Genomic DNA, 50,243 nt, shown 5'->3' with positions numbered 1-50,243 from the left:
CACTTTGTTCCTAATTCCGTAAGGGAGCCGGACATGAACGCAGACAAAAGATTGGAACGAATTCAATGCATATAGAAAATCAAGTCGCATTGGTAACTGGCGGCGGCAGCGGCCTAGGAGCCGCAACCGCCCGGCACCTTGCTGCAAACGGAGCACATGTCGCGATTTTGGATTTCGACATAGATCGGGCCACCGCAGTTGCCAATGAAATCGGTGGTGTCGCGGTTCAGGCCGATGTCGGGGATGAGGCGGCTGTCAATGCCGCTTTTGATCAGGTGGAGCAACATTTCAAAACCGCCCCGCGGATCGCCATAAGCTGTGCTGGTGTCGGGATGGCGGCGCGCATTGTTGGCCGTGAAGGCAAACTCTCGTTTGATGTTTTTGAAAAAACCCTGCGTGTGAATCTTTTTGGAACCTATAACGTCATGAGCCACGCGGCGCGGCGCATGGCAGAGCTAGAGCCAATGGCCGACAATGAACGCGGTGTGGTTATCAATACAGCTTCGGTGGCCTGGGAAGATGGTCAGCTGGGACAAGCGGCCTATTCGGCATCAAAAGGCGCAATTGCAGCGATGTGTTTGCCCGCTGCCCGTGAATTTGCCCAATTGGGCATTCGCGTCATGTCGATTGCGCCGGGGCTCTTTAACACGCCCATGATGGAAGGTTTGCCCGATGAGGTGACCGCCAAAATAACTGCCAATATCCCGTTCCCGGCGCGTTTGGGCGACCCCCATGAATATGCGCAATTGGCAGCACATATCGTTTCGAATCCGTTTTTGAACGGCACCACAATCCGGCTTGATGGCGCAACACGCCTTCCGCCGCGCTAAGGATAAAACCTATGTCTGACGCTATTCTCAAGGTCGAAGTTGACGGGCCTATTGCGACGTTAACAATGAACCGCCCCGGCAAACGCAATGCAATGTGCGAAGAGCTTTTGGTGGCTATACAAGAGTTCTATTTCAATCCACCCGAAGGCGTTCGGGTGGTCATTCTGACGGGGATTGAGGGGCACTTCTGTTCCGGGCTTGACCTGTCTGAACATGTGCATCGCTCTGCCGAAGATAATTTGCATCATTCGCGTCATTGGCACGGGGTGATGGAGAAAATTCAGTTCGGCGGTTTGATCACCGTATCGGCGATGTTCGGCGCTGTTATTGGCGGCGGGCTGGAACTGGCCTCGGCAACACATGTGCGCATTGCCGAGGCCTCGACCATCTTTCAATTGCCCGAAGGACGGCGTGGCATCTTTGTTGGTGGCGGCGCGACGGCGCGGGTCGGGCGTTTGCTTGGCCCGGATCGCATGACTGAAATGATGCTGACTGGCCGCAAATATGGTGCCGAAGACGGCGTGGCGCTTGGGCTTGCGCATTATTCCGTTGAAGACGGCCAAGCCTTGGAGATGGCGCAGACCTTGGCCGGCAAGATTGCCCACAATGCGCCGATGTCCAATTACCTCATGGTTCAGTCGATCGCACGGATCAACGATATGTCGCACAGCGACGGGTTGTTTACAGAATCTCTGGCTGCGGCCTTGTCGCAAACCACGCCAGACGCCGAAGAGGGCCTGCTTGCCTTTTTGGAGAAACGCGCCCCGAAATTCAGGTGACACCATGAAGAAACCGTTGGATGCCCCCCTCGCCAACCAAGGCGTGATCCGCGTGGATGACACCACGCTGCGTCAGCTCGTTGGCTATCATATGAAACGCGCTTTTAACGTTATTCAGACCGACCTGCTTCGGACCTTAAAACCGTTTGAATTGCGTATGTTGACCTATACGGCCTTGGTCTTGATTTCGGACAATCCGGGAATTCGCCAATCACAATTGGCCACCGCGATGGACATCGAGCGCCCCAATCTGGTTGTCATTATTGATGAGTTGGAGAGGCGAGATCTGATTATGCGTGAACGGGTACCCACGGATCGACGCGCCTACGCGCTCAAGCCCACATTGGCAGGGACCCAGCTTTGCAAGCAGGCTGTTGCCGCTGTCACAGCACATGAAAACCGTTTGCTGGCCAATTTGGATACGGACGCTCGCGATGTCGTCGTTGCAGCGATGAAAACCATCGAAAAAGGCCCAGCCGGAGGATAAGTTATGAAACGAACCACACAGTTTCGACCACATTCAGTGAGCCGCGAAGACCGAGCCGATGGCACGATGCTTTTGCGATCAAATTACGACTTAGGACCTGCAGTCACCAAAACCGGCGAATGGTTGCACAAATGGGCAGACCAGACCCCGGATCAGGTATTTTTGGCGGAACGATCCGGCGCAGGGTGGCGCGAAGAAAGCTATGCGGCAACATTGCAAAAGGTTCGGGCCATCGCCCAATCTCTTTTGGCGCGTGGCATGGGCCCGGACACACCGATCCTTATTATGTCCGGCAACGGTGTCGATCATGGATTACTGTCATTGGCGGCCCAATATGTGGGTGTGCCAACGGCACCTGTCGCGGAACAATATTCGTTGATTCATGGTGCCCATGGGCGATTGCAGCACGCGATTGAGCTGATACACCCGAAAATGGCTTATGTTATCGACGCGGATCAATATGGCGAAGCCTTAAAGCTAGACGCTATGAACGGCATTGAAATCGTGGCATCCCGTCCGGGAGCCAACACCAGTGTCACTGTTTTTGATGACCTGCTCAAAGGCGATGGCGCTACGGATGTTGAAAGCGCCTATGCCAAAGTGACACCTGACGCCGTGGCAAAAATCCTAATGACAAGTGGATCGACCTCTGCCCCCAAAGGGGTGATGACGACCCAGCGTATGATGTGTGTAAACCAGACACAACTTGCCGACTCTCTTCCCTTTTTGCGCGAACGTCCTCCTCGGGTCGTTGATTGGCTGCCTTGGAACCATGTTTTTGGCGGCTCTCACAATTTCAACATGATGCTGGCCAATGGTGGCAGTTTTTACATAGATGATGGCAAACCGGTCAAAGGTTTGTTTGATCGCACGTTAGAAAACCTGTCGATGAAAACCGGGACTTTGGTGTTCAATGTGCCGCTTGGATTTTCCATGCTGTTGGAGGCTTTGAAGAAAGACCAGGGGCTCAAACGGCGTTTCTTCGAAGAGCTGGATCTCATCTTTTATGCGGGCGCGTCTTTGCCTCAGGATGTCTGGCAGGGCTTTGAACAAATGGCGATGGACGTCAAAGGTGAAATACCGCTTATGACATCCAGTTGGGGTCTGACGGAAACGGCTCCTGCAACAATGATGCAACAAGAGCCAACCGAGCGCTCCGGCGTGGTCGGGGTGCCGCTGACTGGCGTCACGATCAAGCTCATCCCAGATGACGATATGCGTTGCGAGGTGCGGGTTAAGGGCCCCAACGTTATGCCCGGTTATTTTGAAGCCGAGGACAAGACCGCCGATACCTTTGATGACGAAGGGTTTTTCATAACTGGCGATGCGATGGTTTTTGTCGATAAAGAAGACATGAACAAGGGGATGCGCTTTGATGGTCGCATTTCCGAGGATTTCAAACTTCTGACTGGGACATGGGTTCGGGCCGCCGGTTTACGCATTGACATGCTGGCTGCTTTGGCACCTTTGGCGTCGGATTTGGTGGTCACTGGGCAAGATCGGAATGAGATCGGCGTGATGATTTTTCCAAACCGCGATGCATTGGCTCAGGCCGGGTATTCCGACGAAGAAGACGACGGCGCGCTTGTTTGCCAACAGCTTTTGGCCGAGTTGCACCATCGATTGAACGAACGAGCCGGGCGTGTTTCCGGATCATCAACGCGCGTGGCCCGTGCCATTGTTTTGGCCGAGCCGCCCTCACTGACAGACGCGGAGATTACGGCCAAAGGAAACCTAAATTTCCGCAAAGTCTTGCTTCGTCGCGAAGCACTGTTGAAACGCCTGTATGACGATGCCGCAAGCGGCGTAGCGACCCTCTGAAAGGAACTGTAATGGTTGATATTTCAAAAATCCGAGCAATTGATATCCACACCCACGCCGAAGAGCCCTGCGGCTGTCATTCCGATGACGGTTATGACGATCTCCAGGCGACCATGGCCAAGTATTTTCGCGCACCTTGGGAACATCCGCCCACCATTCCTGAAACCGCGGCCCACTATCGCGAACAAAACATCGCGGCGGTCATTTTCCCCGTCGATGCAGAGCGAGAAACGGGGTATCGGCGCTACAAAAACGAAGAAGTGGCCGAGCTTGCCGCCGAAAATGACGATGTTCTGATCCCTTTTGCATCAATTGACCCGCACAAGGGCAAGTTGGGCGCGCGCGAAGCCCGCCGTTTGATGAAGGACTTTGGCATCAAAGGCTTTAAGTTTCACCCAACAATGCAAGGGTTTTACCCCAACGATCGCATGGCTTACGAGCTATACGAAGCCATCGCCGAAGAAGGCGGGATTGCGCTTTTCCATACCGGTCAAACCGGTGTTGGATCAGGCATGCGCTCAGGCAATGGAATGCGCCTTAAATACTCCAACCCGATGTATATGGACGATGTTGCCGTCGATTTTCCGGACATGAAAATCATTCTGGCTCATCCCAGTTTCCCATGGCAGGAAGAGGCGCTGGCGGTCGCACAGCACAAACCCAACGTTTACATTGACCTCAGCGGGTGGAGCCCAAAGTATTTCCCTGAAATCCTTGTGAAATATTGCAACTCGATCTTGAAAAAGAAGGTCCTGTTCGGGTCGGATTGGCCAATGATCACACCGGAACGCTGGCTATCGGATTTTGAAAAGATCAACATCAAGGATGAGATCCGACCTGACATTATCAAAGGCAATGCTGCACGCCTGTTGGGCTTCGAATAATGCAAATTCCGGTCCCGTCTCTGTCCCATTCGTTTTCCTTGAGAGTCGAGCTTTCGGCTCCTATCGAATTGGGGCAAGGGCGGGCTGGAAAACGCAGAATTATTCCAATCATCGGCGGCGAAGCTCTGGGGCCGGACATCACTGGACAGGTGCTGAACCTCGGGGCGGATTGGCAGACGACACATGCGGATGGTGCGGCGCATTTGGACACCCGATATGCCGTGCGCACGCATGACAATGCGGTGATTGAGGTGGTTAATATCGGAACCCGTCACGGTCCGCCGGACGTTATGACACGTCTTGCCCAAGGGCAAAGCGTTGACCCCAAGAGTTATTACATGCGCACCGCTGCCCGTCTTGAAACCGGGGATGACCGCTATGCTTGGGTTAATCACACCTTGTTTGTCTGCTCCGGTCTTCGACGCGCGTCATGCGTTGACATCGCATTTTACAAGGTCGGCTAAAGCCAGACCAGAACCACTAAGCCATGCCGCATTAGTTATGCTGCATAATCAATGGGAAGTTCAATGAAACGCCTTTTGTCACTGACATGGACCTTGCCAAGGGCGGCCCGGGATTTGATGCAGGCCAATCACGAGGGAGCGCGCGTTGATGTGCGTTTTGTTGAATGGGCCGGTCATGGCCGTGTCACCTCAGACGTTGAGGCCACCTCGGTCCTTGCATTCCTGAATGAGGTTTTTGACGAAAATCTCATAGCCACGGGGAGCCACAAGGCTCTGCACACCCACAAACCTAAATAGGAGCCCGCCATGAAACCGTTTCAGGCGCCACTAAATGACATTCTCTTTTCACTTGAACATGTTGTCGGTGCCTCTGAGTTGCCCGATTGGGATGCGGAATTCGCAGCCGAGGTCGGGGGGCATTTCTCGGCTTTTGCCGAAGGGGAAATTGCGCCTTTGGACGAAGCGGGTGACATGCAGGGCTGCCGTTTGGAAGACGGTCGTGTTTCCATGCCCGATGGTTTTCCTAATGTTTACAAGGCCTATGCGGAGCAGGGCTGGCCGTCATTAACGGCCCCCGAAAAGTTTGGCGGACAAGGCATGGGGGCCTTGATGTTGGCGATCACCTCGGAAATTTTTTCGGGAGCCAATCACAGCCTACAAATGGTCACCGGCCTCGTGCCCGGAGCCATTCGGACGCTGATGAAATTTGGCAGCGACGATCAACAAGCCCGCCACATCCCACCGCTTGCCTCTGGCGAGACTTTGGCGACGATGTGTCTAACAGAGCCGGGTGCCGGTTCCGACCTTGGCCGCGTGCGTTGTAAAGCCGTTGCAGAGGGCGATGGATGGGCGATCACAGGCGAAAAGATTTTTATCTCTGGTGGCGATCAGGACATGAGCGACCAAATCCTACATTTGGTCTTGGCGCGCACCTCTGACAACGGTGTCAAAGGTTTGTCGCTGTTCTTGTGCCCCTGCACCTTGCAAGATGGAAGGCGCAACGCCGTTACCGTCACGCGGATCGAAGAAAAGATGGGGCTGCATGCCTCGCCCACATGCCAGTTGGCCTTTGATGGCGCCCAGGCCGAGTTGATCGGCCAAGAAGGCAAAGGTCTGGCGGCTATGTTCACCATGATGAACCACGCCCGTGCCGATGTGGCTCTGCAAGGTGTCGCTCACGCGGCCCGCGCGCATGATGTTGCCAGCGCCTATGCGGCCGAGCGTGTGCAGGGGCGAGGACCAGATGGGGGAGAGGTGACATTGGTTCACCATGCCGATGTCCGTCGCATGGTCGACGAAATCGACGGTTTGGCCTTGATAGGGCGCGCTATTGCGCATTTGGCCTTTGTCACGATGGAACGCGGGGACGCGCCTGATCTGGTTGAGTTTTTGACACCCTTGGCCAAGTTTTATTGCACAGAGGCCGGTATGAGGGGGGCTGATCTTGGTATTCAAACCCTTGGTGGGTATGGATATTTACGAGAATACCGTTTGGAGCAAACCTATCGAGATGCGCGTATTACCGCGATCTATGAGGGGGCGAATGGTATCCATGCGCGGGTGCTTGCCACCCGATTGGCGCAAGGGCCGGCTGGCGATGCCTTTGAAGAATTCGCAATCCAGGAGAGCACGAAAACTGGAGGTGATCGGATTCAATCCGTGCTGACAACATGGAAGGCGATGCGCAGCGATCTCGGAACTGCATCAGATCCATCCGCTCTTGCACATCGCTTTATGAAGCAGAGCATTGCGGTGCTCGAAACTTGTATGGGGGTGCGGCTGATCACTGCCGCAGGTTCTCATCAAGACCCAGATCGGATTAGGCGCGCGGTTCTAGCGCTTGTTCACGCGCCGTACGACTAAATTAAATCTGTCGATACCGCATTGTTAAGAGCAACTGACACGGCCTTTTCAAAGCGTGATCGAGGCGCGGGGGAAATGTGCCATGGCATGCGACAATGGATCGTTTGCCGTGGCATAATCCTCAATCGGGATGCCTTGTTGGGCGGCTTCAGCAGCCAATCGGAGACTGATGACACCATCCGCAGGACCGCCAGGATGGCTCATGATGCCGCCGCCTGCGCAATAGATGAAATCATCATTCCCCAACAATTCGCGCGAGTCAGCGATCTGCCAGATGGTTTGACCCGAAGAAAAAACCGGCATGATGGCATGCACAGGGCCACCATGCTTGGAAATCGGGTGTTGAACAGACCGGGCAGCTTGGGCAACGACACTATCTTTGTCGGTGAATTTGTTGGCCAATCCGTTGACATGCAAGTGATCGACCCCGGCCAACCGCCAGAATTTTTGCATCACTTCAAAACTAATCCCAATATCTGGTGAGCGGGAATACAGCCCCCAACCCGCACGGTGCCCATGGATTAGGGCCGCGCTATGATCACGCACGGACCGCAACCCGGATTGCCCAATTGCAGAAACGCACACCATGGCACAATTGGCCCCAAGGCTTTGCATTTTGTCCAAATTGCGCTTCATTTGATCGGTTTCGTCGGTGATATTTGCCGCATAGAGAACGGTTTTCCCAGTTTTTTCGGCATGGTCATTGATGGCACGCATCACTGCCTCTAGCCGGTCGTCAAAAGGGCAATCAGGTCCATTTGCTTGCAATTCATCGTCTTTGATAAAATCAATTCCAGCACCAAGGAGGTCGCGAACCAGCGTGGCGGTTTCATCGACGCTGAGGCCGATACTAGGCTTGATAATGGTGCCAATAAGAGGCCCTCTATGCCCGCCCATAAAGGCGCGTGTCCCTGCAGCCCCAAATTGCGGCCCCGGATGACCAAGCGCAAAATCAGCCGGCAGGTCCACGCCAATCAAGCGAACCGCAGAAAGTTCAGCCAGTTCAAAAAGGTTCCCGGCAACGGTCGCCAAAAGCACCGTCAAAGACGTGCCAAAGTTGCCAAGAGGCCAGCTTATCGTAACCAAACCACGTTCGTATCGTTTGCCGGTCTTACGAGACGGAAGCGAGGGGGACATGGACGACCCTGTCGGAATGATTTCTTCAACCACAGCCGCCGACCGCGCGCGCAACTCGTCTGTTTCGGCGGCAAGCCGCACAAAAGTTCCTGTGGACTGTTCGCCTGCCAAAACAGCGGCCGCGCGTTCCAAACCGACCGGAGTTTCAATATCATAGGTCGCACTTATTCGGGTCATCGTTGACCTCCTCCGTCACGTATCCAGCCAAAATAATCCGGGCTTCCCATTTGACCGCCTTTGAGAGCGATCTCCAATCCATCACGGGACCCTTCTGCGTGAGCCCGAAACAAAGCTGCGCCGGGAATGGTGGGGGCCAATGCTGAAAGCGCAAAAATCTCGAGGCATGCGATAGCGTGACCGGATGTATCCCCGCCTGACACAATGGCACGGGTCACCCCGGTTTGCGTCAAAATACCGTCTAAGACCTGTCCCAAGGCATGGCCCAACCGTTCGTTGACCTCACTCATGTTGATCCTCGCGTTTTTTGCGGCGCAAAGCAGTTGCCCAACGGCTTTGTCATCGGGTCCTTGCGCGGTATAGATCAGCGGGTCTTGGCCGTCCTTCAAAGCCTCTACTCCGGCCTGAATGAGGCGATTGACCTCTGCGACTAGGCTCTCCTGGCCCTGGCAGGATTTGATCACATCGAACCGGAGGGTTCTAAACCCATTTTCACGCGACCATGCTATTTGTTCGGCTGTAACCGGCGAAACAGATCCCGAAACTGTGACCATACCCTTGGCCCGCCCAATACTGGCTGGCTGGGGGACTGGTGCCAGTAAGCCTGCCTCGATCCAATGGTGGACCAAAGCGTATTCAACGCCCTGAGAGCCCACGACAAAAGGAGATGTCCCACGAGTGTCCCAAAGCAATTTACCGGCTGCGGCCTCATCTTCTGGCGATGCGCAATCTATCGACATAAGTGACAAATCACCGCCGTCCGATGGGGAAATTCGGTTGGATTGCAGGGAGATATGCCGCGAGACATTGGGTTCTGTCATCGGGGTGACGGGATGGCGCGCCATAACCGGATGGTGATCCAAGCGAAACATGTGGCCTTTGAAATCGGCAAAAAGCTCTCCGTTTCGCTGTTCGCGCCCCATTTGAGGGGCCGCAACCAAAACGGGAATAGTGGTGGAGTTTACCAGATCAGCGCCGATTTCGATCGCGCAACCGATGGATCCGATTGTTGGGGAGGAGTCTAATGTGGAGCAAATTTTATAGTGCAGCAGGTGTGGCTTAAGGTCGAGCAACGCCTTGAACGCCGTGGGAAGGGTGGCGCGCATCCACTCCGGCGATTGTGTCCGGGCGGTTGAGGCCACGCCGATTGCCTGTAAGTGCGCGTAGGTTTCGAGCTGTTGCGGGGTCAACGGGGCCAAGAACAACATCGATTTGACGCCTGCAAAGGCCAAAACCTCCATGACCGCGGCCGCACCGGTAAAATCATCTCCATACCACGCAACGATAAGTTCCTCTGGCAATGTGTTCACGGGTTCACCCTTTCAATTTCCATATCGCCACTTGACTCTATGGGGTACTTAGTAACTTATTATACCAGTTGTCAATTCATCACGGGTAGGCGCGAAAATGGCTTCAGGAGGACAAGCGTGACAAAAATTGCATTATTTGGGGCTGGTGGAAAAATGGGCGTTCGCTTGTCGCGCAACCTTGCCGCCACTGAATTTGAAACGGCACATGTTGAGATTTCTGAGGTTGGTCAAGAGCGCTTGAAAACCGAATTGGGGTTTGACTGCCAGGACCCGGATGTCGCGTTGGAAGATGCTGATGTTGTTGTGCTTGCTGTGCCGGACACGGCAATCGGAAAGGTGACGGCCGGTCTCATCGACAAAGTAAAACCAGGGGCAATGATCATGTGCCTGGACGCTGCGGCCCCCTTTGCGGGGCACTTACCCAAACGCGATGACGTGACCTATTTCGTCAGCCATCCCTGCCACCCGCCGATCTTTAACAATGAAACAACCGAAGCCGGACGCAAAGACTATTTTGGCGGGATCGCCGCACAACAAGGCATTGTAAATGCTTTGATGCAGGGGCCAGAGGCGGATTATGACCTCGGCGAAGCGGTGGGCAAGGCGATCTACGCTCCTGTGGCGCGCTCTCATCGGGTGACGGTGGAACAGATGGCCTTGTTGGAACCGGGATTATCCGAAACCGTTTGCGCATCGCTCTTGGATATTATGCGCGAGGCCATGGATGAAGTGGTTGATCGCGGTGTCCCAAAAGAGGCCGCCCGAGATTTCTTATTGGGCCACATGAATATTTTGGGGGCCGTCATTTTCGGCGAGGTGGACGGCGTCTTTTCCGATGCTTGCAACAAGGCGATTGAATTCGGAAAACCAACTTTGATGCGCGATGATTGGAAGCGGGTGTTTGAAGCCGACGAAATTGCCGCAAGCATTGAAAGGATCACCTAGTCGCCGCCGCTTGCCACTTGTCGGACCAGTGAACAACTCATAAAGTTGGCGTATCCCCGATGAAGGACACGACACGACATGAGCGATCAAAACACACGGGACGGCAAAATCGTCCGCTTAAAGCTTTCTGACCAAGTTTTTGAGCGTTTACGTGAGCTGGTGGCAAGCGGTGAACTTGCTCCGGGGGATGTGGTGCCCTCGGAACGTGTGTTGATGGAACGGTTTGGTGTAGGTCGCCCTGCGGTTCGTGAAGCGCTGCAAGCTATGCAAAGCAAGGGGTTGATTACCATTACACATGGTGGTCGCAGCCGTGTGAATGCGTTGACGGCGGGGGTTGCCTTTAGCCAATTGGACGATATTGCCAAGCTTCTCTTGTCAAGCGAGCCTGCTAATATTGAACACCTCAAAGTCGTTCGTCATATTTTGGAGCGCGGAACTGCACGCCTTGCTGCAGAGAAATGCACCTCAAGAGATGCCTCTGATCTAATGGGGTTGATCGAAGCGCAGCGGTCAAAACTGGGCGATGCAGAGGCGTTTATGAAGGCCGATATTGCCTTTCACACCCGATTGGCACAAATCTCGGCGAACCCTCTGATCCAGTCTATAACAGAAATGATGCTGACGTGGTTGTTTGAGTATCATGCCTCGCTGCTTTTGTGGTCGGGCCGCGAGGAAACCACCTTGGAAGAGCACGCAAGCATAGTGGAGCGTCTTCAGGAAAACGATGTTGACGGAGCCGAGCGCGCGATCGAAGCACATCTCAACCGAGCCGACTCGCGGTTTACATCCTCTCGAAAAGTCTAAGATCTGACACGCCAGTCATAGGGTCCCAAATCGCCTTTTGTGCCCGGGGTCAAATTGGCCGTGATGGTCGTGTCGCCGACCGACAAATACGCCAATCCGTTTTCAAGTTTTGCCTCTCTGACGGGCTGACCTGCGAGGGGGCTCAAAACGGCCAAAGCTTGCGAAATAGGCCAATCGGGTGATGCGCCGCGTGGACCATAAAGAGCGGCCGGCGTCCAAACGGCGATATTGGCGGCGGCAAGGGCCGTGGCCAATCCAATCACATAGGCCGCGCCAAATTGGCCGCGATGGCGAGGATCGTCCTCTGCCATCGGAATGCGGTGGCCGTACGGGTTCGGGATCGTGCGCGTGCCATAGGGGTTTTGGCGCATGGCTATTGTTGCAGGGCCAATCCGATAGGGCAAATGCCCGAAAATCGCTCGGGCCGACCGGGTGATGTGGGGGATAGCCTCAAGGGTTTCCATAACCGCCAGATCATCCGCAGCATGCACAATCGGGCACAAACCGTGACTAACGAAATCCAGTGTTTTCAGAGGCGGGCGTTTGCGATTGAACTCTGGAAAAAAGCTGACCATGCCACCGCCTCGGATCACGTTGGGAAAGGTTTCTGCGGCGGCTGAATGAATGTCGTTCAGTGGGGGGCAATCGGGCCACTCGGACCCCGGTGGCGTGGATTGGCGATCGACAGAGGGACAGACAAGAATGCTTGTTGGCAAGAACCCCGATTGGTCGATCTTGGCGGCAACCCTTGTAAGCTCCTCTTGCGGTGTTCGGTCAAATGTAAGGATGAGCTCGAGATCAAAAGCCAAATGCGGACAGGCCTTTTGCGCGGCAGCAAAGGCCAGCAATTGGCGATCCATCTCTTTGAGGGACATATCAAAATGACACAAAACACGTTGTGGATTAACGTGCAAAAGATCGCTTGGTGACGTTGCCAGATCGCGCGCGTCATCGGGTGTTACAACAAAAGCCATTTCCGGAAACAAGGCGGGCTCGGCGGGGTGAGGAGTGGTGATGGGGGGCGTTTCCAGGGCCTTGCCAAAGGTCAAGTTTACCGATTGTACGAGCTCATCGCCATCCGCAATGACATAGGGCCAATCAAGTGCAAGAGGGCGATTGTAGGTCTTAAATGATGCGTCACCCCATTGACGCTGGTCCTCCATTTCAAAAACATCCCCCAACAGTTCGCAGGTAACTGCCTGCTCACCCACCGTGTGCGTCAAAGACCCGATGTCCATAAACGGCTGCCACGGTTCAATCAGTGTCGGGAAGTGTGTATGCTCAACGACGCCATTGCTATGCCCCACCAAAACCGGTTGCCCGGCGACACCATCAATTGGGTGCAACACGGTAAACCCGGCACGATTGGTTTCAAAACCGCCATGAGCGAGACCATGGGCCGACATGGACAGGCTTTCAGCGGTCACACAGATTGTGACGTCAACACTCAGCATCGCAGCGCCGCTTTTATAGATCGCGGTGTAGCTGATGGTGAGATTGCTGTCGGTTTGCGTGGTCGTTTCTCGCTCTATGGTCGGGGCCAAAGTCCCCCAATCCCGATCCCGTACCAAAAAGGCGATGCTTCGGATCGCCTCGACCCCGTTAAGTTTGACATGGCGGAGGCTTCCGGCATCCAAAGTGAAAGACCACGGCACCTTGGCCAAGGACTTGTTGGGGGGAGGGGGGGCGACTGTTCCAAAAAGCTGTTTGTTGCGGTTCATAGATCTGACAGGCGAACTGTGCGCCCCTCGGCGGCGGAAATATAGGCGGCTTCGACAAGCAACAGAGTTTGCAAATTGTCCGCCCCGGATGTGTGTGGTTGGATCCCTTTGGCAATGCACTCAACGAAATGCTTCTGGATCGCCAGAACGCTTTCCTGGATGTTGTGCCATGGCTTTTCGGCCCAGGACAACACGGGCGGCGACACATCTTTGGCAAGGTTGGTTTCGCCGGTCACGCTTAATGTGTACCCGGCATCCAAACGCAATGTGCCTTGGGTGCCATCAATTTCAAGCAAGGTTTGCGGAAAGGTTTCCGGCGTGCGGCGTGTGGCATAAGAGCAATCAACCATGCTCGTCGCGCCACCTTGATGGGTCAACAACATAGTGGCAACGTCTTCGCCTTTGATCTTGGGATTGATGCGTTTTGTCGTGGCGGCCATGTGGCTAACATCGCCCAAAAACGCCCGTGCGATATCGAGGATATGAATGCCCAGATCTTCGATTATGAACCGCGTCCCTTCGGCCAGATAGGGCTGACCGGAAAACACGTCATAGCCAGAGCGAAAACTAAAGCGCCCAAAGAACGGGTCGCCAATCAACCCGTCTTGCACCAGGGCGAGCGCGGCCTGAATGGGGGATTGCCACCGAAAGTTTTCATGCACCATCAATGTCTTGTCTGCTGCCGCTGCAGCCGAAACCATGTCACGGGCATCTTCAATATTTTCGGCAAACGGTTTTTGGCAGATAATGTGAACCCCGGTCTGTGCCGCCATTTTGACAAGCGGGAGATGCGACGGAGCCGTTGTGGCTATGTCCACAAAATCAAATCCACCTGCGGCAAAAAGTTCGGACGCGTCTTTGTAGGTACGCTCGATCCCAAAGTCCGCAGCGCTTTGGGTTAAGCGCCCTATGTCTGTGTCACACAGGGCAACAATGTCAACGCCATCAATATCCCGCCAGGCCTGTAATTGGTTCTGCGCAAAGAAACCACAGCCGATCAATGCTCCCCTCATAACCATCCCCGTTCAGTTTGTTGTGTGAAAATCACTTATTTGTCCATCGCCGCTTGCGCTCGTAAAACAACCCGAGCTTGAACTTTTTGCTGGGCTTGGTCGATGACCACGGCGGCGATGATCACCAATCCTTTGATCACGGTCTGCCAAAAGGATGACACTCCCATCATGACCAACCCATCCGACAGAACCCCAATGACAAAGGCGCCAATGATTGTACCAATGATCCGTCCGCGACCGCCCGACATGGATGTGCCACCCAAAACCGCCGCGGCAATTGCGTTCAATTCGAAGGTGTCGCCTGTGGCCGGATGTGCAGCAACAAGTTGCGATGAAATGATCAACCCAACCAAAGCTGCGCAGAAACCTGAGAAGATATAGACAAAATACTTGGTTCGATTGACCTTGACCCCGGATAGGCCCGCGGCCCGTTCGTTGCCCCCAACAGCATAGATGTGGCGACCCAAAGGAGTGCGAGCGGCGATATATCCGGCGAGGCAACCCACCACGATCAGCAACACAATCGAGAAAGGTACGCCAAGGATTTCCCCTGTTCCGATCCAGCGGAAGGTGTCTGACCCATACTCGGGATTGCCATTCAGATTGGGAAAGGTGCGCCCGTCCGAGCTTAACAACGCAGTGCCGCGCGCCACATATAGGGTGCCCAATGTCGCAATAAACGGGGCCACGTTTAGCTGAGTGATCAAGAAACCGTTGATCGCGCCGATTGTAACACCAACCAAAATGACCAACAAACAAATTTCGAACGTATTGAATTGGATAGACCAGCCAAGGCCCAAGTCGATTCCGTTCAAAACCAAATAGCCCGCAACCATTCCGCATAGTCCAACAATTGACCCAACAGATAGATCAATGCCCCCCGAGACGATGACAAACGTCATCCCAATTGCCAAGAACGCGTTAAGCGCGACGTGTTTGGACATAATCACCATATTGGCGGTCGATAGGAAGTTCGGGGCATTCAAGGCAAAGAAAACAAACACCAAAATGAGTGCGATAAACGTGCGCGCCTTGAGCAGCAAAAGCCAGGCGTCCGAACTGGACCAATTGGGCGCATTCGTAGATTGATCAGCCATCAGACGGGTTCCTTACCGTTTTGTTCCGTTTTGTGCCCGATTGCAGAGGCCGCGATGAGTTTTGCGTTGCTCGCCTCGTCGCGGGAAAATTCACCGGTGATCCGCCCGTTTGACATAACTAATATGCGATCAGACAGTGACATGACCTCGTCCAGATCTGAGGTCACAAAAACAATACCCAGACCCTGCGCCGCCAGTTGTCGCATGACGCGAAACACTTCGGCCTTTGCCCCGATATCAATGCCGCGTGACGGTTCGTCCATCAGCAGAACCTTGGGATCCGTCATCAAGGCTTTGGCAATCACAACCTTTTGCTGGTTGCCACCGGACAACGACGACACCTCATGTTCTGGTGAGGCGATTTTGATCGTCATACGTTTTATAAATTCGGTTACGGTCTGTTTTTCGCGTTTCACACTTAGGTAAACCGCCTTGGTGAACCTGGACAGGCTCGAGAGGGTCATGTTCTCTCTGATCGAGAGAATTTGTACCAACCCATCCGCTTGCCGGTCTTCGGGAATAAGCGCCACTCCGCGGTTGATCCGTGCCGCAACGCCGTTTTCCTTTAAGGCGTGGCCGTCGACCAAAAAGTGACCGGTGGCGTTTTTGTGACGGCCAATCGCGCATTCAAGAAATTCTGATCGGCCGGCCCCCATCAGCCCATAAATCCCCAGAATCTCCCCTTTTTGCAGGGACATTGAAACGTCATCCACAAGCAAGGCCCCGCCGGCACCGGGCAGGCAAACATTTTCCGCACGAAACACTTCCTCCCCAAAAGGATGGTCGATTTCCTTGGCAAAATCCTTGCCACTTTCGCCGATCATATTGCGAACGATCCAATCGACATCCACGCCCTGCATCGAGCGCGCGCCGGTGATGACCCCGTCGCGCAAAACAGTGATGTAGTCACCAATTTGGATCAACTCTTCTAAGCGATGGGAAATATAGACCAATCCGACGCCGCGCGTTTTAAGGTCTTTGATCACTCGAAACAGGATTTCGACCTCGGCGGCGGACAAAGCCGAGGTTGGTTCATCCAATATCAAAATGCGCGCGTCATGCGCCAAGGATTTGGCGATTTCAACGATCTGTTGTTGTCCGACACGCAAATCCCCCACAAGGTCATCAGGGTCGATATCTTGTTCAAGCTGTGTCATCAGCTCTCTGGTTCGTGCGCGTTGGGTGGCTTTGTCGATATCAATTCCGCCACGCGTTTTTTCGCGGGCCATAAAAATATTCTCGGCAACTGTTAGATTGGGGAAAAGGTTAAGTTCCTGAAAAACAATGCCAATACCCGAGCGAGAAGCCTCTTCCGTGGAGCGAAAAGACACCGTTTGGTCGCCCATGAGGATCTCGCCTTCGCTGAGCTGCTCGACGCCGGCAATGACCTTCATCATTGTAGATTTTCCGGCCCCGTTTTCCCCAACGAGGACATTGACCGCCCCCATACGCAGATCAAAATCCGCAGATTTCAAGGCAATTGTCCCCGGATACACTTTGGTGCCTCCGCGAATGGATAGACCTATTTCAGGGTTTGTCATGGGGCACCGAATGTCAGAACGGTCGGAACGATTTCGGGGCGGCTTTCGACATTTTTGAAGGTATAAACGCCTTCAAATGTGACTATCTCGCCGAGCGGATCTTGTTGCGGGATTTCGAGACCTTCATGAGCCATTGCATTCAACCCGCGCGCCAGTTTGGCAAATTCGATTTGATCTCGAAAATCGGTGAAGCTTAGGAATGACATGGAATCGCGGAGCGACGTGCCTCGGATGATTGGGCCAAGTTGAACCGTCACATCTGCCTCGCCATCGCCATCCGTATCGACTTGAACCTTGGCGGCCCGACTTTGCATTTTTGTTTCAACAACAACGCCAGATCCAGAAACAGCAAAGTTCCAGGCGCTGGCTTCTCCTTCGGGTTTGTAACCGTATTTTTCACCGGCTGCGTCGACGTCCTTGGCCAAAGCCAAACGGAGATCAGACAAAGGAGCCAAAAGGTCAGCAACCGCCGGAAGTACCTTTGGTTCCCAGATTTCGCGCGCATAATTGGCCATGCGGACCTCATCGGTCTGTTCTTCTTGCGCCTGATCGGCATCGGCCGGGGCAGCATTCTTAACAACCTTACAGGCACTAAGAGCCGCGAAACTCCCCAACAGAATGGCAGATAAACGTAGTGCGTGACGCATGCAGCCCCCTCCGATAGAGAGCCCACCATGTTATGTGTGGGCCCTCTTGGTCTTGTGATGGTTTGAACTCTGGATCAGGTTAGCGCGAAAGTCTCGAGGTCCGCAGCGTTTTCGCTATTGATCAAGACGCAATCCATCAGCTGCTTTTCTTCAAGACCAGTTGAACCGGTCTGAATGTACTGATCGGCTTGCTCAACTGCAATTTGGGCCTGACGATAGGCGGGCTGGAGCACAGTCGCCTTGATGCCACCGGCAAGAATGCTGTCGCGGACGTCGTTTGATCCATCGAACCCGACAACAATCACTTCGTTGCGCCCGGCGGCTTCCAATGCGGCCCAGGCCCCCATGGCCATTGTGTCATTCCCACAAATCACCCCTTTGATGTCAGGGTTCGCTTGTAGAATTGACTCCATCTTTTCAAATGCTTCGGTTTGAGACCAGTTGGCGGATTGCTGGGCGACCATCACCAGATCAGGGTATTGGTCGATGATGTCATGATAGCCGGACGAACGAATGCCAGCGTTGGTGTCAGCTTCGCGCCCAACCAACTCAACATAGTTGCCTTCTTCGCCCATGATCGTGACGAACTCTTCGGCACCCAACTGGGCCCCTTGGTAGTTGTTGGAAACGATCTGGCTGATGGCGATGCCGGATTCTTTGATTTCCCGATCAATCAAAAAGGACGGGATGCCTGCATCGAGGGCGCGTTGGACAACGGCAACAGTCGCATCTGCCCCTGCGTTGTCTAAGATAATCGCATTTGCGCCACGCGCGATTGCGGTGTCGAACAATTCGGATTGCTTGTTTGGATCGTCATCGTGGACCAGAACGATTGTTTCATATCCCAATTCCTGTGCGCGGGCTTCGGCACCAACAGCTTCGGCTTTGAAAAATGGGTTGTCATGGCTGGGCGTGATAATAGCGATCAGACCTTTGCCTTCGGCGCGCACGACGGACGTGGTTGCGAATGTCACTGCGGCGGCAAGCCCGGACACAAAAACGCGACGGTTCGTATTCATTGATTTCTCCTCCCAAAGTCGTGGGACCGCTTGGCGCAAGCCCACTGGTGAATTCTTTTTACAATTTCATCATATTGTCAACAGGTATGATGAGTATGCAGTTTCGGCGGTGCCGCAAGTTTCCGTTCCCGGTGGGTTGTACAATATTATTTGAGAATTGCGGGCGGCACCGAAATTCCATTCAGGAAGATCTGGGTGACCTGTTCCAAATTGGAAAACGCCTAGCCCCACGCGGGCTAAGTTTGTGAGCTGCTGTTGAAGGGGAATTGGTTCCGATCACCCAGAGAGGCGGGTCAAGCCAAAGCGCAAGGTCACCAAGAGTGAGTGAGAAGATCAAACAGTTTTTCGAGTGTCGGGGTGTCTTTGCGCCGGTCCAATGAGACAAAGCAAAGGCACGCGGGGACAGAAACCGCATCGGATACTGCCAATCCGAAGGATTGTTTTTGGTGCAGCGCAATAGATTCACGACACAGGCTAAGCCCAATTCCGGATCGCACCATCTCAAGCATTGATGCCTCCTGATCGACCAGAGCAACGACGTTCAAGCGTTTTTCATCACCATCGAAAACCATGTTCAATAGGCGGTTGTGAACGGAGGTTTCCGGGGTTCCAATCCACGGCAGCTTGGCAAGGGTTGACCAATCTGCACCTTCTACTTGGTTCTGCCACCCAACCGGTCCAACGACTCTATAGGCGAAGTCTGCAAGCTTGATCGCCCGAATGGGGTCTTCGCTCTCTGTTCCCATAAGTCCAAGGTCTTCTGGGCTGCAAAGATAGAAACCGGCATCAATGCGGCCGCGCTTGACCCATGTCAAAATATCGCCGCTGACGCCGTGAACCAATTCGGTTTCGATCCCTGGATGCTCCGTTCTCAGTTGCGCCAGCAACCGTCCGAGCCGAATGAACTCCGGATCAACGATCGTACCGATTTTTAGCTTGCCACTGACCTGGCCGGAAAGTTGACGGGCGCTGCGCTGAAATTCATTCATCGCCTCCAGAACTTGTTCGGCTTTGGCCAAGACAGAAGCGCCGTCATGGCTGATTTGGAGCCCGGTTGCGGTTCGATTGAATAACGTGATGCCATTTTCGGTGCTAAGTCGCTTGATCTGATGGCTGATCGCAGGCTGGGTTAGGTTCAATATCTCGGCAGCGCGCGAAACACTGCCTTCACGGGCCACTGTTACAAAGGCCAAGATACTGTTTATGTTTGAATAACGAACCATATTAAAATTTGTAATATCGCATTGTGGGAATTGTCATTAGGTTTTTTCATTCCCTTCCGTCAGAGATCGACGAAATTCGCGGTCAGGGAAGGGCGGTCTGATCTGATGTTGGGGCGTCGGCCGAGCCTATTCGGTGGTCAATCGTGCATCATCTTCCGTCTCACATGTCCCGAATAAAACGACGAATATGGGAATGACGACAATGGCTAAAGCTATGGATGGGTTTGACTTTATCGTGATAGGTGCCGGATCAGCCGGGTGTCTGTTGGCCAACCGGCTTAGCGCCGATCCAAGCAATCGCGTCCTGTTGTTAGAAGCCGGCAAACCCGACACCTATCCTTGGATTCATATCCCTGTTGGATATCTTTACTGCATCGGCAACCCGCGTGCCGATTGGATGTATAAAACCGAGGCGGACAAAGGTCTTAATGGTCGTCGTCTATTATATCCGCGCGGTAAAACACTGGGCGGGTGTTCGTCGATCAATGGCATGATCTATATGCGTGGCCAAGCGCGCGACTATGATAATTGGGCCGAACTTACGGGTGAGCAAGCCTGGAACTGGGAAAACTCACTGGTCGATTTCAAAGCCCATGAAAACCACTACAAGCTGGATTCCGGGGCCGATCCGGTGACCGGGGACAATAGCCGCTTTTCGGACATGCACGGTCATGGTGGTGAGTGGCGCATTGAAAAACAACGGTTGCGTTGGGATGTGCTTGATAGCTTTGCTGATGCGGCGGTCGAGAACGGTATCGAAAGGACCGATGATTTTAACAGCGGCGACAACTCTGGCGTCGGGTATTTCGATGTCAATCAACGATCCGGTTGGCGCTGGAACACATCCAAGGCGTTCCTTCGTCCGGCAAAACACCGCCGTAACCTGACGATCTGGACCGAAGCGCAGGTCGAAAAACTGTGCTTTGAAAAAGACGGTGACGGGGCGTTGCGCTGTGTCGGGGCCAAGGTACATCGCCAAGGCGTACCGGTCACCGTAACCGCCGGGAAAGAAATTATATTGTCTGCTGGTGCGGTGAATTCGCCCCAAATTTTACAATTGTCGGGCATTGGCCCGGCACCATTGCTGCAAGACCATGGCATTGATGTTGTTTTGGATCAGCCCTATGTCGGCGAAAACCTTCAGGACCACCTGCAAATTCGAGCGGTGTTTAAGGTAAAGGGCACCAGCACCATGAACACCTTGGCCAACTCGATGCTTGGCAAGGCCAAAATCGCTTTGGAATATATGTTAAAACGCTCTGGCCCAATGAGCATGTCGCCAAGTCAGTTGGGGGCATTTACCCGGTCCGACAAACACCGTCCGCACGCCAACCTAGAATATCATGTGCAACCCTTAAGTCTTGAGGCCTTTGGTGATGATCTGCACAGTTTTCCAGCTATGACTATTAGTGTTTGCAATTTGAACCCCACCAGCCGTGGGCACATTCGGATTGCAACGTCTGATTTCCGAGATTCGCCAAAAATTACACCGAATTACCTGGCCACCGAAGATGACCGAAAGGTCGCCGCTGATAGCCTGCGTCAGGTCCGCGAAATCATGGCGCAATCCGCGATGCGGCCCTATGAGGCCGAAGAATTTAAACCCGGCGTGGAATATCAAAGTGACGAAGATTTAGCGCGGCTTGCCGGTGATATTGCCAGCACGATCTTTCATCCTGTTGGGACCGTTAAAATGGGTCGCAAAGATGACCCGACCGCTGTGCTTGATCCCCATCTGCGGATGAAGGGCGTTGCCGGTCTGCGTGTGGTTGATGCCTCTGTCATGCCTGAAATCACTAGCGGAAACACCAATTCTCCGACGATCATGATTGCCGAAAAAGCCGCTGGTTGGATTCTTTCGGGTCAATAGTCTCGTAGAGTTTGAAACCAAGACGTCATTCAAGAGAGCGTTTGCAAAGCTTGCTCTTCAACCGTCTACACACCGATCTGATAGCCCTGCTTTCGCTCAATATCAGTATCGCTGGACTGGCGTCTTGTGGTGTTTCTTGCTGATCGTGGTGCAGGGGAGTGTTTGTTGCCGTGCCAATGGCAAGACGGAGCGTTGCGCGGCGATTGCAACTTTGACCTGCGACCAACACCTGGTTGTTTTGTGATTTGTTCGGCGATTATTCTGGATGGTCTTCGGGATGTACTTTTGCTTGGCGTTCTAGACGTGATGTCTCAAGTCTTCGTCGTATTCGACCATCCTGTTTTTCTTCCTGATGTGAAACCCAATTGTCTTTGTTGGATTGGCCCTTTTTTCCGCCCTGTCCTTTTTCGGTTTTGCCACTCCCAACACCCATTTGATCTTTCCTTTTCGTTCTGGTCGATACAATGCGAACTCGTTCGCCAAGGCAATGGGTTTTGACACGGGTTTTGACATGGGTTTTTCCCGTGCCTGTTGCTGATGGCTATCAGTAATTCGGTCAAATAGTCATGCGGTTCAATTTCGTTTAGCTGAGCAGAGGCTATAGTCGACATCACTGTGTTTGGGGCCTTGTCCAGCAATGTCCTTGTGGGAGGCAAGGGGGCATGCGGTGCCGATGTGAGGGCACTCTGGCACGCGACCTCCAGCGCCGTCTTCACTTGATGCCCGTGCCCCCGTAGTCGCCAAGCCGACAGCGCCATTTTGGAGGGTTTCGCCAAAATCTGGTTTGATCAAACAAAACTCAGCCGGCCGAATGGTTCGCTTTTCAGCAGAATTGAACGACCCAAAATAGAATTGTCTTTCCGCATCTCGGTGGCCTGAGTCCTGACCTGACCCGCAATCGGCATAACCCCGAACGGTGCGGCCGATCTGGTTCAGGACGAAGGAGACCGCAAGAAGGAAATCGGCTCCTGTGTGAGAGATTCTTGAATTGGCAACGATTGATTAGGTCATTGGGGTCAATCCCGCCGTTTGTGATGCCAAGGCCGCCTTGGACGCGTCCGTAACCCAGCACACCTCCATTGGCGGCGCGCGCTAGGGCGTGGGGACGGTTTCTGGAACATCCGGTGGGGGACGATGTGACCACATAATGATGACAATCTGGTCGGGTGCCAAACGGACAAAGGCAGGGCGTTTTTGGAGTGGGAGAACCTCAGCGTCGTTCCGATGCTCTTCAAAATGCCTGAAAACGGTTGACGGCGTCATCACTCTGCCATGATGGGCTTGGCGATGATTGGATAGTCTAGCGACAACAAAATGCTCTATCGCACTTGGGCAGTCAGTTAGGAGGAACGTGCCCGCGACCGTTTTAGGACTATTCAAGTTTCCGATCGGAAAAGCGCGAAGGCGGGTGCCAATTCCGATTTCGAGCGCGCCAAACTGCAGATTTACAGGACTGCGTAGCTGCCTTTGTTCATTGTTTCTTGCTCAAAAAACTGATGACGAAGACGGTTTTGATAGTTTCTTAAACATCCAACTTTGGTTCATTTTTAAGCGCCATCGCGGTAAAAGTGCTCATTTTTGTGGCCAAACCCTTTAAATTGGTGCTGTTTCAGTCCAACCCGTTGAAATGCGCGGGCGTGCGTTCTGTAGTTATGAGGCAGGGTGCTTAGGGTTCCGCTTGAATGAAACATCAAGGACTGGTCCGAGAAGCGCCACCTGGGCGGCAAAATCCGCAAAGGCACACGGCGGGGCAAAATCCCGGGAGGTTACTGCGCAGGCTATGTCCGCGCTCCATCTCTTGTTCCGCCAGCGTGGGAAAGCCGTGTTTAAAAACAGGCGGGACGCACAACGGGGAAAGTCATGACATTCAAGAACATTCTATCCGCTGCGGCGCTCTCAGCCGGACTTGCATCGGCATTGGCCCTGCCAGTGGCCGCCGAAGAAAAAACAGATTTCAAATTGGCGTGGTCGATCTATGTCGGCTGGATGCCATGGGGCTATTTGGAAGACAGCGGCATCATGGACAAATGGGCCGACAAATACGGCATCACGGTCGATATCGTTCAAATCAACGATTACGTCGAATCCATCAACCAATATACAGCAGGCGCTTTTGACGGGGTTTCCGCGACCAATATGGACACCCTGTCCATTCCGTCGGGTGGCGGCGTAGACACCACAGCTTTGATCATCGGTGATTATTCAAACGGCAATGATGCGGTGATCTTGAAAGGCGAGGGCGGCCTGGCCGATCTCAAAGGCAAGCCTGTGAACTTGGTCGAACTCTCTGTGTCGCATTACTTGCTGGCGCGCGGGCTTGAAACCGTGGGCTTGGAAGAGGCCGATCTGGACGGTGTGATCAACACCTCAGATGCCGATATGATTGCGGCCTATGCCACAAGCGACGTCGAAGCGGTGGTGACGTGGAACCCGCTGGTGTCTGAAATCACTGGATCAAACCCTGACGCCAATGTGCTGTTTGACAGCGCGCAGATCCCTGGCGAAATTTTGGACCTGATGGTGGTGAACACTGACACTCTGGCGGACAACCCCGCCTTTGGCAAAGCCGTTGCTGGCGCTTGGTATGAGGTCATGGGGTTGATGGCGGCAGGCGATGAAGAGGTTCTGACCGCGATGGCCGACGCCTCTGGCACCGATCTTGCGGGCTACAAAGCGCAATTGGCGGCGACTGAAATGTTCTTTGATCCAGCCGCAGCCGTGGCCCAAGCCGCGTCGGCCGACTTGCCCACAACCATGACCAGCGTGGCCGAGTTCTTGTTCGACAAGGGCATCTTGGGCGAAGGCGCGCCAAGTGCGGATTTCGTAGGCGTTGAATACCCCGGTGGCGTGACCACGGGCGACGCGGGCAACATCAAGTTCCGCTTTGATGCGACCTACATGCAGATGGCGGCAGACGACGCGCTGTAAGTCACACATTGGCGTGCGGCACGGCCCGCGCGCCATTCTTCTCGCGACATCACTTCAAAAGCTCTGCCCATCGGAGGAGCCCTATGAGACTGATCAATCGAATACCCTCGCGGCCCAACGCGGTGTTTTTGGCCGCGGTGCCTTTCGTTTTGGTGTTGATCGCCTATGCCATCGGCTCTGACATCCGCCTGACGGCCAACCCCCAAGACAAGCTGCTGCCTGCGCCCTCAACCATTTGGGACACGGCTGTGCGGCTATTCACGGAACCCGACAAGCGCTCCAAAGAGATCCTGCTATGGAAAGACACGGGTGCCTCTTTGATGCGGCTTCTCTTGGGCGTTGGGATTTCTGCGGCAATCTCGTTGGTTGTGGGCATGGCCATCGGGCTCTTCCCGATTATGCGCGCAACATTTTCGAGCTTCGTTGCGGTGCTTTCGATGGTCCCGCCGCTGGCTTTGCTGCCCATCTTGTTCATCGTCTTTGGGCTGGGCGAGCTGTCCAAGGTGGTCTTGATCATCATCGGCATCACGCCCTTTATGACCCGCGACCTGTCGCAACGTGTGCTGGACATTCCCACCGAACAGCTGATCAAAGCGCAGACCATCGGGGCCTCTTCGCTGGTGATCGCTTTGCGTGTGGCCCTGCCGCAAATCCTGCCCCGCTTGATTTCCAACGTGCGTTTATCCCTCGGCTCTGCGTGGTTATTCCTGATCGCAGCCGAGGCTGTGGCCTCCAACGTTGGGCTTGGGTACCGCATCTTTTTGGTGCGCCGTTACCTCGCGATGGATGTCATTCTCACCTACGTGATTTGGATCACGCTCTTGGCTTTCCTCATCGATTGGGCCCTCAAAACCCTATCGCGCAAAGCCTTTCCATGGATGGAGGCCGGGCTATGAGTTTTGTTTCTGTGACGGATATTTGGCAAGCTTACGGAAATCGTTCGATCATCGAGCGGGTGAATGTACAGATTGATGAGGGTGAATTTATTTCCATCGTCGGGGCCTCCGGCTGTGGCAAATCCACATTCCTAAGACTGCTTTTGGCGCAAGAACGCCCGACCCGTGGTGAAATCCGCATCGACGGAGGCCCGCCTGCGGTGGAGCCGAATTTGGAACGTGGCGTGGTGTTTCAACGCTACTCCGTGTTTCCGCATCTGACGGTGCGCGAAAACTTAATCGCAGGCACGGGATTTCAAACGCGGTTTGGATATCTGCGCGGTATTGCACGCCGCAAAGCGGTTGAGGCCGCCGATGAAATGCTCTTGCGCATTGGGCTCAATCATGTGGCCGATCAATATCCGGCGTCTTTGTCTGGTGGCATGCAGCAACGCCTTGCCATTGGCCAAGCCATGGCGGCGAAACCGCGTGTGCTCTTGCTGGATGAACCTTTCGGAGCACTTGATCCGGGCACCCGCATTCAGATGCATGATTTCTTGATGGAGCTGCGCCGCGAGACCAATATGACGGTCTTTATGGTCAGCCATGATTTGGAGGAAGCCTTCAAACTGGGCGACCGCGTTTTGGTCTTTGATAAGCCCCGTTGGGATCCCCATGACCCCGGCGCGTACGGCGCGACCGTCACCTATGATTTCGATGCCCGCGATGGCGGCATGCCGTTTCAAAGTATTCTTGAGCGTTTTCCGGGTTTGGTCAGCGCTTGAGTTTTTCCGCTCTGCGCGCCGCTGGGCCCCGCGCAGGGTCGATCACCAAGGCCTAGAAGCCGCCCCATGATCGGGGCAAACGACGATTAGGAGACGGTTGTGTTTTCAGATCCAAAACGGACACGGTCCCACCACCCATCGGACCAAGCAAAAGCCCAAAAGGCGCGCGAAAAACGGGCGCACCACCCCGATTTGTCCAAGCTGCAAGGCTGGAAATCAATGCAGCAAGAGGCCGATATTCCCGAAGGGCGCGCCGACGAAGAACGTCGCTGGGCCTTGCGCATGGGTTTGACCGGTGCGGATGCGATTGAGGACAAATCCATCCCGACCTTTGCGCGCGGTGAGCTGCCGCATTTCGCGGGCATCAACACCTTTCTCAAAGCGCCCTATGCCGAGGATGTGTTGGAGGTGGCCAATTACGACGCCACGGTGATGGGCATTCCGTTTGATGGGGGCACGACCTATCGCCCCGGCACGCGCTTTGGCCCGCAAGGCCTGCGCAAAATCTCTGCGCTTTACACGCCGTACAACTACGAATTGGGCGTCGATCTTCGCGAACAAATGACGCTCTGTGATGCAGGTGATGTGTTTACGATACCGGCCAATATCGAAAAGTCGTTTGATCAAATCAGCCGTGGTGTTAGCCATGTGTTCAGCTCGGGCTCTTTGCCGATCATGATCGGCGGCGACCATTCTATCGGTTTCCCTTGTGTGCGCGGCATCGCCGAATGTACGTCCAAGAAAATCGGCATCGTGCATTTTGATCGCCATGCTGACATCCAAGAAAAAGACTTGGATGAGCGGATGCACACCACGCCGTGGTTCCATTCTACCAACCTGCCAAATGTGCCTGCGACCAATTTGGTTCAGATCGGTATCGGCGGCTGGCAAGTCCCGCGTGAGGCGGTCAAGGTCGCCCGCGAGCGCAACACCAATATCATCACAATGGGCGACATGGAGAAGATGGGCATCGACAAGACCATTGAAATGGCGTTGGAAATGGCGTGGAAAGATGTCGATATGGTCTATCTGTCCTTTGATATCGACAGCATCGATTGCGGCTTTGTCCCCGGCACAGGCTGGCCCGAACCCGGTGGGTTCTTGCCGCGTGAAGCGCTGGCTTTGGCCTCTGGCATCGCGGCCGAGGGCATCTGTGGCATGGAATTGGTCGAGGTCTCTCCGCCTTATGACACCTCTGACATCACCGCTTTGATGGGCACGCGCGTGATTGTCGATGTGTTGGGGGCTTTGGTCTCCAACAACAAACTGGGGGCGCACAAGCGTCATATCGATAAACCCGTTGCCCTGCCGCATGGCGAGTTTTCTGGCAAGCGCTGGTCTAACGCTGGCCCGCATAAGGTAGGCCCGTAATGCCGCACGACCATTCGCACCACTCTCATGATCATGACGCACATGGTCACCACCATCATCACGATCACGCTCCTCATGGGGCGGGTCACAATCATGCCCACGCGGATCACATGCATTCGCATATGCACGAACAAGATGAGGCCGCCGATCTGCAAGTGTTGGCTGTGCAATTCATTGACGGCTATCTGCAAGCCAAGGACAAAGCGAGCTATCTCAAGCTGGCAGGCGTGCCCTTTGAACGCGCCTCAAGTACGGGGCCAAAGGCGCTCAAGCTCATCGACGTGGAATTGAAAACCGAATGGCAAGTGGGCACAGCCTCGCCGTCTTTCGGATCACGCGAGTTGAGCTATCTGCCATTCCCCGGTGAAATGGTCTCTGAACGCACCAATATGTCGCTGATCTATGTCTCGATGGAGGAAAAATCCGTCCTAGATATCCGCGACTTTCTACTGACACGTAAAAAGGAAATTGAAACATGAAAACACTGACTTTCACATTGGTTTCAGCGCTCATAGCCACGCCTGCTTTGGCACATGGTGGTGCCCACCTGCACCCGCATGGAATTGAATTCACACTTGCCGGATTGGCGGTTCTCTCGGTTGCCTTGCTCATCTTTGCATTGCGCAGATAACAAACCATTGGCCGCCATGCCTTTTCATGTGGCGGCCAATCACAATAGCAGACCTTTATGCACGTCACAGACCAAGTCCCTCTTGGCTTAGGGTCCAGACCCTAGCGAACAATTGCGCGCGGGATATTCGACCGGACGCCTTGGTTTAGGTGGCAATTATTGCAACGCCATCTCGCGGGGCTTGCCAACTCAGAAATCTTAAACCTCTGTGGGGCCTTTGAGGTGCGTTGCAGGCCAGAATTCCCAGAGAATCCCAACGATCTTATCCGCCATAGCGACAGTCGCCACGTATGCCGGGTTTCTTACTAGCCAAGATGTGAGCCATTAATTGCGCGTTCTGGATGTGATCGGGTTTGTCGAACGAGTGACGTCACACCTACGAGCCCAACAATCGTAAAAAATTAGTCCCCTGTCCAATGCCCGTCAGGGGGGGCGCAGCAATGTCCCCAAAGGGGCCAGTCCGCCCAAGCTTGTCCTTGCCGACGCTAGAGAACTTGCGCAGTCATCGAGCCCGCGAGGGTGTTGATCACCTTTTCACACCAACAGGTCGGTTCAAAACGTCGCCAGCCAGTCCGCCCTTGGCAAAAGTGATGACCCGAGTGATGCCCGTTGCTTTGCCGGCGCAAACTCTGCTGACCATGCCATGCAAGTCGTTCCCACGCCGGGTGCGAAGACGGGCCAGCAGATCCCGCGGGCGGCCTCGGTCAAAAGGAGTGCTGTTCGGTCGCCTTGATCGCGACAGACCACAATGCAGGGCGCTCCTCTGCTTCAGATATCGCCTCCGCATCACGTGCGTTAGATTTGCCGCGCATAAATCATGGATTGGCATATTTCGGTTGGATTGGTCGGACATCATTCCCCACTGCAGTCAGTTCCCCGGCCCATTGATGCGGTCTAAGGCCTGCTGTTTTGCGCAATAGCGTAGACGATGATGACTATTGCCGCCGATCCCAAGTGCTTAGGTGCGACAATCGGCATGACCCGCGTGTTGCATGCTTTGGGGGCGGTACTTACTCTTTATCCGCAGATGAGGTCTTGGTGTTGGAACCTAGGGTTTGTTCGACTGTGCCTTTGCGCCTGATACATAACTGCAAGTGGCCGTTCGTTTGCGAAAAGTCTCAGCCGTTTCAGACTGATACCCACGTCGCAGCGGTCAACCAACCCGGCCAGACATGGCACAATCCGTGGCAAAATTAGGTTGATCAACTGAACACAGCCGACATTACACATCGCGCAATTGGTATCAGCGCAGCACAAAGCCAAAACGAACTGTCCCCACGCGGAGCGATTTAGCGGCTGAGCATTTTGATGCAAAAGTCTCGCAACACGACTCTTGTGTGATAGACAAGATCAGGTCGTCTTATCGGGGGAACTCGGTCCACGAGATCATCAACTTTGGTGCTCGAACAGGGTGTTTCATCTTGCGTTCGAGGTGGAAGAATTTGCCGTTCGCGTCATATCGGTTCCAAAGGCAAACGGGCCTAGCCCCAGTCCAGCGTTGGCAGAACCGCGACCTCGTGCGCCCGCCCAAGTGCGCCCGCCCAAGTGCAGCAGCCCAAGTGCACCAGTCCAAAAGAACCAGCCCAAATGAACTAGCCCAGGCGCAGCAGAGCAGGGTTGCGGAAAAAAGCGTTATCGCGCAGGAAATACTGCGGCAGCAAAAAGCTTTCACGGAACGGCGGAAATACAAAAATAGAGGTTGTTGAGGCCGGGTCTTTTTGGGGGGCACAACCGCGCTTGTATAGTGGGCCGTAGTCTAAGTCGCCCATAGCTATGGCTCCCTCCTTGGTCCGCGCGTGCGGTTTTGCGCAGCTCGCGCGCGGGTCTTGGTTTTGGGCAAAGATCGGGCCGAGCCAGTGGCAGGTTTCATCGAAATTTTTGGCTGGGCATGCTTGGAGGTTGGCTGCGGGCCGCAATCACGTTGCCCGCCGCCGGGGCAGGGGGCAACGCAGTCTTTTGGGTTAGAGCGCGGCGGTTCGTCTGCCTTGTTTATGCTGCGGAGGGTCGAGCGAATGGATCACATTCCCGTCGCCCAAAGCGGGTTTGGTCTGGTTCCAAGCGCGAAACCATCTCGCAAGGTGATCCGCATGGACCGCCTCGGGTGCCCAAGGCGTTATTCCTGCTGGCGTCAAATTCTGTGCCGTTAGACTGAGCTGGTCGGTGTCGTGCTCTGCGGTCACGGTTAGGCGGGCACCCGGCTGCGCCATCTGCGGATCGTCCAGCAAAAAGGCGGTCCTGCCCCAATGACCGCCTGCGCCTAGCCCGTTTGACAGAGTAACACCGGGGGCCAGCTCCATCTCAAAGCTCACAAGGGCGGCATGAATGGTGCCACTGTGCGAACAGAGCAGGTCGGTGACCTTCTGCGCAGGGGACATCAGGGGGGCGGCAAAATCGAACTGGAAAAGTTCGGCCGTTGGCCCCAAGGCGCGCAAGTCATAGGCGGCACAGTCGTTTGGCGTGATCTGTGCGAGGCCGGAAAAACGGTGAAAGGCGCTGAGATCAAAGCCTTTGGCAAACCGGGGGCGCATCTGGCTCTGTAATGTCTCGCTCTCGACGACCTGCGCCATCAACGCGCCGCGTTCGGGGATGGCGCGCGCACCAGGCTTGGCCAGTGAGGACATCGCGTGGGTCAGCGTCGCCAGCGCGCCCTCTCCGAGAAGGACCGTGTCGACGATCTCTGAAATCACCACATCGACCGTCTCGGGAATGTCGACGCCAACCACAAGATTATGCGACATTTTTGGAATGACGGTGATGTGGTCGCTGAGCCCATTGTCAGCAATTACCTGAACAGCGGCCTCGGCGATGAGCGGTTGCTGTTCACAGGTGTAGACATGTTTCGCCCCGGCGCGCGCGGCCATCATGGCGGTCAGCCCGGCACCACAGCCAATGTCCAAAACCACATCCGACCTGCGAACCTTGGCCTGAATTGCCTTGGCATAGGCATTGTTGCGCACTTCGTCTGCAAGCATAGGGAAATGCCAGCGCGGCACGCACATCTGGTGCAGCCGCTCTTGCAAGATTTGTGCCTCGTGATGGTGCGGAACCTTGGTCAGTGCCTGAGACAAGAGTTGCGAGGTTTGCAGGCCGCCGTCTGTCAATGGTTCAAGCTTGGCGCGCAGGACGAGCTCATCTGCCGCTTGCAGAGCGTGGTGGGGCGGCTGAAGAGACCCGTGCGCGGGTCTTGCGGTTTGCTGATCTACCAATTCTTGGTCTTCCTCGTTTTGATGCAAATACTGGTGAAGGGCATATTCATCGCGAGCATCTAAGGATTGGTAAAATTTGCGAAAGTCTTGCGTCCGCGGCTTCAGATTGGGACCAGAGGCTGACTACAAACGGCCCGTTGCCCTAGGCCCGTTGCCTTAGGCTGGGTTCCGAGCAAGTTTCAGGACTTTTCTGACATGGCCAAGACAATGGAAGGACAGTTAGGAATCGATTGTGTGAATGTGAAAAATTCCCGTAATCAATTTCCATGATGGCCGTTGCTCATCTAAGATGCGCAAAATTCACTGACTGTCCTAGCGTTCCGTTGAAAGGATTTCGCCATGCCGAACCCATCTGCAGTTATCACTCTTGGCACTGCCGGGGGGCCGATGCAAAATCCCCAACGCGCCCAACCTGCACACGTCCTGATGCATGGGGACCAGCCGATCCTGATTGATTGCGGCGAAGGCGCAATGGGCCAGCTGAAACGCGCGGGGCTGGAATTTCGCAATGTGCATCACATCTTTTTGACGCATCATCATTTTGACCATATCGGCAGCCTCTTTGCCTGCCTTGGCCTGAACATGATGACCCAGCGCCGGGTGCCGCTGACCATCTACGGCCCTCCGGGAACCGCGTCGATCATCGAGGGGCTCTGCGCCGCCTGTGACGTGCCCAATGCCATTGGTTTTGGCATGCCTGGCCAACAATTGCCGCACCCACGCGATTTCACCACGGTCACGGAAATCAATCCGGGCGACACGATCACCTTGGACGATCTGACTGTGACCTGCTGCGAAAACACCCATTACCGCAACGAGGACCAATTCGGCCAAGAGGGGTATTTGTCCCTGTCGCTGCGCTTTGATCTGCCAGACCGATCGGTGGTCTTTACGGGGGATACCGGGCCGTGCAAGGCGTTGGAAACATTGGCACAGGGGGTTGATCTGATTGTTGGCGAAATGATGGATCTCGATATCACTATGGGACGGGTTCGCGCGATGAACCCTCAGATGCCCGAAGAAAAGCTTGAGATGATCAAGGGGCACCTTTCGCAGCATCACATCAACGCAGAGGACTTGGCGCATTTGGCCAAGGCGGCGGGCGCAAAAGAGGTGGTGGCGGTTCACTTTCCCCCCGGCATTGCGACGCCCGACTCGGCGCAGGGCTACATTGATCGGGTCAACGCACTCTATTCCGGTAAGTTTACGATCGGTCAGGATCTGGCCGAGTACTGACTTCGGGCCAAGGCGGCCCTGTACCGCCTTTCCCGCCGCTTTCATCCGGTCACCGGAAAAACCATCGGACAAAAAAATACCCGCCAGAGATGGCGGGTATTTCGAGTCTCAAAGAGACCGGGATCAGTTCCGGGTGATCTCGACCTTGACCGCGTTTTCGTCGACCAAAGTGATCTCGTTGGTGCCTTCGGAATGACCGATGTCATAGCGGTGCAGGTAGAAAGTGCCGCCACCCATCGAGATGTCATGCACGCCGCTGATGACCTTGTCTTCGCCGGGGCCGTAGCTGCCTTTGGCATAAAAGCGCAGGGTGTTGGACTGGATGAAAAGATCGGTTTCGGCCACTTCTCCGCCCGCGATCATAACTCCGGGAGGGCCCGATTTACCCAGAACGGGGCCCGCAACGCCTGCGCCGATCTTACCGTTCATCGGGCGTGGGTCGCCTTCGAGGACGGTGGTGACAAAGTCTTCGGACATTTTGCCATCGGTGTATAGGAAAGGTTCGGCCAGCGTGGCATCCAGAACGATCAACGGGGCGATCGTTTGGCCCTCGGGCATCATGTTGGTGACGCGGATGTGGTAGTCCTGAGCCAGGGCTGGCACTGCGCCAAGCATTGCCATGGCAAGTGCCATCGTTGCTGTCTTCATTGGGTGTTCCTCCATAAATTCGGGGCTGACCTGATGCGTGACACGTAACGTGGCACTGACCTCCCCTCCCAAATTCAAGGCGATACTAGGTAGAGCAAGACCATTTCAAAAACGGAATTGTCTGATACACCTTATTGAAATCATCAATGCTGGAACGTCATGGGCAAGGGCAGACCGCTGGGGAACCGCGCTCTTCAATTATTCATGAGATCAATCCATCGCATTCAATCAAACAAATACCGAAACGGGTGTAATCTGATTAAGATGTATGGGATGGCCATCTTTGGCCGGTTTGTCATTTCTGGGAGGAAACCATGCGCAAGACCCTAACGGCCCTGTTCCTGATGGGGGCAACAGCCCTAACGCCGATTGCGGCAACAGCTGAGACCCTGACCTTTGGGACAGGTAACGTCGTGATACATCCGATCAACAAACGCATCATGACGCCTTGGGCCGAACGTGTGAACGCCGAGTCCGACGGCGCGGTTAACATCAAGGTGCGGCATGGTCAGATGTTGGTGAACTCCAACAACTACGTTGACCGGATTTCTGATGATGTGGTTCAGATCGCCTTTGGCATGCTGGTCTTTAACCCCGGTCGCTTCCCTCGGTCGTTGGTGACAACCGTGCCCTTTGTCGAAGGGTCGGGCGAGGCCTCGGCTTTGGCCTATTGCAAGATGTACGAAGCGGGTGCCTTTGATGAGGAAATGGGTGCCTTTAAGCCACTGTTCTTTGTGCCTTTTCCACAGTCGTCGGCGCATTTGAAAGGGGCCGAGCTAGCCTCCATGAACGATCTTGAGGGCAAAAAGATCATGGTTGGCAGCCCGATCCAATCGCTGATCGTGTCGGCCTATGGTGGCACGCCGCTGTCGATCACCCTGCCGGATCAATATCAGTCGCTTCAGCGCGGCACGGCGAATGGCAATTTCATGACTTTTACCGCATTTCCGGCCTTCCGCTTGGACGAGGTGACATCAGATCACCTGCAGCTGCCGCTGGGTGGTGCCATGGGCATGGTCTTTATGGATCGCGCCCGCTACGAGGCCTTGCCAGAAGACACCCGCGCGGCGTTGGATGCCCATTCGGGCTGTGATCTGACCCGTGAAGTTGGGGCCACCATCGACACATGGGAAGCCGAATCCAAGGCCTATGTCGGCGCGCAAGAAGGGCAAACAATCAATGTACTGGATCCCGCAGAGGTCGACGCCATGCGCGGCGAACTGGGTCCCAAGGTTTTTGCAGGCTTTGGCGAACGCGTTCCCGGCGGTGCAGAGCTGCTGGATCAGTGGCGCACTGCGATAGAAGACGCGCGCCGCGAAATCGGCGAGATCGAATAAGCCCGGATCGCCGGACCCTGATCAAAACATATCCCAATTTGAGGTCGGCCAGTTATTCTGGCCGGCCTTTTTCGTGTTGGCTTTTTCGTGTTGGCTTTTTCGGGCTGACGTCTTTGGGCGGCTTTTTTCCAGCGGCTACGCCAGGCTAGGTCAGGGAAGGGCAGCGCACTTAGGGCCCAGTTTCATCTCAGGAATGAGCAGCAGGTCGGCATCGCCCGCCGCCTCATGCCGTTTCAACCTGCCTTGGGGCATTCCGAAAGGGCGCATGAAAAAGGCCCGGGCCTCCGATAGGAGACCCGAGCCGGGCAAGACAGATACTGTGTCCTTGGCTGAGGTCGGCACCGGCTACATCGTAGATGGAAGCCAGAGCGAGAGCGCTGGAAAGGCAACGATCAAGATGATCTTGACAAAGTCGGCAAGGATAAAGGGCACCACACCGCGCATCACAGTGCCAAGACGCATATCTGGGTCAATGCTTTTGATGATGAACAGGTTCATCCCAAAGGGGGGGGTGATCATGCCTATCTCGACCACAACCAACATCAGTACACCCCAGAACAGCATGTCATAGCCAAGATCCAGAACAATCGGCGTGACGACGGGCAGGGTGATGATCATCACGCCAAAGCTGTCCATGATCGACCCCAAGAGCAGATAGATCACGATCAATAGCGTCAGGATCAGGATCGGCCGCGCATCAATGCTTGCGATCCAGGCGCTGACCATTTCCGGCGCGCCCCCGAGGTTGATGAAAAAGGCGAACATCAGCCCACCAAAGATCAGCGCATAGATCATCGCTGTCGTGGTTGTTGTCTCGGAGAAGACCGCAAGGATGGTGAATTTGGTCAGTCGTCCACGCAAGAGCGCCAACAAAAAGGCACTGACGGCCCCTACCGCGGCGCTTTCGGTCGCGGTAAAGACGCCGCCGTAAAGGCCGCCGATGACGATGGCGAACATGGCGATCACAGGGAAAGAGCCCTTGAGCGCGGGCAGCAGGTCAGCGGTGCTGTCGCTGTCGACGTCAGGGGCGGCATCGGGGTTCATACGCACCACGGCAAAGACCGCGCCAAAGTAGAGCAAAATCGCGACAACTGCAGGGATCATTGCCGCGACAAAGAGCGCGCCGATGGATTCCTCGGTCAGCAGGGCAAAGAGAATGATCACCCCCGACGGAGGGACCAGCGCCCCAAGCGTGCCGCCAGCGGCGACACTCGCAGAGGACAGTGTCGGCGCGTATCCGGCCTTTTTCATCGCAGGCAGCGCCATACGTCCAAAGGTGGCCGAAGTGGCGATCGAGTTCCCCGAGACCGCGCCAAAGCCCGCGCAGCCCGCGATGGTTGCATAGGCAAGACCGCCCCGGAACCGGCCGAGAATGGCATTTCCCAGTCTGAACAGATCGTCCGAAACCCCTGCGGCGACAGAAAAGGCACCCATGATTAGGAACATCGGCAATGTCGCGACTTGTTCGTTGCGCAGGAAATCTGCCGCGTCGCCGGCAAAGGTGTTCATGGATGCGCCGCCGCCGATAAAGGCCATCGAGCCAATCACACCGATCATCCCGGTGACGGTGGCCAGCGGCAATTGCGCCAGAACCGCCAGCCAAAGGATCAAAAAGCCGATGATTGCGGCTGTGCCGGGATACATCATGGCTGTGTTGGAAAAGCTGTCAAAGCCGAACAAGACCCAACCAGCGATGCCAAGAACCAGCACGCCAAGCGTGCCAATTACCACCAAAACCGGAGGGTGGGACCGTTGGGTTCCGGTCTCGGCCCGCGCAAGGGCAAAATCTTCGGTGAGGTTAAATAGCTGGACGATCGCAGACAGGCCCATGGCCAGCGACACCGCGAAATAGGTCGGTGCCAGCGGCAGTTGCAGCAAGGCTGAGGCACGACCTTGGGAGTCATAGCGCAAAGCCAGTCCCCAAAGCCGCCAGCACAGGATGGAAAAGAAGACCAAGAGCATGACACCACCCACGACCCGTAGCCATGCAGTCAGGCGCGGACCGGTGAGATGGGCCAGCAAGTCAATCTTGAGGTTCACACGGTTGGCGGCCCCAGCGGGCAGGGTCAGCGCAATCGCCACCGCGAAAATCGCGGACATGATCTCGTTCAGCGCAAAGACAGAGGTTCCAAAGAGCCAGCGCCCCAAAACATCGAACACGATTGTCATGGCACCCAGAAGCGCTGCAGTAATTGAGGTGATCGAAATCACCCCGGCGATCTTTTTGACCCAAGGAAACCGAGGGTCCTTTGCTTTGCGTGTCTTATCCATTTGGTTTCCCCCCAAACCTGATCTGTCGTCAGGTGTCTAAAATCGCTACTGGCCTGCACCAACCGGCGGAGCCCTTTGCTACCTTGACCGGCAAGGCGATGACCTCAAATCCAGTGGCAGGCAATTGATCTAGATTGGCCAGCTTTTCCATATGGCAATAGACCGTGTCGGCTCCGGCCTTGTGCCCCTCCCAAAAGATCGACCAGTCGCCGGTTTCCCGCGCGCGGGCTGCCTGCATCATCAGTGGCGGATCCCAGCTCCAGGCATCTGTACCACAGACTTTGACGCCGCGTTCCGTCAGATAGAGCGTCGCCTCGCGGCCCATTCCGCATCCTGTGCCGACATAATCGGGCTGGCCATAACGCGCGCCAGCGGCGGTGTTGACCAGAACGATGTCACCGTCCTTTAGCTCATGATCAATCCGCGCCAATTCCGCAGCAACTTCTTCGGCGGTGAGTGTATGGCCGTTGGGCCGGTCGCGGAAATCGAGCTTGACGCCCGGGCCAAAGCACCATTCAAGCGGCACTTCGTCGATAGTGATCGCACGTTCACCGCCGTTCATTGTCGGGTGATAGTGCCAAGGTGCGTCCATATGGGTGCCATTATGCGTGGTCAGGACGCAACGCTCGACTGCGGCCCCGGCCCCATCACGCAGGGCACCATCGGGCAAGCCGAACATGCCGCTGAAGTCGGCAGCGCCCTCTTTGTGATCGACATAGGTGATTTCGGGACCAAGGCCCGGTGGGTCTGAAACAACCTGATCCGTCAGGCTGACGGCAAGGTCGATGATCTTTCTGGCCATGCTGGTCTCTCCTCGCGAAAGAATGAAATTTGTGGTCTGTCAGGCTTGCGCTTTGGGTGTTGCGGGCACCGCGCCCAGAACCATCCCGTCTTTGACAGTGACCGGGATCGGCTGCAGCGCTTGTCCGAGGCAGGGGCCAATCGTGCAGGCTCCATCCTCGATCCGAAACAAGGCCCCATGCGCCGAACACATGATGCGATCTTTTGCACCGTTTAGGAATTCGTCTTTCTTCCAGCCAAGCGGGGCGCGGTCGTAATGGGGACAGTTGTTTACGTAGCCGTAGACCTTATCCCCCTTACGCACCAAGAAGCCCTGATCGCGGCCACGGGCATTGGGAAGAACGCCCTTTGAGCCGCCATCAGGAATATCGGTAAGCGCACAGATAACCTGATGCGTTGGTGTTCCGCTCAAGGCCCGTGTCACCCTTTGCCTGGAGGCGGTCCGCCGCCCGGAGACCATTTTTCGACGTTCTCAAAGAGGAACAGCTGCGCGGCCTCTTTGTCCATCGGAACTTCGCGCTCGACCCATTCGCCGTCGTGCAAATCCATGTCGGCATCATATTCGATATGTGTGCCGAGCGGCGAGTTGAAGTACCAGAACCAGTTTGAGCCGAACTTGTGACGACCAGGCCCCCAAAAGCTTTCATAGCCCTTTTGCACCATGCGCGATCCCGCGAGCATCAACTCGGTCGGGCCTTGCATGTGGAATGCCAGATGCTCGATCCCTTGCATATAGGCGGGGGTTTGGATCATGAACAAAACGTGGTGGTCGTTGTTGGCCTGCGGACGCAGGAACGGGCCGGTGTTCGTGAACTTGTCTGTGACCACAAAGCCGAGACGCTCAATGTAGAATTTGGCAGTCATTTCCATATCGGGTACGAAATAGACGATGTGGCTCAGCGTGCGCGGTTTGGCCTCGGCGTCTTGGTTTGAGCCAACAACATTCAAGCCGCGCCCAGGCTCGGCACCGGGAGAGTTGACCAGCTCAGCTGGCAGGTCCAACTTGATCCGGCGGGTAATCCGAAACGCGATTTCAAAGCCTGCGTCGTCTTTGCTGCGCAGGGTGCCATCGGCTTGCTTGACCACGTCGCGGTCCTTGGACAGCTCGGCCTCGATTGCATCAAGCGTGGCCTGATCCTCAACCCCCCAAATCGTCAGCCGCAACAGGCTGCCGGTCTTCAATGGCGCGGGCAACTCAGGGTCGTCTACGCTGCGCACAGTCAGAGCAGTTTTGTCCAGCGCCTCGAACCGGCCATCGCCGGCGTCGGTCAGGCCGTAATCCGTCAGGAATGTCTGGCAGGCCTCAATATTATCGACCCCAAATACCAGTTCGTCTGGCCCAATGATACGCATTGTGAAGATCCTCCTTGTACCCTGATTGGGTTTAATTGATATTCGGGCATCCAGAAAATTGTAAGATTGAATGCGATGCATTGATTATTGAAATGCTTCCGAATCGCGATAAGGTGGGCCAGTCGCTGGAACCGGGGAGGGGCTTGTGCGGTTTAAAAAGCTTGATCTTAACCTTTTGGTTGCATTGGATCACATGATAGAATTGCGGTCTGTTTCTGCGGCGGCTGAAAAGATGTTCATGAGCCAATCGGCCATGTCCAACGCGCTAACGCGTCTGCGCGACTACTTTGATGATCCGCTTTTGGTTCAGGTTGGACGCAGGATGGAGGTCACTCCGCGGGCCGAAGCCATGCGTCCGGCGATCCGCGATATTCTGGTGCGGATCGAGGCAACCATCGATTCCCATCCCGAATTCCGTCCCGCAGAATCCACGCGTGAATTCACCATCTTGCTGTCGGATTATTCTTTACGGGTGTTGATGCCCACGGTGCTGCGGTTGCTGGATGAACAGGACGCCACCGTGCGGCTTAACTTGCGGCCACAAACTGAAATGCCGCATTTGCTGCTAGAGCGCGGCGAAATTGATCTGCTGATCACGCCCGAGCCTTTGATCTCGGGCGATCATCCCTCGACGCTTGTCTATGAGGATCATTACGTTGTGGTCGCTTGGCGCGGCGGCAAATTCGGCGATGTCACGATGGATAGCGAGATCTATGAAAGCGCCTCACATGTTGTGATGGTTCCTCCCAATGCTGCAAAGGCTGTTGAGACATCGTTTCTGGCCCAGTCGGGGGTCAAACGGCGGATTGATGTGGAAAGCTTTTCTTTCTCGACCTTGACGCATTTGATCACTGGGACGAACCGTATCGCGACGGTTCATGCGCGCCTTGCCCACTTGATGAAGGATCGGGCCGAATTGGTTTGCTATCCGGTTCCGGTCGTTCTGCCGCCGCTGCGCCAGATGCAGCAATGGCACGCCTATCGCGAGACTGATCCGGGGATTGCCTGGCTGCGTGGGGTGGTGTCGAAGGCGGCTGCCTCTCTGCCTGATGTATTGACATAACTAATATCCGGGATTGCGTCTTTCAATTTTGAAAATGCTTTCCTAGGCCTTAATCTCCCCTCAAACGGGAGGAATCTGGATATGAGTGTGACTTCGGCATTGATCGTTGGCGGCGGTATTGGCGGGCTGACGGCAGGCATCGCTCTGCGTAAAAAAGGCATCGAGGTCGAGATCATCGAGCGCGACCCCGACTGGACAGTTTACGGTGTTGGCATCATCCAGCAAATGAACGTGATCCGGGCCATGAAAGAGCTGGACGTTCTTGATCAATACCTCTCACGCGCGTCGGGTTTTGACAGCACGACCCTGTTTGTCGGCCCTGGCGGTCACCAAGAGGCCAAGTTCGACACGCCCAAGCTGGCCGGGCCGGATTATCCGTCGAACGCTGGTATCCGCCGCACCGACCTGCAAAAGGTTCTTGCCGAAGGTGCCAAAGCCGCCGGGGCGAAAATTCGTCTTGGGTTGACCGTGGCCGATATGACCGATGATGGTGCGGGCGTCGATGTGGGCTTTTCCGACGGTACAAGCGGGCGGTATGACATTGTGATTGGTGCTGATGGCGTGTTCTCTAGCATTCGGCAGATGTTGATACCCGATGCCCCAAAGCCAAATTATACCGGCCAGTGGGTTTGGCGTTATAACATGCCGCGCCCCGCGGATCTTGATGGTATTCACATCTTTGCTGGCCCGCTCAACGGCGGATTTGTCCCGATTACCCCAGAACTGATGTATGTCTTCTTGCTTAGTACCGAGCCCGACACCAAGCCGATCCCGGTGGACGGGTCCGCCGCCGCGATGCGGTCGCGCGCCAAAATGCCACCGCCGCAGTTCGCAGCGATGCTCGATAACATCACCGACGATGCCGGTGTTGTTGCGCGCCCCTTGGAAACCATTTTCCTCGAGGGTGATTGGCACAAGGGGCGCGTCGCGCTGATTGGTGATGCGGTGCATGCCTCGACCCCACATCTGGCACAGGGCGCTGGCATGGCCATCGAAGATGGCCTTGTGCTGGCGGACGAGCTCGCCAAAGCTGAGACCCCAGAAGAGGCATTTGCCGCCTATCAAGCGCGCCGCATGCCACGGGTCGCGCATGTTGCCAAAAACTCTATTCGCATTGGCGATATGCAGATGGGCAAGATCCAGCCGTTCGATGTGGGCGAGCTTACTGGCCAGACCATCGGCATGATGTGTCAGCCTATCTGATCCTGATCTAACTCTCTCAAAAGGAACGTCGCTTATGGCCATGTTTGACTATTTCCCCAACTACGTCTGGAACCTGTCCGTTTCCATCGCAATGGCCAGTGGCGCAGAGCTGGGGGAAATCATGGACATGTGTCAGCCTCTGCTGGCCAAGGCAGAGGCGGGCGAGGACGCCGGCACGGCCGAGTTCATGCGGGAATGGATGAAGGTCGCTGACAAACTGGTGGAACTTGCCGCCGAAGACGAAGCCAAGGGCCGGCTCTTGTCCGCTGGGCCAAAGCTTCAGCGCGCCGCTTTGTATTACCTGACCGCAGAGCGGATGCAGGCCCATGGCAGCGAAAACCGGATTGAAACCTTTAAAAAGGGTCTGAGCAATTTTCTTAAGGGGACGCAATTCTCAGGCGAGACTGTCACCCGGATGGAGATCCCTTACGGCGACAAGGTTATTCCGGTGCTCTACACCCCCGCCATCGGCGTCGAGGGGCCCGCACCGGCTGTGGTCTATCTCAATGGGCTGGATAGCAACAAAGAGCTTCTTTACTGGTCGCGCCTGCCGCAAGAGCTGGCCAAACGCGGGATTGCCAGCCTCTGCGTAGATCAGCCCGGCACCGGTGAAAGCCTGCGCCTGCAAGGCATGCCCGCCATTCCCACGTCTGAGGACTGGGGAACGCCGGTGTATGAATGGCTCGCGGCGCGCGACGACGTGGACGCAGACCGCATCGGTATCACGGGCATTTCGCTGGGCGGGTATTATGCGCCGCGCGTTTGCGCCAATGAGCCGCGCTTTGCCTCAGGGGCCGTTTGGGGCGCCAATCACAACTGGGCCGAGGTACAGCAAAAGCGCCTCAAGCGCGAAGGCGAAAACCCGGTGCCGCATTATTGGCAGCACGTACATTGGGTCTTTGGTGCCAAGGATATGGAGGACTTCCATGCCAAGTCCAAGGACATGCACCTCAATGGCCAGATGGAAAAGATCAAGGTGCCCTTCCTGGTGACCCATGGTGAATTCGACCGCCAGATCAGCTTGGACTATGCGCACCAAAGCTATGACCAACTGGTCAACTCGCCGCGCCGCGAGCTGAAAGTCTTTACCCCGCGCGAAGGTGGTGTTGAGCACGTCGGCGCAGACAACATGAGTTTTGGCCGTGGCTATATCGCGGATTGGTTCGCCGAAACGCTCGGCGGGCGTCTGTCCTGATCATGGCGGACTATACACTACACGCTGCGCCCGGTGCCTGTTCCCGTGTTCCGCTGATATCGCTGGAAGAGGCGGGGGCAGACTATGATCTGGAACTGATCCGCTTCATGAAAGGCGAACACAAACGCCCCGACTATCTAGCGATGCATCCAGCGGGCAAAGTGCCGCTGCTGGTCACGCCAGAGGGGCCGCTGACCCAGAATGTCGCGATCGCGCGCTATCTGGGGCAGGTCTTTCCCAAGCTTCTGCCGCAGGCCAACGGAGCCTATGAGGCGGAAAAGATCACCGCCGATCTGGCCTTTTGCGCCGATACGTTGCACCCGATTGTGACGCGGATGCGCATGCCGATGTTTATGGTTGAGGGGCCCGAGGCGCAGGCCTCGGTCAAAGCCAAGGCCATGGAGGCGATGCAACCCATGGCCAAGGTGGTGAACGACCGTCTGGCCCATGGCCCTTGGTGGTATGGCGAGACCTGGTCGATTCTGGACGCCTATGTCTATTGGGTTTGGTTTCGTATCACCGGGTGCGGTTTTCGGGTCGAGGACTGCCCGGCTTGGGCCGCCCACGCCGAAGCCATGCAGGCACGCCCAGCGGTGCGCCGTGCCCTTGCCAAAGATGCCGCGCTGCAGGAGCGGCTTGAGGCCGACGGCCTCGCGCCCAAGATGCCATAAGGAACCTATGATGGCCTTTTCAGACATTCGACGCATTGTGACCGGGCATGACGACACCGGAAAGGCCATCGTTCTACAGGACGGGCCTTTGCCGCATGTGACCCGCCCGCCAACCCAGCCGGGCCTGGCTTTTCACGAAATCTGGAACACGGGTCAGATGCCAACGGTTCTGACGGCCCGCGAGGCGGAACCAACCGACCGTCACCGTGCCACGGCCCCGCCGGAAAACGGCACGATCATCCGCTTTGTGGATATCCCACCCGAAGGCCGCGAAGGTCCAGATTTTGACCGGGATCAGGCTAAGGAACTCTTTGATGCGGTTGGGTTGGGTGAAAACGCCGAACACACACTTAGCGGCCGCCACCCGCTGATGCACCGCACTGAAAGTGTCGACTATGGTGTTGTGATTGCAGGCGAGATCGTCTTGATGCTGGACGAGGATGAGGTCACCTTGCAGCCGGGGGATGTGGTCATCCAGCGGGGAACAATCCACGCATGGGCAAACCGTTCGGATGCGCCGTGCCGGATGCTCTTTGTTCTGACCGATGCCCGCTTTGATCCCGAATTGGCGGCTGGTCAGCAGGCGCAGGACGCGCGGGTTAAGGCCGGAAAGTGAGCGCCCGCGTTGTCATCACCGGGGCCGCGGGCTTTTTGGGGCAAGCGGTTGTTCGGCTCATGCTGGCTGATCCGAGGGTGTCACATGTGACCGCGAGCGATCTGATTCCCTGCGGCCTGTCGCACCCGGCTTTGACGGATCTGCCCTGTCGTTTAACGGATCCGGCCCTGTTGGCAGAGGTGGCGCGCGCCGATATTGTCCTTCACCTTGCAGCAACTTTGGGTGGGGCGGCAGAGGCGGACCCAAGCGCCGCCCGGCAGGTCAATCTTGATGCGACCTTTGGGTTGATTGAGGTCTGCCAAAGGGGCGCGCGTTTTGTGTTTGCCTCTTCGATTGCGGTTCTTGGCGAAACATCCGCGGAACGAGCGCCGACAATGGTCTATGGCGCGCATAAGGCGATGGTGGAAATCGCCATCGAAACCGCCACGCGGCGCGGCGAGATCGACGGGATTTCACTGCGTCCGGGCGGCATCGTGGCACGCCGGGATCAGAACTCAGCGCTGAAATCGGCCTTTTTGTCCCAAGTGTTCTGGGCCGTGGCCGAGGGCGTCGACTATGAGTTGCCCGTATCCCATGAGGCTCAGACTTGGTTAAGCTCAGTACACAACGTGGCGGCGCATTTTGCGCAGGCGGCGCTTGCCCCCAGCCTTGGCCCGGCGCGCAGCCTGACTTTGCCCATGCAAAAATGCCAGTTCAAGGCGCTGGTTGAGGCGCTAAAGGCGATTTTTCCAGAGAGCAAATCCACAGTCACCTTTGCACCAGAGGATGAGATGATGCGGCTATTTGGGCAGGCGCAACCACTTGATTTCACTCAGGCTCGTGCCGCCGGGTTCACGCCTGACGCCGATCTCGCTGCGCTGATCCGCGCCGCCCTACATCACGGAGAGACGATATGAAGCTTGCAACCCTACCAAACCAGACGCCCGATGGGCGTTTGCATGTGGTCAGCCGCGATCTAACCCGTTGCACCCCGGCCGAAGGCGTCACAACGATGCAGGCTTTGATCGAAGATTGGGAGGCGCTCGCCCCGGCGTTGGCCGCACAATATGAGACGCTGAACGCGGGTGGCGGCACCCCTTTTGTGCCCTCCGAGGCGTTGGCACCGCTGCCTCGCGCCTGGCAATGGCTAGATGGGTCGGCCTATGACAGTCACGGCGACCTGATGCAAACCGTGTTCAAACTGGAGCCAAACCCCAAGGGGCGCCCGCTCATGTATCAGGGCATGTCGCACCAGTTTTTGCCTGCAACCGCCGATGTTCCGCTGCCGTCCGAGCAGGACGGAATTGATTTCGAAGGCGAATTTGGCGTGATCTGTGACGAGGTGCCCATGGGGACCGATGCCGCCACGGCACTTGGCCATATCCGTCTTCTGGTGCAGATCAATGATTGGTCATTGCGCAGATTGGCACCGATCGAGATGAAAACCGGCTTTGGCTGGATTCAGGCCAAACCCGCCTGTTCCGTAGCACCAGTCGCCGTAACCCCGGATGAGCTGGGCAGCGCTTGGCGTGACGGGCGGGTTGACCTGCCGCTGGTGGTGGATTTCAACGGCACGCGGTTTGGTGCCGCCGAGGGCTATCATATGTCCTTTGGGTTCGACGAGCTTTTGGCCCACGCGGCGCATTCGCGGTCTTTGGTTGCGGGAACGATACTTGGGTCGGGCACCGTGTCGAACGAGAATTTCCGCGAGATCGGATCATCCTGCATTGCAGAGCGACGCGGGATCGAACTGCTCGACACAGGCGCACCAAAAACCGACTACATGAAATTTGGCGATGGCGTTCGGATGGAATGTTGCCTGCGTGACGGCACACCCTTGTTCGGTGTGATTGACCAGAAAGTTGTGCCTAACGGCTAAATTTGTCGTCCTGATTGGCGTGCGCACATGTGCGGTCAAATCCTGTTCGTACATCGGACGGGGGGCTGGAGGCTGGACGGCAGAGACCGGGCATCGGTCTCGGAAATGTCAGGCATTAAAAGGTTTAATTTTACTTGTTCCAATGGGTTAGCCCATATCAAAACGATCTAAATAGGGAGGAGAACTGCAATGAAATCTCTTTGCAGCACGATTTTTTGCGGGGTTCTGGCATTGCCGGGCGTCGCGGCAGCTGAATTCACGACAGGTGCTCAATTGGTGCTTGGCTATGGTGAGGTTGACGGGGAGGGCGAGGGCTACGGCATCCTTGATTTCAACATGGGCAACAAACATGATCTAGGTGCGGTGAAACTGTCGTGGGACGTCCGGCTTCGCGCACGCACCGATCAGGATGAAATCGGTGACGTTGAAAACAACAATATTGATGGCGCGATCGAATTCGAATTCGGAGGCGGCGGCAAACTTGGCTTTACCACCTTCATAGAAACCTATGACCAAAAACCTTGGGCAGATGGTGATCTCTTCAACCGTGGTTCCGTCGGTGTTTTCCCGGTCATCCAAAAGCAATATGATGGTGTCAGAGACAGCCAATTCACTGCGGGTGGCCCGTTTGGTAAAAAAGTCGATCCCGATCTTCTTTTGACCTATTCCAATGACATCGGCCGGGTCGGCTTTGAATTGACGGCAAACGTTCTGGGCACTTGGGACGGCTATACACGTTCCGAAATGGCCAACGAAGGTGAAAATTTCGCTTTGGCTGAGGCTAAGTTCACTCTACCGACCAAAGGTTATGGCATCTATAGCCTCAAGGTGAACGACATTGGCGACGCCGAGATGCAAGTCGTCTATCCCATTCGTAAGATCGGCTTGACGTTGATCGGCCGTTATTCGATCAACGAAGGCAACTTTGATCAATACCGTGGCAACTTGGGGGCGATTTACCGTCATAAGGGCGGTGGCCTATTCAAGGGGGCCTTTCTGGCTCATGCCTTTAATGACACCGCCTCACGTTCGACATTGGGTCTGACATTTGGTCAGGACAATTGGGAGATGAAGTTCGCTGGGGACACCGATGGCGATTACGCTTTGGAAGGGTCCTATTCTTTCTCTGACACCACATCTTTGTTGGTTGGCTGGGACAGTGGCTTTGAAAATGATGGTGGTCCCGGTAACGGATTTGATGACGCTGCATTCCCTGCTCCGGTCTTTGCCGCGGGGCGCGACAGTGCCTTTGAAATCGCACTTGTTCAGAAGTTCTAGGCAACAAGATTGAGTTCTCTGGTGACCCCTTTGGGGGCTAAAGGGACAAAAACTAAAGAGACCGGGCGGGACACATTCCCGCCCGGTCATTTTTCATTTGGGTCTTTTTTACTTGGCTCTGGCTTTAACCTGCCTGAAGGGGCTGAACCTGTATCTCATTGGGAATATTTGTTAATTCCAGGCGACGTACGAGATAGGGCGGGGCATAGGTTTTGCAGGCACCGCTTTTCAGAAACGATTTTCTGGCTACTATTTTTCTAGCCGCGATTGGGCAAAAGCACCGGATCGGCGTTCGGGGGCACGATGCGCTCACCAGATCGCGGCCCAGAAACCGAGGCGGATTATCAGCCAGGTTTTGGGCCAAGGGCGAATTCGCCCTGTTGGCTTTAGGATTGGGGATCAGGCTCAGGTTGTTCATGGCCGGGCAGGGCAGAACATTCGGTAAAGACCCGTTTTCTACAGGTTGCGCAGATTGACAGATCCATGTTTGCAATCGCCGCCGCCAAGGCATCCCCTTTGGAAATATGCAGGTGGTCCTCGCCGATCTCTTCGAGCACCTGAAAGCGCCGCAGACATTCCAACAGGGGCGGAAAGAGCGCGACGATGTGGAAACTTCCACCCTCTGCGCGGATTTCACGGGCCGCATGAATCAAAAAGTCAGCCCCTGAAAGATCAATCTTGCCGACTCCTTTGAGGTAAAAGATCACATGCTTTTGGCCTTTGCGCTTGGTGCGCAGCGCTGTCCATTCCTCTTCGACATGTTCGACTGAGCCGAAATAGAGCGGGCCGTCAAGCCGCACAACCATCAATTGCGGACATTCGGGCAGGCCATGCAAGGCCGCATTGCGAAATTTTCGGCGCCCGCTGGCGGCCTCAACCGGGGCACTGACCCGCAAAGAGGGGTGCGCGCTGTCGTAGATAAAAACCGAGAACGAGGCGATGACGCCGATATAGATCGCGAAATCCAACTCAAGCAACAGGCCAGCGGCCAGCGTTAGGAGGAGGATCAAGGTTTCGGGGCGCGACGTCTTGATGATGTGCTTGATCTCTTTGCGGTCGATGAGACGCCAGGCCACAAAGAGGATCAGCCCCGCCATGGCGGGTTTTGGGATTGCGGTGATGTAAGTGCCAAATAGCAGCAAGATTGCCGCAAGAAACAGGCTTGCTGAGATAGCGGACAGCGGGGTTTGGGCCCCGGCCTCGGCGTTGACCCCAGACCGGGTGAACGAGCCAGAACCTGCGTAGCACTGAAAGAAACTGCCGATGCTGTTGGACAATCCCTGTGCCACGATCTCTTGGTTTGGGGCAAAAGTTTCATGTCGGCGCAGGGCAAATGTCCGCCCGATCGAAATCGCTTCGAGCAACCCAACAAGCGCCACCGCCGCCGCACCCGAGGCGAGCAGGGCGACGTCTGACAGGTCGATTTGTGGAGTGTGAAAGCTGGGCAGCGCGGCCGGGATCGCGCCGAGCATTTCGACACCTTTGTCGGCCGCACCTGTCACGGCCGCGGTGGCGGCACCCGCAACCAAAGCAATGAGAAACCCAGGCAACCGAGGCGCATAGCTTTGGATCGAGGCCACCGTGACAAAGGTGACGGTCGCGATCACAATCGCGAGGGCATTGACCTCAGGCGCGGCTTCGGCCACGCGGATCAACCGCTCGACCACATTGCCGCCGCCGTCAATTTTGACACCAAAGGCTCCCGCGAGCTGGCTTACTCCGATCAACAAGGCCGCCGCCGCCGTAAAGGCCACGATCACCGAATGCGAAACAAAGGACACCAAGCCGCCTAATCGGGCCAATCCGGCGATGATTTGAAACAGCCCGACCAGCAATGTCAAAAGCAGTGCCAGTTCAATGTAACGCGCACTGCCCGGCACGGCCATGCCTTCGAGGGTGGCGAAGAGCAGCGCAGAAATCGCCGTGGTTGGGCCGGAAACCATGACCATCGACGATCCAAAAAGTGCGGCCACAATGGCAGTGATCATCGCGGTATACAGACCATATTCAGGTGGCAGACCGGCGATGGTTGCAAAGGCCACCCCTTGCGGCAGGACAATGGCTGCATTGGTCAGACCTGCAAGACAATCGGCTTTCAGGGAAACAGGGGTTGTCTTGCGCAGCCATTCGCGGGCTGGAAAGAGGCGAAGTTGAGTCATCGTAACTTTTCGGATTTGGACGCAATAATGCGCGATATGTTAGCGCCTGCTGCGCTGGTTTTTCTCGTTTGTCTTAAAGGCTGAAAGTCCTGCTGTGCAAGGGATGTTTGAGCTGTTTTTTCCCATAAAAACCGGGCGCTCGGGCCGCGCCGGAAACTGTAGGAAACAGGCCGGTTTTTTGCTCCAATTTTGGCGCTGTTAGTGGGGGATTTACACTTGTCAGCGATTAGGCCGGATGGCTTATGCCCGCCCTTCAAAAGAGCGCCGGAACGAGTAGCGCGCCAGCTGCTTACCGACTTGGCAGTCACCAGTGCTGCGATTTTCGAAACTACGGCTCGCAGCAAGGAAGACCCGGACTTTTGTGCCAAAGGTTGCTACGCTTGTTTCAGGTCGGCCATCTGCTGATCAGGCCCTTCATCTGAAATTCCATTGGCGCTTGGCTCCGCTTATGCGGCGATCCCATTGGTTTCCGCAGAACGCTCGAAGCTTGAGCGGACCCCGTTGATCAGTTTGGGAAACGTCGTTTCGAATATCCAGCGAAAGTCAAAACCTGTGTATCCAAGGGGTAGGACTAATAACCAGAAGGGAACGGGTGTCGCGAACGCGATTGCGGAGAGGAAGACTTTTGGTGATCTGTCCTGGAAGGTTGATATGCGTCACAAGTATTTGGTGAAAAACAACATTCTCTCAGTTCGGTTGCGCCTTTGTAGCGGCGTTTGTCGTGCTTGACGGTTTCCTTGCGCGTCATGTGGCCGGGGAAGCTGGGTCCTGTGTCCGTGTCTACAAAGATGTCGCGCATCCAATCTGCATCAAATGCTTGATCAGCAAGAAGCCAGTTGGCCTCTGGCAGACCGTTCATCTAAGCAAGTACAATAACTGACCTGCTGTGATAAAGACGCGGATGGATCGTCCGCTGGTGTCTGTGATCGCATGCAGTTTGATGTTCATGCCGCCTTTTATTGCCATAGGCTGACGGCCTGCTTGTCCATAAGCAAGTCGGGCAAGAAACATCCGTATTACCTCTGCCACGCTAAAGGATGCCCGAGCTATCGCAAGTCGATCCGCCGAGATGTGCTCGAGGGTGCGTTTGACCAATTGATGCCAAGCCTCAAACCATCCGAGGGCA

At 55.5% G+C, this 50,243-nt stretch carries 44 protein-coding genes and 1 riboswitch; of the genes, 27 read left to right on the top strand and 17 right to left on the bottom strand.

Annotated elements, in window-relative coordinates:
* The first annotated feature begins 65 nt into the window (after nt 1-65).
* The 8 genes from AC5EFR_RS21400 to AC5EFR_RS21365 all read left to right on the top strand — a co-directional run bounded on the left by AC5EFR_RS21400 (nt 66) and on the right by AC5EFR_RS21365 (nt 7,128).
* Entirely contained in the window at nt 66-830 is a 765-nt protein-coding gene (locus tag AC5EFR_RS21400) for an SDR family NAD(P)-dependent oxidoreductase (RefSeq protein WP_493577759.1), read from the top strand.
* A gap of 11 nt (nt 831-841) precedes the next feature.
* Complete coding sequence (locus tag AC5EFR_RS21395; protein ID WP_493577758.1) at nt 842-1,609, top strand: crotonase/enoyl-CoA hydratase family protein; 768 nt, start codon at nt 842-844, stop codon at nt 1,607-1,609.
* 4 nt (nt 1,610-1,613) lie between these two features.
* The gene (locus AC5EFR_RS21390; protein WP_493577757.1) at nt 1,614-2,096 is read left to right on the top strand and encodes a MarR family winged helix-turn-helix transcriptional regulator; all 483 of its coding nucleotides are present in this window, start codon (nt 1,614-1,616) and stop codon (nt 2,094-2,096) included.
* A 3-nt stretch (nt 2,097-2,099) separates the two neighbouring features.
* Entirely contained in the window at nt 2,100-3,917 is a 1,818-nt protein-coding gene (locus AC5EFR_RS21385; protein ID WP_493577756.1) for a feruloyl-CoA synthase, read from the top strand.
* A gap of 11 nt (nt 3,918-3,928) precedes the next feature.
* Nucleotides 3,929-4,801 (top strand): amidohydrolase family protein, encoded by an 873-nt coding sequence (locus tag AC5EFR_RS21380; RefSeq protein ID WP_493577755.1) that lies wholly within the window; start codon nt 3,929-3,931, stop codon nt 4,799-4,801.
* Nucleotides 4,801-5,265, top strand: coding sequence for a DUF3237 domain-containing protein (locus tag AC5EFR_RS21375; RefSeq protein WP_493577754.1), 465 nt, complete (start codon nt 4,801-4,803; stop codon nt 5,263-5,265). The genes AC5EFR_RS21380 and AC5EFR_RS21375 overlap by 1 nt, the downstream gene beginning before the upstream one ends.
* A gap of 63 nt (nt 5,266-5,328) precedes the next feature.
* The gene (locus AC5EFR_RS21370) at nt 5,329-5,562 is read left to right on the top strand and encodes a hypothetical protein (RefSeq protein ID WP_493577753.1); all 234 of its coding nucleotides are present in this window, start codon (nt 5,329-5,331) and stop codon (nt 5,560-5,562) included.
* A 9-nt stretch (nt 5,563-5,571) separates the two neighbouring features.
* Complete coding sequence (locus AC5EFR_RS21365) at nt 5,572-7,128, top strand: acyl-CoA dehydrogenase family protein (RefSeq protein ID WP_493577752.1); 1,557 nt, start codon at nt 5,572-5,574, stop codon at nt 7,126-7,128.
* Between the two features lie 48 nt (nt 7,129-7,176).
* Here AC5EFR_RS21365 and AC5EFR_RS21360 read toward each other — a convergent pair whose 3' ends face one another.
* Both AC5EFR_RS21360 and AC5EFR_RS21355 read right to left on the bottom strand, forming a co-directional pair.
* Nucleotides 7,177-8,442: a ribulose-bisphosphate carboxylase large subunit family protein gene (locus AC5EFR_RS21360; protein ID WP_493577751.1), complete on the bottom strand. Its 1,266-nt coding sequence runs from the start codon at nt 8,440-8,442 to the stop codon at nt 7,177-7,179.
* The gene (locus AC5EFR_RS21355) at nt 8,439-9,752 is read right to left on the bottom strand and encodes a four-carbon acid sugar kinase family protein (RefSeq protein WP_493577750.1); all 1,314 of its coding nucleotides are present in this window, start codon (nt 9,750-9,752) and stop codon (nt 8,439-8,441) included. The genes AC5EFR_RS21360 and AC5EFR_RS21355 overlap by 4 nt, the downstream gene beginning before the upstream one ends.
* A 117-nt stretch (nt 9,753-9,869) precedes the next feature.
* Between AC5EFR_RS21355 and AC5EFR_RS21350 the strand changes: the two genes are divergently transcribed.
* Together AC5EFR_RS21350 and nanR are read left to right on the top strand one after the other, a co-directional pair.
* Entirely contained in the window at nt 9,870-10,697 is an 828-nt protein-coding gene (locus tag AC5EFR_RS21350) for a phosphogluconate dehydrogenase C-terminal domain-containing protein (protein ID WP_493577749.1), read from the top strand.
* 78 nt (nt 10,698-10,775) lie between these two features.
* Nucleotides 10,776-11,501 carry a transcriptional regulator NanR gene (gene nanR / locus AC5EFR_RS21345; RefSeq protein WP_493577748.1) on the top strand — a complete coding sequence of 242 codons (726 nt, stop codon included), beginning with the start codon at nt 10,776-10,778 and terminating at the stop codon, nt 11,499-11,501.
* Here nanR and AC5EFR_RS21340 read toward each other — a convergent pair.
* The 7 genes from AC5EFR_RS21340 to AC5EFR_RS21310 form a co-directional block, all read right to left on the bottom strand.
* Nucleotides 11,498-13,222, bottom strand: a complete 1,725-nt coding sequence (locus AC5EFR_RS21340) for a D-apionate lactonase family protein (protein ID WP_493577747.1) — start codon at nt 13,220-13,222, stop codon at nt 11,498-11,500. The genes nanR and AC5EFR_RS21340 overlap by 4 nt on opposite strands.
* Complete coding sequence (locus tag AC5EFR_RS21335) at nt 13,219-14,235, bottom strand: Gfo/Idh/MocA family protein (RefSeq protein ID WP_493577746.1); 1,017 nt, start codon at nt 14,233-14,235, stop codon at nt 13,219-13,221. The genes AC5EFR_RS21340 and AC5EFR_RS21335 overlap by 4 nt, the downstream gene beginning before the upstream one ends.
* Nucleotides 14,236-14,270: 35 nt before the next feature.
* Entirely contained in the window at nt 14,271-15,332 is a 1,062-nt protein-coding gene (locus AC5EFR_RS21330) for an ABC transporter permease (protein WP_493577745.1), read from the bottom strand.
* The gene (locus AC5EFR_RS21325; protein ID WP_493577744.1) at nt 15,332-16,873 is read right to left on the bottom strand and encodes a sugar ABC transporter ATP-binding protein; all 1,542 of its coding nucleotides are present in this window, start codon (nt 16,871-16,873) and stop codon (nt 15,332-15,334) included. The genes AC5EFR_RS21330 and AC5EFR_RS21325 overlap by 1 nt, the downstream gene beginning before the upstream one ends.
* Complete coding sequence (locus tag AC5EFR_RS21320) at nt 16,870-17,520, bottom strand: DUF2291 family protein (protein WP_493577743.1); 651 nt, start codon at nt 17,518-17,520, stop codon at nt 16,870-16,872. Before AC5EFR_RS21320 ends, AC5EFR_RS21325 begins: the two co-directional genes overlap by 4 nt.
* A 74-nt stretch (nt 17,521-17,594) precedes the next feature.
* The gene (locus AC5EFR_RS21315; protein WP_493577742.1) at nt 17,595-18,539 is read right to left on the bottom strand and encodes a D-ribose ABC transporter substrate-binding protein; all 945 of its coding nucleotides are present in this window, start codon (nt 18,537-18,539) and stop codon (nt 17,595-17,597) included.
* A 311-nt stretch (nt 18,540-18,850) separates the two neighbouring features.
* The gene (locus AC5EFR_RS21310) at nt 18,851-19,762 is read right to left on the bottom strand and encodes a LysR family transcriptional regulator (RefSeq protein WP_493577741.1); all 912 of its coding nucleotides are present in this window, start codon (nt 19,760-19,762) and stop codon (nt 18,851-18,853) included.
* A 202-nt stretch (nt 19,763-19,964) separates the two neighbouring features.
* Between AC5EFR_RS21310 and AC5EFR_RS21305 the strand changes: the two genes are divergently transcribed.
* From AC5EFR_RS21305 to AC5EFR_RS21275, 7 genes are all read left to right on the top strand, one after another.
* Nucleotides 19,965-21,632, top strand: a complete 1,668-nt coding sequence (locus tag AC5EFR_RS21305; RefSeq protein WP_493577740.1) for a GMC family oxidoreductase — start codon at nt 19,965-19,967, stop codon at nt 21,630-21,632.
* Between the two features lie 1,655 nt (nt 21,633-23,287).
* Nucleotides 23,288-23,399: riboswitch (guanidine-I (ykkC/yxkD leader) on the top strand.
* Nucleotides 23,400-23,492: 93 nt separating this feature from the next.
* A complete protein-coding gene (locus AC5EFR_RS21300) occupies nt 23,493-24,560 on the top strand; it encodes a putative urea ABC transporter substrate-binding protein (protein WP_493577739.1) in 1,068 nt (355 codons plus the stop codon).
* Between the two features lie 83 nt (nt 24,561-24,643).
* On the top strand, nt 24,644-25,456 hold the full coding sequence (locus AC5EFR_RS21295) for an ABC transporter permease (protein ID WP_493577738.1): 813 nt from the start codon (nt 24,644-24,646) through the stop codon (nt 25,454-25,456).
* Nucleotides 25,453-26,220, top strand: coding sequence for an ATP-binding cassette domain-containing protein (locus AC5EFR_RS21290; protein WP_493577737.1), 768 nt, complete (start codon nt 25,453-25,455; stop codon nt 26,218-26,220). Before AC5EFR_RS21295 ends, AC5EFR_RS21290 begins: the two co-directional genes overlap by 4 nt.
* A gap of 99 nt (nt 26,221-26,319) precedes the next feature.
* Nucleotides 26,320-27,591 carry an agmatinase family protein gene (locus tag AC5EFR_RS21285; RefSeq protein WP_493577736.1) on the top strand — a complete coding sequence of 424 codons (1,272 nt, stop codon included), beginning with the start codon at nt 26,320-26,322 and terminating at the stop codon, nt 27,589-27,591.
* Nucleotides 27,591-28,070 (top strand): hypothetical protein, encoded by a 480-nt coding sequence (locus AC5EFR_RS21280; protein WP_431376983.1) that lies wholly within the window; start codon nt 27,591-27,593, stop codon nt 28,068-28,070. Before AC5EFR_RS21285 ends, AC5EFR_RS21280 begins: the two co-directional genes overlap by 1 nt.
* Nucleotides 28,067-28,222 (top strand): peptidase M23, encoded by a 156-nt coding sequence (locus AC5EFR_RS21275; protein ID WP_493577735.1) that lies wholly within the window; start codon nt 28,067-28,069, stop codon nt 28,220-28,222. Before AC5EFR_RS21280 ends, AC5EFR_RS21275 begins: the two co-directional genes overlap by 4 nt.
* Nucleotides 28,223-29,814: 1,592 nt before the next feature.
* Here the strand turns inward: AC5EFR_RS21275 and AC5EFR_RS21270 are convergent.
* Nucleotides 29,815-29,991, bottom strand: coding sequence for a hypothetical protein (locus AC5EFR_RS21270; RefSeq protein WP_493577734.1), 177 nt, complete (start codon nt 29,989-29,991; stop codon nt 29,815-29,817).
* A 192-nt stretch (nt 29,992-30,183) separates the two neighbouring features.
* Nucleotides 30,184-31,323: a class I SAM-dependent methyltransferase gene (locus tag AC5EFR_RS21265; RefSeq protein WP_493577733.1), complete on the bottom strand. Its 1,140-nt coding sequence runs from the start codon at nt 31,321-31,323 to the stop codon at nt 30,184-30,186.
* A 444-nt stretch (nt 31,324-31,767) separates the two neighbouring features.
* Here AC5EFR_RS21265 and AC5EFR_RS21260 point away from each other — a divergent pair, with 444 nt between their 5' ends.
* Entirely contained in the window at nt 31,768-32,664 is an 897-nt protein-coding gene (locus AC5EFR_RS21260; RefSeq protein WP_493577732.1) for an MBL fold metallo-hydrolase, read from the top strand.
* A gap of 123 nt (nt 32,665-32,787) precedes the next feature.
* On the opposite strand, the gene AC5EFR_RS21255 is transcribed toward AC5EFR_RS21260, so the two are convergent.
* A complete protein-coding gene (locus AC5EFR_RS21255) occupies nt 32,788-33,312 on the bottom strand; it encodes a hypothetical protein (protein WP_493577731.1) in 525 nt (174 codons plus the stop codon).
* A gap of 314 nt (nt 33,313-33,626) precedes the next feature.
* Here AC5EFR_RS21255 and AC5EFR_RS21250 point away from each other — a divergent pair, with 314 nt between their 5' ends.
* Complete coding sequence (locus AC5EFR_RS21250) at nt 33,627-34,649, top strand: TRAP transporter substrate-binding protein (RefSeq protein WP_493577730.1); 1,023 nt, start codon at nt 33,627-33,629, stop codon at nt 34,647-34,649.
* Nucleotides 34,650-34,994: 345 nt separating this feature from the next.
* Here AC5EFR_RS21250 and AC5EFR_RS21245 read toward each other — a convergent pair whose 3' ends face one another.
* Genes AC5EFR_RS21245 through AC5EFR_RS21230 form a run of 4 tightly spaced genes read right to left on the bottom strand, consistent with a single transcriptional unit; the run spans nt 34,995 to nt 39,074 of the window.
* Nucleotides 34,995-36,920, bottom strand: coding sequence for a TRAP transporter large permease (locus AC5EFR_RS21245; RefSeq protein WP_493577729.1), 1,926 nt, complete (start codon nt 36,918-36,920; stop codon nt 34,995-34,997).
* Between the two features lie 28 nt (nt 36,921-36,948).
* The gene (locus tag AC5EFR_RS21240) at nt 36,949-37,722 is read right to left on the bottom strand and encodes a cyclase family protein (RefSeq protein WP_493577728.1); all 774 of its coding nucleotides are present in this window, start codon (nt 37,720-37,722) and stop codon (nt 36,949-36,951) included.
* A gap of 39 nt (nt 37,723-37,761) precedes the next feature.
* A complete protein-coding gene (locus AC5EFR_RS21235) occupies nt 37,762-38,133 on the bottom strand; it encodes a Rieske (2Fe-2S) protein (RefSeq protein WP_493577727.1) in 372 nt (123 codons plus the stop codon).
* An 8-nt stretch (nt 38,134-38,141) separates the two neighbouring features.
* Entirely contained in the window at nt 38,142-39,074 is a 933-nt protein-coding gene (locus tag AC5EFR_RS21230; protein WP_493577726.1) for a VOC family protein, read from the bottom strand.
* Nucleotides 39,075-39,219: 145 nt separating this feature from the next.
* On the opposite strand from AC5EFR_RS21230, the gene AC5EFR_RS21225 reads away from it, so the two are divergent.
* From AC5EFR_RS21225 to AC5EFR_RS21190, 8 genes are all read left to right on the top strand, one after another.
* Nucleotides 39,220-40,137: a LysR family transcriptional regulator gene (locus AC5EFR_RS21225; protein ID WP_493577725.1), complete on the top strand. Its 918-nt coding sequence runs from the start codon at nt 39,220-39,222 to the stop codon at nt 40,135-40,137.
* Between the two features lie 81 nt (nt 40,138-40,218).
* Nucleotides 40,219-41,340: an FAD-dependent monooxygenase gene (locus AC5EFR_RS21220; RefSeq protein ID WP_493577724.1), complete on the top strand. Its 1,122-nt coding sequence runs from the start codon at nt 40,219-40,221 to the stop codon at nt 41,338-41,340.
* A 34-nt stretch (nt 41,341-41,374) separates the two neighbouring features.
* A complete protein-coding gene (locus tag AC5EFR_RS21215; protein WP_431377064.1) occupies nt 41,375-42,535 on the top strand; it encodes an alpha/beta hydrolase family protein in 1,161 nt (386 codons plus the stop codon).
* A gap of 2 nt (nt 42,536-42,537) precedes the next feature.
* The gene (locus AC5EFR_RS21210; protein WP_493577723.1) at nt 42,538-43,206 is read left to right on the top strand and encodes a glutathione S-transferase family protein; all 669 of its coding nucleotides are present in this window, start codon (nt 42,538-42,540) and stop codon (nt 43,204-43,206) included.
* A 10-nt stretch (nt 43,207-43,216) separates the two neighbouring features.
* Nucleotides 43,217-43,822: a cupin domain-containing protein gene (locus AC5EFR_RS21205; protein WP_493577722.1), complete on the top strand. Its 606-nt coding sequence runs from the start codon at nt 43,217-43,219 to the stop codon at nt 43,820-43,822.
* A complete protein-coding gene (locus AC5EFR_RS21200; protein ID WP_493577721.1) occupies nt 43,819-44,718 on the top strand; it encodes an NAD-dependent epimerase/dehydratase family protein in 900 nt (299 codons plus the stop codon). The genes AC5EFR_RS21205 and AC5EFR_RS21200 overlap by 4 nt, the downstream gene beginning before the upstream one ends.
* A complete protein-coding gene (locus AC5EFR_RS21195) occupies nt 44,715-45,680 on the top strand; it encodes a fumarylacetoacetate hydrolase family protein (protein ID WP_493577720.1) in 966 nt (321 codons plus the stop codon). Before AC5EFR_RS21200 ends, AC5EFR_RS21195 begins: the two co-directional genes overlap by 4 nt.
* Before the next feature lie 189 nt (nt 45,681-45,869).
* On the top strand, nt 45,870-46,958 hold the full coding sequence (locus tag AC5EFR_RS21190) for a hypothetical protein (RefSeq protein ID WP_493577719.1): 1,089 nt from the start codon (nt 45,870-45,872) through the stop codon (nt 46,956-46,958).
* A gap of 386 nt (nt 46,959-47,344) precedes the next feature.
* Here the strand turns inward: AC5EFR_RS21190 and AC5EFR_RS21185 are convergent, their stop codons facing one another.
* Entirely contained in the window at nt 47,345-49,117 is a 1,773-nt protein-coding gene (locus tag AC5EFR_RS21185; protein WP_493577718.1) for a SulP family inorganic anion transporter, read from the bottom strand.
* Between the last annotated feature and the right edge of the window lie 1,126 nt (nt 49,118-50,243).

The organism is Pelagimonas sp. (assembly GCF_058892305.1).
This window is presented reverse-complemented; position numbering and strand designations above follow the sequence as displayed.

Bases quoted from the DNA above. Each gene is read 5' to 3' on its own strand.
- AC5EFR_RS21400 (WP_493577759.1), top strand. From the start codon at position 66: ATGCATATAGAAAATCAAGTCGCATTGGTAACTGGCGGCGGCAGCGGC.
- AC5EFR_RS21395 (WP_493577758.1), top strand. From the start codon at position 842: ATGTCTGACGCTATTCTCAAGGTCGAAGTTGACGGGCCTATTGCGACG.
- AC5EFR_RS21390 (WP_493577757.1), top strand. From the start codon at position 1,614: ATGAAGAAACCGTTGGATGCCCCCCTCGCCAACCAAGGCGTGATCCGC.
- AC5EFR_RS21385 (WP_493577756.1), top strand. From the start codon at position 2,100: ATGAAACGAACCACACAGTTTCGACCACATTCAGTGAGCCGCGAAGAC.
- AC5EFR_RS21380 (WP_493577755.1), top strand. From the start codon at position 3,929: ATGGTTGATATTTCAAAAATCCGAGCAATTGATATCCACACCCACGCC.
- AC5EFR_RS21375 (WP_493577754.1), top strand. From the start codon at position 4,801: ATGCAAATTCCGGTCCCGTCTCTGTCCCATTCGTTTTCCTTGAGAGTC.
- AC5EFR_RS21370 (WP_493577753.1), top strand. From the start codon at position 5,329: ATGAAACGCCTTTTGTCACTGACATGGACCTTGCCAAGGGCGGCCCGG.
- AC5EFR_RS21365 (WP_493577752.1), top strand. From the start codon at position 5,572: ATGAAACCGTTTCAGGCGCCACTAAATGACATTCTCTTTTCACTTGAA.
- AC5EFR_RS21360 (WP_493577751.1), bottom strand. From the start codon at position 8,442: ATGACCCGAATAAGTGCGACCTATGATATTGAAACTCCGGTCGGTTTG.
- nanR (WP_493577748.1), top strand. From the start codon at position 10,776: ATGAGCGATCAAAACACACGGGACGGCAAAATCGTCCGCTTAAAGCTT.
- AC5EFR_RS21340 (WP_493577747.1), bottom strand. From the start codon at position 13,222: ATGAACCGCAACAAACAGCTTTTTGGAACAGTCGCCCCCCCTCCCCCC.
- AC5EFR_RS21335 (WP_493577746.1), bottom strand. From the start codon at position 14,235: ATGAGGGGAGCATTGATCGGCTGTGGTTTCTTTGCGCAGAACCAATTA.
- AC5EFR_RS21330 (WP_493577745.1), bottom strand. From the start codon at position 15,332: ATGGCTGATCAATCTACGAATGCGCCCAATTGGTCCAGTTCGGACGCC.
- AC5EFR_RS21325 (WP_493577744.1), bottom strand. From the start codon at position 16,873: ATGACAAACCCTGAAATAGGTCTATCCATTCGCGGAGGCACCAAAGTG.
- AC5EFR_RS21320 (WP_493577743.1), bottom strand. From the start codon at position 17,520: ATGCGTCACGCACTACGTTTATCTGCCATTCTGTTGGGGAGTTTCGCG.
- AC5EFR_RS21315 (WP_493577742.1), bottom strand. From the start codon at position 18,539: ATGAATACGAACCGTCGCGTTTTTGTGTCCGGGCTTGCCGCCGCAGTG.
- AC5EFR_RS21310 (WP_493577741.1), bottom strand. From the start codon at position 19,762: ATGGTTCGTTATTCAAACATAAACAGTATCTTGGCCTTTGTAACAGTG.
- AC5EFR_RS21305 (WP_493577740.1), top strand. From the start codon at position 19,965: ATGGCTAAAGCTATGGATGGGTTTGACTTTATCGTGATAGGTGCCGGA.
- AC5EFR_RS21300 (WP_493577739.1), top strand. From the start codon at position 23,493: ATGACATTCAAGAACATTCTATCCGCTGCGGCGCTCTCAGCCGGACTT.
- AC5EFR_RS21295 (WP_493577738.1), top strand. From the start codon at position 24,644: ATGAGACTGATCAATCGAATACCCTCGCGGCCCAACGCGGTGTTTTTG.
- AC5EFR_RS21290 (WP_493577737.1), top strand. From the start codon at position 25,453: ATGAGTTTTGTTTCTGTGACGGATATTTGGCAAGCTTACGGAAATCGT.
- AC5EFR_RS21280 (WP_431376983.1), top strand. From the start codon at position 27,591: ATGCCGCACGACCATTCGCACCACTCTCATGATCATGACGCACATGGT.
- AC5EFR_RS21275 (WP_493577735.1), top strand. From the start codon at position 28,067: ATGAAAACACTGACTTTCACATTGGTTTCAGCGCTCATAGCCACGCCT.
- AC5EFR_RS21270 (WP_493577734.1), bottom strand. From the start codon at position 29,991: ATGGGCGACTTAGACTACGGCCCACTATACAAGCGCGGTTGTGCCCCC.
- AC5EFR_RS21260 (WP_493577732.1), top strand. From the start codon at position 31,768: ATGCCGAACCCATCTGCAGTTATCACTCTTGGCACTGCCGGGGGGCCG.
- AC5EFR_RS21255 (WP_493577731.1), bottom strand. From the start codon at position 33,312: ATGAAGACAGCAACGATGGCACTTGCCATGGCAATGCTTGGCGCAGTG.
- AC5EFR_RS21250 (WP_493577730.1), top strand. From the start codon at position 33,627: ATGCGCAAGACCCTAACGGCCCTGTTCCTGATGGGGGCAACAGCCCTA.
- AC5EFR_RS21245 (WP_493577729.1), bottom strand. From the start codon at position 36,920: ATGGATAAGACACGCAAAGCAAAGGACCCTCGGTTTCCTTGGGTCAAA.
- AC5EFR_RS21240 (WP_493577728.1), bottom strand. From the start codon at position 37,722: ATGGCCAGAAAGATCATCGACCTTGCCGTCAGCCTGACGGATCAGGTT.
- AC5EFR_RS21230 (WP_493577726.1), bottom strand. From the start codon at position 39,074: ATGCGTATCATTGGGCCAGACGAACTGGTATTTGGGGTCGATAATATT.
- AC5EFR_RS21220 (WP_493577724.1), top strand. From the start codon at position 40,219: ATGAGTGTGACTTCGGCATTGATCGTTGGCGGCGGTATTGGCGGGCTG.
- AC5EFR_RS21215 (WP_431377064.1), top strand. From the start codon at position 41,375: ATGGCCATGTTTGACTATTTCCCCAACTACGTCTGGAACCTGTCCGTT.
- AC5EFR_RS21210 (WP_493577723.1), top strand. From the start codon at position 42,538: ATGGCGGACTATACACTACACGCTGCGCCCGGTGCCTGTTCCCGTGTT.
- AC5EFR_RS21205 (WP_493577722.1), top strand. From the start codon at position 43,217: ATGGCCTTTTCAGACATTCGACGCATTGTGACCGGGCATGACGACACC.
- AC5EFR_RS21195 (WP_493577720.1), top strand. From the start codon at position 44,715: ATGAAGCTTGCAACCCTACCAAACCAGACGCCCGATGGGCGTTTGCAT.
- AC5EFR_RS21190 (WP_493577719.1), top strand. From the start codon at position 45,870: ATGAAATCTCTTTGCAGCACGATTTTTTGCGGGGTTCTGGCATTGCCG.
- AC5EFR_RS21185 (WP_493577718.1), bottom strand. From the start codon at position 49,117: ATGACTCAACTTCGCCTCTTTCCAGCCCGCGAATGGCTGCGCAAGACA.